The organism is Soehngenia saccharolytica DSM 12858, from assembly GCF_059568515.1.
The window spans coordinates 1-43,644 of the sequence record NZ_JCANTN010000018.1 but is presented as its reverse complement, the minus strand read 5'-3'; the positions used below and the strand labels follow the sequence as shown (position 1 = coordinate 43,644).

Genomic DNA, 43,644 nt, shown 5'->3' with positions numbered 1-43,644 from the left:
TTCTTTATTCGTTTGTTGAATGATTAAATTATAGCATTTTATTTGGTAACATACAATACATACTCACAAAAAAACCCTGGAAATTTCCAGGGTTAAATATATCTCTTTAAAAGTATACTTGCGTTGTGCCCTCCAAAACCTAAAGAGTTTGAGAGCGCATACCTTATTTCTCTATTCACTTTTACATTTGGCGTGTAGTTTAAGTCACATTCTTCGTCTTTTGTCTCATAGTTTATAGTAGGGGGAATTGTGCTTTCTTTTATGGCTAGTGCTGTTGCGATAGCCTCTATTCCACCTGCTGCCCCTAGGAGATGTCCTGTCATAGATTTAGTTGAGCTTATATTTATCTCTTTTGCATGCTCTTTAAACAAATCTCTTATCGCCAATGTTTCCAATTTATCATTGTAATATGTGCTTGTTCCATGAGCATTGATATAGTCAACCTCTTCAAATGGCGCTTGAGCTTCTAATAGTGCAAGTTGCATTGCTGTTCTTGCTCCATCTGCATTTGGATCTGGCTGAGTTATATGAAATGCGTCTGTGGTTGCTCCATATCCGACTATCTCAGCGTAAATGGTCGCATTCCTTTTTAGCGCATGTTCTAGTTCTTCAATGAACAATATCCCTGCTCCTTCGCCTATTACAAATCCATCTCTGTCTTTGTCAAAAGGTCTGCTCGCTTTTTGGGGCTCATCATTTCTAGTTGATAGAGCTTTCATAGAGCTAAATCCTGCCACTGCCATAGGTGATATGGCAGCTTCAGTGCCACCTGTCACCGCTGCATCAATCACTCCAAGTTTTATCATTCTAAAAGCTTCTCCTATTGCATGAGTGCCAGATGCACACGCTGTTGTTATGGTCATTGAAGGCCCCTTTATATTGAAACTGATTGCTATCTGCCCTGCTGCCATATTTGATATCATCATTGGTATGAAAAATGGGCTTACTCTGCTTGGTCCTTTTGCCATGAGCTTTTCTTTTTCAGTTTCAAAAGTGGATATCCCACCTATGCCTGAACCTATGATTATTCCTGTTCTATTTGAGTCAAGTTCGTCAGGGGAAAGTGATGCATCTTTAAAAGCCAAATAAGTTCCAGCTACTGCATATTGAGTGAATAAGTCCATCCTCTTTGCTTCTTTTTTGTCCATATAAAGAGTGGGATCAAAGTCTTTTACTTCTGCCCCTATCTTTACATCAAAATTATCAGTGTCAAATTTAGTGATATAGTCTATCCCTGACTTTCCACTTGTCAAAGACTCCCAGAAACTGTCTTTGCCAATCCCCACAGGGCTGACAGCTCCTAGTCCTGTGATGACTACTCTTCTATCTGACATATTAAGCAATTTTCCCCTCGATATATTTTACTATATCGCCAATATTTTTGAAGTTTTCAGCATCTTCATCGGGGATCTCGATTTCAAATTCATCTTCTAGAGCCATCATTATCTCTACTGCATCTAATGAGTCAGCTTGTAGATCGCCCATCATTGATGTTTGCATGGTTATTTCATCTTCCTCTACTCCTAATTGATCTGCTATGATATGTTTTACTTTTTCAAATACCATTTTACATTCCTCCTAGTTTTATATATTCATTCCACCATCTATTTGTATTACTTGGCCTGTGATATAGTCTGATTTTTCGCTTGCTAAGAAGCTCACAAGATTAGCTACATCTTCAGGTTTTGCAAAGTAACCTAATGGTATGTTTTTGAGCATTTCCTCTTTTACATCTTCTTTTAACACTTTAGTCATGTCGGTTTCTACAAATCCCGGCGCAATTGCGTTTGCTCTGATACCTCTTGAAGCAAACTCTTTGGCAATGGACTTTGTAAAGCCAATCACTCCTGCTTTTGATGCTGCATAGTTTGCCTGTCCTGCATTTCCCATGATGCCAACTACTGATGAAACGTTGATTATTTTCCCGTATCTCTTTTTCATCATAGGTCTTATGACTTCTCTTGTTGTCAAAAATACACTTCTTAAATTTACTTCTATAACTCTATCAAAGTCTTCTGTCTTCATCTTCATCAAAAGCCCATCTCTGGTGATTCCTGCATTGTTCACTAGCACATCTACTGTGCCGAGTTTTTCTTCTATCTCTTTGATGGCTTCTTTTACATCTTCTTCTATGCTCATGTCTTTTTTTATGCTCAATGTATTTGAGCCAAGTTTATTCAATTCTTCTAAAGTATCGTGAGCTGCATCGTCATCGCTTGAATAAGTGAATGCAATGTCATAGCCTTCACTGGCTAATTTTATCGCTATGCTTTTACCTATTCCCTTGCTTCCTCCTGTTACTAGGGCAATTTTTTTATCCAAAATTTATGCCCCCTTTGTGAGTTTTTCTACTGTTTGTCTAAAAGTTTCCATATTGTTTATATTCAGTGTAGTTACTTCTTTGTTCATGCTTTTGCCAATTCTCTTTACAAAGCCAGATAGTGATTTGCCTGGTCCTATTTCTATGAAAGTATCTACTCCATCGTTTATCATGTTTTCAATTGATTGCTGCCACAATACTGAGTGGGATACTTGATCAACTAGCTTTTGCACTATCTCGTCTTTAGTTTCTACTGGTTTTCCGTCTACATTTGATATGACGGTCTTTTGTAGATCATTTATCTTTACTTTTTCCAGCTCTCTTCTCAATTTTTCACCTGCTGGCGTCAAAAGTGAAGTGTGGAATGGAGCGCTTACTGGCAACTCTACTGCTTTTTTTGCTCCAAGTTCTATAGCTTTTTTGCATGAAATCTTTATTCCTTTGAGTTCTCCTGATATTACTATTTGTTCAGGAGAGTTGTAGTTTGCAACTTCTACTATTCCATAGTCTTTACCTGCTTCCAATACTTCAGGTAGATAAATTCTATCTAGACCCAAGAGTGCAGCCATGCCGCCTACTCCTTGTGGAACAGCTTCTTGCATGAACTTTCCTCTTTCTCTTACCACTCTCAATGTATCGGAAAAACTCATTGCTTTGCTTGTCACTAAAGAGCTGTATTCTCCTAAGCTTAAACCTGCTGTGTAGTCACAGTCTATTCCTTCTTTTCCCAAAGCTTTTAGCATTGCTATGCTTGCTGTGAGCACTGCTGGTTGAGTTATTTCAGTTTTCATCAAGTCTTCTTCTGTGCCTTCGAATATCAATGAGCTTAATTTCATGTTCAATGCATCGTCTGCTTCTTCAAAGACCAATTTTGATTCTTTTATCTCGTCATAGAAGTCTTTTCCCATGCCTACATATTGTGATCCCTGTCCAGGGAATATAAATGCTATCTTACCCATATTATCTCCCTCCTATCATTTTAGAAAGGTTTTGTATTACTGTTTCAGCTTCACTGCATATGCCTTCTATTATTTCTTTACATGGTTTTATGTCATTTATGAGCCCTGCTATTTGTCCACTCATGACAGAGCCTTGTTCTACGTCGCCCTCTACTACCGCAAGTCTCAATTTGCCTGCTCCAAATTTATCTAATTCTTCAAGTGGCACATTTTGTTTTTCTAGCTCTAAAAATTCCCTTGTGAATTTATTTTTTATTACTCTTACTGGATGCCCTGTAGTCCTTCCTGTTACTATCGCATCTCTGTCTTTAGCTTTTAAGAGCAAGTTTTTATAGTTTTCGTGTACTTTTGCTTCTGTGGAAAGTACAAATCTCGTACCCATTTGCACTCCTTCTGCTCCAAGCGCAAATGCTGCTACAAATCCTCTTGCATCAGCAATCCCGCCTGCTGCTATTACTGGAAGGCTCACAGCATCTACTACTTGAGGTACTAAAGCGAATGTGGTCAGCTCTCCTATATGTCCACCTGCTTCTGTACCTTCTACTATGACTGCGTCTACTCCTTCTTTTTCCATTCTCTTAGCAAGTGCTACACTTGGAACTACTGGTATTACTTTGATGTTTTTTTCTTTAAATCTTTCAAGGTATTTCCCAGGGTTTCCTGCCCCTGTAGTCACTACAGGCACTCCTTCTTCAAGAACTGTGTCTACTACTTCATCTACAAATGGTGAAAGTAGCATTATATTTACGCCAAATGGCTTATTTGTCATTTTTTTTACTGCTCTAATCTCATCTCTAACCACTTCTTTTGGTGCATTTCCTGCTGCTATAATCCCTAAGCCGCCGGCTTCAGAGACTGCTGCTGCTAACTCGTGTGTAGCTACCCATGCCATGCCCCCTTGGATTATAGGGTACTCAATGCCTAGTAGCTCTGTCACTCTAGTCTTTATCATGTTAATCCTCCTTTGACCAACGCATAACAACAGAAGCCCAGCTTAATCCTGCTCCAAAAGCTACCAAGAGTAAGTTGTCTCCTTTTTTTAATCTCTTTGATTTGGAAAGCTCATCTAATGCTACTGGTATAGAAGCCGATGAGATGTTCCCATACTTGTTTAAGTTCAACATAGTCTTGTCTTTGCTTAATTCAAGTTTTTTAAGCCCTGCATCAATTATCCTTATGTTTGCTTGATGAGGGATAAAAAAGTCTATGTCGTCTTTTGATATTCCCGCTTTTTCCAATACGTTTGTGGTTGATCTGTCCATGACTCTAACAGCAAATTTAAATACTTCTCTGCCATCCATTTTTATGGTGTGAAGATTTTCCTCTACTGTTTTTGCTGTTGCTGGCATTCTAGAGCCTCCAGCTGGCATTATCAAGCACTCGCCATTGGCACCATCTGACCCAAGCTCTGAAGCTAATATTCCAAAACTTTCGTCACATGGTTCCAATATGCATGCTCCTGCACCATCTCCAAACAATACACAAGTATTTCTGTCGTTCCAGTTTACGATTTTACTTAATGTTTCTGCTCCAATAATTAGCACTTTATTGTAAATACCTGTTGCTATAAAGTTTGCACCTGTGACCATTGCGTAAACAAAGCCTGAACAACCTACACTCATGTCAAATGCTGCTGCATTTACTGCTCCAATATTTTTTTGAACTATCGCCGCAGTTGCTGGGAAGAAATGATCAGGTGTTGCTGTGGCTACTATGATTAAGTCAATTTCCTTTGGGTCTACATTGGCATCTTCCATTGCTTTTATGGCTGCTTTTGTAGCTAAATCAGATGTCGCAGTAAACTCATCTGCTATATGCCTTTCTTGTATGCCTGTCCTAGATACTATCCATTCATTGCTCGTGTCTACTATCTTTGAAAGGTCATCGTTTGTCAGTATTTTTTCAGGAATGTAACTGCCTATCCCCGATATGCCTACATTTCTATTTTGCAAATGCACACCTCCTAATGTTACTTAATGTAATTAATTTGCAATTTAACCTAGTATATATTATCATAATATTAGCTTAAAGGCAAATTTTACGATAAGTATACTACAATTTTTTTTATTAATCAACAATTAATTTTATATGGAGGAATGAGTGTATGACTAGTTTTGGTATAAATGAAATAATGGGTATCCTACCTCATAGGTTCCCTTTTTTATTTGTCGATAGAGTTGAAGTTGATGATGAGGGCTTAAGTGGAAAAGGGTATAAAAATGTGACGATAAACGAGCCGTATTTCCAAGGCCATTTCCCAAATAATCCTGTGATGCCCGGAGTTATATTGATTGAAACCATGGCCCAAGTTGGAGCTGTGATTATCCTTTCAAAAGATGAGCACAAGGGTAAGACCGCCTACTTTGCTGGAGTGAACAACTTCAGGTTTAAAGAGAAAGTGATGCCTGGCGATACTTTAGAGATTGAGGTTAATATAACCAGAGTGAGAGGTAGCATAGGTGTTGGAGAAGGGGTTGCTTATGTGAGAGGAAAGAAAGCAGCGAGTGGAGAATTTATGTTTGCAATAGGAGAGTAGGGAATAACCCTACTCTTTTTTACATTATAAAATTCATAAACGTCAACACATTTGGTATGTTTACCACATCTACTAGGAATGATCCTACTAATGGCACTATTAAGAAAGCTTTGGCAGAGTACCCATAGTTGCTAGTTACCGAATTCATATTTGCCATAGCGTTTGGTGTTGCTCCTAGGCCATGCCCACACATCCCAGATACCATTATCGCCGCATCAAAGTCTTTGCCGCAAAGCCTAAACACAATGAATATCGTATAGAATGTTAAGAATATGACTTGTGCAAAAAGTATTATAAACAAAGGTCCTGCCACTCCAATTAGTTCCCACAGTTTCAATGTCATAAGTGCCATTGATAAGAATATTCCTAAGGATACATCTCCCATTATGTCTATTATCTTATAGTCTAAATCAAACCAATGAAATTTATCATTTACATTTCTAAATATTATAGCTACAAACATAGCTCCTACATATGCTGGCAGAACAATATCTCCCAGCCCAATGCTTTTTATAAATGAGGTGAATGCATCGCTTACTACTGAACCTATCACCATTATAGTGACTATCACTGTTAGATTGAACATGATCCCAGCATAGTCCATTGGATATTTGCTTTCTTCTTCTTGGGAATGTTCTTCTGTAACGCTGGTTTCCTCTGGCTTTAGTTTGTATCTTTCTATCAAAAATCTAGCTATTGGCCCTCCTATGAGGCTACCTGATATAAGTCCAAATGTTGCTGCCGCCATGGCTACTGCAATTGATCCTGACACACCCATGATCTTTTCTGCTGTTTCGCCAAATGCTGCCGCTCCGCCATGTCCGCCTATCATAGACACTGAACCCGCCATTATCCCGAACATGGGATTGATATCTGTAAGCTTTGCAATGCTTAGTCCTATGAAATTTTGAGTGACTGCAAGCAATGATGTCAGCACCCAGTAGATGATTAAGATCTTTCCACCCTTTTTGATTACTTTAAAACTTCCTGTAATCCCCACAGTAGTAAAAAACATAATCATAAGTGGCGTCTGAAGTACTGTGTCCATTTGAATATACGCCACTTTGTTTTGTCTTAATACAAAGACAAGTATAGAAAACAACAAACCTCCTATGACAGGTGCAGGTATGCAAAATTTCTGCAAGAACTTTACTTTTCCCCTAATAGAGTATCCAAGCATCAGAAGCAGAACCGAAAGTGCCAGTGTTGCTATTAGATTAAGTGAAAATGTGTTTATGCCTTCAATAACGTCAAATTTCATCAATATGCCCCCTCGTTATAGATTAAAAAAAGAAGAGAGGAAAACCCTCCCCCTCTCCTGTTAAGCATTTACTTTTATTTGTTCCCTAACTAGCTTAGCTCCTCTTTCCATAGCTTCTTTGTTTATTGGAAGAAGGTGAAGTTTTGATTCTCCGAATACTTTTCCATATGCTTCATATATTGATTCCAATGATACAACTTTTGTCACTTCTAGATATGCCCCAAGCATGACCATGTTGGTTACTTTAGGGTTGCCTAGTTCAGTTGCGATGTCATTTGCTGGAATATAATACACATTTATGTCATCTCTAGTTGATTTTCTATCGATTAGCGATGTGTTTATAAAGAGATTTCCTCCCTTTATTACATTGCCTTCAAATTTGTCTAGCGATGGTTTGTTCAATATGATTACTGAATTTGCTTCTTCTACTAGTGGTGATCCAACTGGCTTGTCTGAAATTATGACATTGCAGTTTGCAGTGCCTCCTCTCATTTCAGGTCCATATGATGGCAGCCAAGATACTTTTTTGCCTTCAATCATTCCTGCATAAGTTAGCATTTGACCTATTGCCATGACTCCTTGTCCACCAAAGCCAGCGATTATTATTCTCTCTTCCATAATTATTTTACCTCCTCTGGTCTTTTGAAATTCCCTAAAGGATAATATGGCATCATGTTCTTTTCAAGCCATTTTAGTGCTTCTGGCGGAGTCAAGCCCCAGTTTGTTGGACAAGTTGAAAGCACTTCTACTATTCCAAAGCCTTTTCTATCTATTTGTACTTGGAAACATTCTTTTATTGCTTTTTTAGCTTTTCTTATGTTGGCTGGAGTGTCAACCGCTACTCTTTCAACAAATGCTGCTCCTTCTATTGTTGCTAAAAGTTCTGACATTCTTATAGGGCTGCCTTGAGTTTCCTTATCTCTCCCATATGGAGATGTTGTTGTCTTTTGGCCAACTAGTGTAGTTGGTGCCATTTGTCCGCCTGTCATGCCATATATTGCATTGTTTACAAATATAGTTGATATTTTTTCTCCCCTGTGTGCAGCATGTACAATTTCAGCGGTTCCAATGGAAGCTAAGTCTCCATCGCCTTGATATGTGAATACAAAATTATCTGGTCTTACTCTTTTTATCCCTGTAGCTACAGCTGGCGCTCTTCCATGTGCTGCTTCGTGCATATCGCAGTTGAAATATTTGTACGCCATTACTGAACAGCCTACTGGCGCTACTCCTATTGCATCGTCCAATACTCCTAGTTCTTCAAGACATTCTGCTACAAGTCTGTGTATTATTCCATGTGTACAGCCTGGGCAGTAGTGAGTTGGAACATCAGTTAAACCTCTTGTTTTTTGAAATATAACTGCCATTATCTGCCACCTCCTAAAATCTCTCTTGCTTTGTCAGCAATTTCAGCAGGTCCTGGTACCATTCCGCCTGTTCTTCCATAAAAGTGAGTTGGAATTTTGCCTTCTACTGCTATCTTAACATCATCTAACATCTGTCCTGCATTCATTTCAACTGTTAAAATACCTTTGCAGTTTGGATTTATATTTTTAAATGCGTCGTATGGATATGGGAATAGAGTTATTGGTCTAATAAGCCCTACTTTATACCCTTCTTCTTCTAATTTTGCAATTGCAGTCTTTACTATACGAGCAGTAGTTCCGTATGCTGCAAACACTAAGTCCGCATCTTCTATGTTATATGTCTCTACTCTGACTTCTTTTTCTCTCATCTTTTCGTATTTTGCTTGAAGGTGATGATTGTGTTCTTCTAGTAATTCCGCTTCTAAGTAAAGTGAGTTTATGATATTTGGTTTTCTTGCTCCTTTTGTGCCTGTTGTTGCCCATGGTTTTTCTGGGGCTTCTCTTTTTAAATCTTCTTTAAACTCAACTGGCTCCATCATTTGACCAATCATACCATCGCCTAATACCATGACGGGATTTCTGTATTCGTCGGCAAGGTCAAAGCCAAGCATTATCAAATCTACTAATTCTTGGACATCTGATGGTGCTAGCACTAGGAGTCTATAGTCTCCGTTTCCGCCTCCTCTAGTTGCTAAAAAGTAATCTGTTTGTGATGGCTGTATGCTTCCAAGCCCTGGTCCACCTCTCATCATGTCAACGATGACACATGGTAGTTCAGCTCCTGCTAGATATGATATGCCCTCTTGTTTAAGTGCAATTCCCGGACTTGATGATGAGGTCAAAACCCTCCCACCTGCTCCAGCTGCTCCATATACCATATTGATAGCTGCTACTTCTGATTCGGCTTGTACAAATACTCCTCCTACTTTAGGTAACTCTCTGGATAAGTACTCGGGAACTTCACTTTGTGGCGTTATAGGGTAGCCGAAGAAATATCTACACCCAGCAGCAATTGCAGCTGCTCCTACTGCTTCATTCCCTTTCATGAGAACTTTAGACATATGTGACCCTCCTTATAATCTTTCTACTGTGATAACGACATCTGGACATATCATTGCGCAGTTCGCACAAGAAATGCATTTTCCCATGTCTTCATCTTTAACACTTGCTGGGTAATATCCTTTTTTATTCAATTTCCCAGTGTCAAGTTGTATGATGTTAACCGGACATACTGTTACGCAAAGTCCACAGCCCTTGCACATGTCTTCATCAAATGTGACTCTGCCACTTGCTTTCGCCATTTTCTAGAATCCCCCTTTTAAATCATCCATTCTTCCCTCATATATAGTTTAATGGGAAAAATTTCTCCTTTTAAATTTGTTGGTAACTTTTCTTTAAGTGCTTCCAAGCACACATTGTACTTTATATCAAGGCCAGTGGCCAAAGATACCTCATTTGCTAGTTCATATCCCTTTAGCACATCTTCGAGCTTTGTTTGTTTTAGCATGTGGGTGTTGTTTATAAGTCCTGTCACTTTAAGTCTAGATGTATCTTCAATCTTTACGATATATTCCAATACTTTTTCTTTTGTCATGGTTTCAGGCCTGTTTGCATTTACTACTATGAACATGTCATAGTCTTCTTCTTTTAAGAAAGGTTTATATCTGCCTAAGGTCCTTGCTCCTGCTGGATCTCCTCCCACATCAAACACCGCGTCGTAAGATTTATCTTCAATCGGCGCGAGCACTTCGCTTGAGATTGCAGGTATATCTACTGCATTTCCTCTCATTGAGCTTGCGATTACTCTTATACCTTTTTCTTTTAAAATATCTTCTTTTTCTCTGCTTCTAAAGTAGAGGTTTACTACATCGAGATCGCAAAGTGCTACTTTTTTATTTAATTCGCTTAATTTTATTGCATAGTTTATGCTAAATTCTGTCTTGCCACTGCCATAGTGGCCAGTTATGATTCTTATTCTTCTATCGTTTAACATTTATTCACCTAACCAATGTATTCTTTTGCTTTTTCTTCATCATTTAACACCCTAAGCCCGCCTAGTGCAAGTGCTTTTAATTCATCTTCTCCGGGATAAATTGTGATTGGTGCAATAAATCCAACCATCTCTTTTATCCATGTTGTAAATGTTTCATTGTATGCAATTCCACCCGTAAGTATTATTTGGTCGACATCGCCTTTCAATACTGCTGCGCAAGCTCCAATTTCTTTGCTGATTTGATATGCCATTGCGTAAAATACCAATTCTGCGTATTTATCGCCATTTTGTATCATCTTTACAACTTCTCTTGCATCATTGGTGCCAAGATATGACACAAGCCCACCTTTTCCTACTAACATTTTCTTTATTTCTTCTTTTGTGTATTTGCCTGAGAAACAGAGGCTGATTAAGTCTCCTACTGGGAGCGCTCCAGTTCTTTCTGGCGAAAATGGCCCATCTCCATCTAATGCGTTTGCTACTTCCACTACTCTTCCTTTTTTATGGGCGCCAACTGATACCCCGCCACCTAAATGAGTGACGATTAAATTTAAATCTTCGTATTTTTTATGCGTTTCATTTGCAAATCTTCTAGCTACTGCTTTTTGATTTAGTGCGTGCAGCACGCTTCGCCTTTCTATTAAGTTTAAGCCTGATATACGCGCTACATCATCTAATTCGTCTACAACTACAGGGTCAACTATATATGCTTTTTTACCTATTGATTTAGCTATTTCATATGCCAAAAGCGCACCCAAGTTTGAAGCATGTTCTCCATATTTAGCTTGTTTCAAGTCATTTAGCATCGCTTCATTCACTTCATATGTTCCACTTTCGATTGGTTTTAACATGCCACCTCTGCCGACTACCGCATCTAGCTCTTGGATTTTTATGTTGTTTTTCTCTAATGAATTTATTATGATGTCTTTTCTAAATTCATATTGGTCAACTATTGATTTGTATTTTCCTATTACATCTACATCATGTCTTAGAGTTTCTTCAAAAATTTGATTTTCGTCTTCAAATACTGCGATTTTAGTTGAAGTTGAACCTGGATTTATAGTTAATATTTTATGTTTTGCCATGTTTTCCTCCTAATTTGCCATTAGTGTAGCTAGTACTATGGAGTTTAATTTTGCTTCTTCACTGTCTGCCCTTGAAGTCAGCACAATTGGGTTTCTAGCTCCAACTATTAGCCCTGCTGATTTTGCATTTGCTAAAAATGTAAGCGCTTTGTACAAAACATTCCCCGCTTCGATATCTGGCACTAAAAGAATGTCAGCATCTCCTGCTACTTCACTCTTTATGCCTTTTATTCGAGCAGATTCTTTGCTTACTGCATTGTCTAGCGCAAATGGTCCATCTACAATGCAGCCCTTTATTTCTCCTCTTTCATTCATCTCTTTTAATAGCTTTGCGTGTACTGTTGCTTCCATTTTTTCAGATACTTTTTCTTTGGCTGCTAGTACTGCAACTTTTGGCGTCTCAACTCCAAGTTTGTGTGCTATGCTGACAGCGTTTTCAATGATGCCCTTTTTCTGATTTAAATCAGGTGCTATTAGCATGGCTGCGTCTGTGACGATAAACATCTTATGGTATGTTGGAACTTCAAACAGCGCGATGTGGCTTATGACATTTCCTGTCCTTAGCCCTATTTCATGGTCTAGAACTTGTTTCATGATGATCGATGTGTCTATGAGGCCTTTCATAAGCACACAAGCTTTTCCTGAACTTACCAGTTCTGTGGCTTTTCTTGCAGCTAATGATCCATCTTTTTCGTCTATGATTTCGATGTTTGACAAGTCAAAACCAATTTCTTTTGCAATTTCTCTTATTTTTTCTTCATCGCCTACTAAAATGGGATCTACTATCTTATTTTCATGTGCTAATTTAATGGCTCCCAATACATCTTCGTCTTGTGCTACTGCTACTGCGATTTTTTTAGGGCCATTGTTTTTAGCTTTTTCAAATAAGCTTTCAAATGTTTCTACCATTTTTCCACCTCTTCTTCATAGATTTTTGCATTTTCTTCATTGTTTAATACCCTGAGCACGCCTTCGTTTAATGCTCTCATCTCGTCTTCTCCAGGATATATATAAATGGGCGCTATAAAGCTTACCATTTCTTTAACTTTTTCAATCAAATAATTTGAGTAAGCCAGTCCTCCAGTGATTATAATTGCTTCTACATTTCCCTTTAAGACTGTTGCCATTGAAGCTATTTCTTTTCCTATTTGGTAGCACATCGCATCGTAGATTAATTTGGCGTAAATGTCGCCATCTTCTATTCTCTTTAAGACTTCTCTCCCATCGAATGTCCCTAAATACGACACAAGTCCACCTTTTCCATGTGTCATTTTCTTTAATTCTCTCTCATTGTATTTACCTGAGAAACATAGCTCTACTAAATCGCCTACCGGAAGTGTTCCAGATCTTTCAGGTGAAAATGGTCCCATTTGGTTTGCATTGTTTGCATCTACAATTCTTCCATTTTTAATTGGAGAAATTGAAATCCCGCCGCCTAGATGAGCTATGACTAAATTTAGCTCATCAATTTTTTTGCCCTTTTCGTCTGCATATCTGTGGCAAACTGCTTTGATGTTTAATGCGTGCACAAGAGATCTTCGCGGGATTTCTTTGAGTCCTGAAATCCTCGCGACATCTTCAAACTCGTCCACCGCAACAGGATCTACTATATAAGCGTTGATGCCCAATTTATCTGCCAAATGCTTTGCTAATATTCCTCCTAAGTTAGATGCGTGTTCGCCTTGTATGCCTATTTGAAGATCGAGTATCATTGCGTCAGTTACAAGATATGTCCCACTTGGCATTGGTCTTAAAAGCCCACCTCTGCCTACAACTGCTCTTAAGGATTCAAGGCTTATGTTCTCTTCATTTAGCCAATCTTCGATAGCTTTGAGCCTATACGAAAACTGGTCAATTATGCGGTCGAAATTCTCTAAATCCTTTTTATCGTGTTCGAGCTTTTTGGATTTTACTTCTTTTTCCCCTTCAAACAAGGAGACTTTTGTCGATGTCGAGCCAGGATTGATAGCTAAAACATATCTTTTTTCCATAAATTTCCCCCTTAATTATTGATTAAACTTATATTTAATGTTTCAGGGTCTACTTTTGATATGATTATATTTTCTACAGTTGGCCAAGTGAGTGTCACTTGGTGAGTTCCTTCAGTTAAATTGTCAAGGTCTATAGTTGGCGTTAAATCATCTTTATTTATTTCATCTATGATATTTTTTAATCCTTTTACTGTCACTTTTACGCTTTTTTCTAAACTTTCGTCATCAAGCTTCAAATCTTGAGATAAATTTGATATTTTCATTTCGCTCACCTTTATCTCAAATGTCTTTTCTATCATTTCTTCCAAGGTATATGTCGCAGATACTTTGATAGTTGGATCGACTAGTTCTATACCTTCAGGTAAATCTAGTTCTACTTCTATCTTGTTTGTATCTAGCAGTAGATTTATGTCCACAGGTTTTGTCTTGATGTTTTCTAATAAATTCAAATCTTGTTCATACCCTTTTACTTTAACTGTGCTTGGGTTTAGCAAAATATTTGTTATTGAAGTATTTTCAGGAGCATCGCCTTCGATGACTAGTTCTACTGGCAGTTCTTTAGTTTGAAGTATAGGAACTGTGAGTTTTGCAAAACTTGGCTCTTTTTCAACTCCAACCACTTCTTCTCCTTCGCCATTTAATAGCTTTATAGGGACAGTGTCGGTAAAGTCTTTTGTCTTATTTGTCACATCGACTGTTGCCACAGCTTTGTCGACTTCGTTTACCCAGCTCCTTGGGCCTCTTATGATTATTGTTTCAGGTTCGGATGTAATTTCTCCCACAACATATTTTTCAGGCAATTCTCCGATAGTCTCAGGAGTTATGGTTATTTCTTTAGGTATAGTCTTTTCAAGTGTAAACAAAACTTCTTGTGGTGAAATATTGCTTACTGAAACATCCGCGGTGTTGTTTAAGAGTTTAACCGAGATAGGCACTCTAACTTGTCCTTCTCCATAGCCAGACAAGTCAACTTCTGCGTATATGTTTGAAGCTAACACTTTGTCTACTTCTTTTTTCTTCCCAGTTATCTCTACATTTACTTTGGCACTTTCTGGGCTCATTATCACAAGACCTTGTCTTTCCAAGGATTGCACATTTAAATAATTTACCGTTATATTTTTAAATTCCTTTCTTATTACAGGATTGACCTCACTCATAACATAACTCCATAGAAGTATCGCCACTACCAAAGTTGCTAGTTTTAAGGATAAATTATTATTCCTCTTTTCCATATTTGGACCTCCATTTCAAGAATGAATCTTTTCCACTCTTGGGTTTGTACATGTTGAGTAAGATCTCCTTTAAAGTTTCTGGATCGATATATCTAGATATGTTGCCGTTTTCAGCAACTGATATAGCTCCTGTTTCTTCAGACACAATAACAGCCAAGCTGTCAGACCTTTCAGTTATTCCTATTGCTGCTCTATGTCTTGTGCCTAATTCTCTTGATATTACGCTGCTTTCTGAAAGAGGCAAAAAACAAGCGGCAGCTTTTATTATGTTGTCTTTGATGATTACTGCCCCATCATGAAGCGGTGTATTTGGTATGAATATATTTATGAGTAAGTCTGCGCTTACATTGCCATTTATCTTAGTTCCTGTCTCCACTATTTCGTTTAGTCCAGTCTGCCTTTCAAATACCATTAGAGCTCCTATTTTTTGTCTTGACAGAGAAGCACATGCTTCTACGATCTCATCAACGACCTTTGCCATATTTTCTGTCCTGATGTCTACAAAAGATTTTGTAAAAAATCTGCTCCTTCCAAGAGATTCGAGTCCTCTTCTAAGTTCTGGCTGGAAGACTATTAACAGCGCCAACGTTCCTACGGTCATAGCATTGCTAAGTATCCAATTTATAGTGTATAACTCTGCCCATTCGCTCAGTTTAGTTAGTATTAGCAATATGCCTATACCTTTCATCAATTGCTCTGCACGTGTTTCTTTAATTAAAAGCAATATCCTGTATAATACAAAAGCGACTATGAGAATGTCTATGATATCTCTTATTCTTATGTTTATGAAGGAATTTATTATACTTTGCATGGGCTCCCATCCTTTGCATTAGTCTATTCTTATATTATACATTAATAAGAGCTATTTGTGTCAATTTATATATAAATTAAGCTGTGTAGAGGTATCTTCATAACTTTTCTTTAGCCTCGTTAAAACACCTTCAGGTAAGTCTATGTCTAGATTTCCGTCAAGGGCATCTTTTACAGGCAAAATAAAGTATTCATTTTTTTCATTTGTTTTTCTCTTGTAAACCCATGTTGGTATTGGCGTAACTCTTTCTAATTTGACTTCATTTGAAAGATTATCTTTAACTATATGTAAATTTAGCATAGCGCCATCTTCTGTGAGTGAGTTGCCCATGGTTTCTTTTCTTTGATTAGAATAAAAATTTCCGAGCGAATAAAAAACATTTACTTTTTTATTTCCTACATCTATAGTTTCACTGTCTTGTATCACATGGGGATGAGAGCCTATGATTATATCAGCTCCATTTTCTGCAAGTGTTTTCGCAGTTTGCCTTTGATAGTCGCTTGCAGTTGTTTGATACTCATTTCCCCAATGCAAAAAGAGTATTATAAATTCTGCTCCGTCTGCTTTTGCGTTTTCAATGTCTTTTATAGCTCTTTTTTCTTCAAATACATTTATCATTCTACCTCTTTCATCGTCAGTTAATCGGCTGTTTAAACCGTTTAAGTAAAAAGCATAAGTCATTATTCCAATCTTTATGCCCTCTACATCAACAATCCTGTAAGGCGTGTAAATGTCTTTACTTGTGCCGACATAGAGCAATTCTCTTTTATCTATTTCATCAATCATCTTGATAATTCCATCTCTGCCTTGATCAAGTACATGATTATTAGCTGTTGAAAGTAAATCAAAACCAGTGAGTTTTATTGCATCTAAAATTTCTACAGGTGAATTGAATAGAGGAAATCCGCTAAAGGGTTTATCCTTATCTGAAAAGGATGTTTCTATGTTTGCAATAGCAAAGTCTGCTTTTTCTACATATGGCTTTACATATTGAAATGGCGGAGTAAAATCATATCCTAAAGAAACTTTTGCACTATTTATTTGCGGCATATGAAGCATGATATCTCCGGCAAAAAGGATGTCTATTTCTGTATTTTTTTCAACTGTTTCAGGTGGTTCTTCTAATGCAGGAGTCAACTCTTCTCTGGTAACGTTTTCATCAATATCGGTCTGCGATGCTTCAGGTTGAGTATATACGCTGCTGCATCCAGATAATATCGACAATATCAATACTGCAATTATATATCTCATACCTCTTTTCATCTAATCCACTCCCATTTAACTATAGTACAATTGTACATCTTATGAAAATTTACTGCAACACATCTTTAGAAGTCATAAATTTCTGAATCATTAGAAATATGCCTATGGATAATGCTATATCCCCTATGCTTATTACTTTAGGCAAGAAGTATTTAACTGGTATTATATCCGAAAGGAATTTAAATTTAGTTGAATTTGTCATGAGAGTGTGGGTGATTACGATGTCTTCTTCTAGGACTTTTAGTTGATCAATCATGTTTAATTTTTCAAGTGCATTTTTTGACACAGGCATTCGCCCGCCATTTGCGACAGTTGGAAGCAGGTTTAGAATTATTCCAATCATAGATGTTTTTATTCCAGATATATTTTTATTTTTATATAAGCCAAATAATATTAATCCGAATGTGATTATATTTATGATTGATAAATTTGAAAATAGAATTTTTGAGATTTCATTGTTTGTATTTGCAATATATCTTATTGAGATAGAGTAGATGACAAGTCCAAGTATCATAAATCCAATCCCTTTGATGCGAACATATGTAAGATTATTAAGTTTTCCTCCTCTTAAAAAGGCTATGAGTATAGATATTATAATGACTTCTATAAACAAGTGATCACCCCTTACAGATTAAAGAGCGCTTTTAAAAGCGCTCAATGATTAATACTCTATGAATTTGTCGATTGATGCACCACAAAGTGGGCATTTGTCTTCTTCTCCAGTTATTGTTATATAACCACAGACTGGGCAAAGTTTTACTACTTTTGCGTCTAAATCTTTACCTTGGTCTACATATTCTTTAGCCTTTGTATAAAGCTCTGCATGTACTTTTTCAGCTGCTACTGCGTATTTCATAGCATTTTCAGCTTCTTTTTCTCCCTGCAATTGTGCTACTGCTATGTAAGCAGGGTACATTTGAGTTACTTCGTGCATTTCTCCATCGATTGCACCTTGAAGATTTTGAGATGTTGAACCTAAACCAAATCCTCCACCTGATGCTACTAAAAATGATCCAACTACATCTCTTAAAGCATTGAAATGGAATGTAGCATGAATTTGCTCAGCATCTGATGTTGCTCTAAATAGTCTTGCTACTGTTGGGAAACCATCTTTGTCAGCCTTGTCTGCCCAAATTCTATATCTCATATGTGCTTGGCTTTCTCCTGCAAATGCAGATCTTAAATTGTCTTGTGTCATTGCGTTCATAAAATATTACCCCCTTGTATTTTTATATATTTTATCTACAATGTAAATCAAAATTGTAATGATTACAATTTTGATTTACATCTATAGTATACACTAAAATTAATTTTAAGTCTAGGGTAAAAAAATTATTTAATGTCTAAAGACAATATTCTAAACAAATAAATTTACATTTGATTCATCTGCAGCGTTTAGATATGTTGCAACTCCACCTATTTCTACGCCATCAAATAATTCTTCTTTTTTTATCCCCATTACATCCATGCTCATTTGACAAGCTATTATTCTTATACCCGAATTTATAGCTAATTCCATAAGTTCTTCTACGGATTGAATGTTTTTGTCTTTCATTACTTTTCTAATCATCTTTGCACCCATGCCTGCCATATTCATTCGAGATAATCCTAGTTCTTTCGTACCCCTTGGCATCATGATTCCAAACATTTTTTCTATAAAATTTTTCTTAACTTCAACTTTTTCTGGTTTCCTCAAAATATTTAATCCCCAGAATGTGAAAAACATGGTCACTTCATTTCCCATTGCCCTCGCTCCATTTGCGATGATAAATGAAGCTATTGTCTTATCTAAATCGCCACTGAAAACTATCAATGTCTTTGATTTTTTGCCTGCGTTTACTTCCACAAAACCTTTTTCATCTTTAACTATATCTGACAGTGCCAATCCCTTTTTTATCCTTACTACCCATCTGTCTTTTAATTTTTCTTCAGATATAAATGTGTTTTTAGTATTTTGACACCATGCTTTTATGTCATTGATAAAGCCTGGGTCTGTTGCTTGAACTTCTAGTATGTCCCCATTTTTTAACTCTTTCATTTTCTCGGCTACTTGGATGATTGGTCCAGGGCAAGATAGACCGCAAGCATTTAATTTAATTGTCTCGCCTATATACTCTTCTTTCTTTGGAGTTTCAACAACTCCTGAATCAGAGAATGCTATTGGTTCTGAGTCTTTTTTGTCTTGCATGTACATGGTCTTGTATGTGTTGAATCCACCTGCTAAATTTAGTGATTTAAATCCATTTTGTCTTAAAATTCTGTCTGCAATGTAACCTCTTAAGCCTACAGCGCAATATACTATATAGGTCTTTGATTTATCTAGTTCATTCAATCTATTTCTGAGTTGCCCTAGAGGAATGTGAATTGAATTTTCAATAAACCCTAGTTCTCTTTCAACATCTTCACGGACATCCAAAAGCACATGAGTGTTTTTATCGACGCTGTCTAATTCTCGCCAAAGTATTTGCTCTGTTAAGCCTTTTAATATATTGTCTGCAGCAAATCCAATCATGTTTACAGGATCTTTAGCTGAAGAATATGGAGGTGCGTATGCAAGTTCAAGCTCCATTAAATCACTAACAGTGGCATTGAATCTAATTGCAGTTGCTATTACATCAATTCTCTTGTCAACCCCATCATATCCGACTATCTGTGACCCTAAGACTTTGCCTTCATTGTCAAATATCAGCTTGATTGTCATTGGCAATGCTCCTGGGTAATATCCAGCATGTGAGTTTACATGAATGAGAGCAATTTGATAGTCTTTTTTGTATTCTTTGCCTGATTTGTTTAAATTTTTCTCATTTATCCCTGTATTTGCTACTGTCAAATCAAATACTTTAGCAATGCTAGTGCCTTGAGTACCTTTATAATTTTCATCATAGCTAGCTAAAATGTTGTTTGCTGCAATTCTGCCTTGTTTGTTGGCAGGTCCAGCGAGCGGCACCATTGTCTTATTTTTAGTTATATAGTCTACTACTTCGATTACATCTCCTATTGCATAAATTGATTCATCGGAGGTCTTTAAAAACTCATCTACTACAATTCCGCCTCTTTGGTTGATTTCAAGTCCAGCTTCTTTAGCTAATTCGCCGTTTGGTCTAACTCCTATTGACAATATTACCATGTCTCCTACTACTTTTTCTCCAGATTGCAGAGTGACAGTAGTTTTGCCATTGTCATATGAGAAAGATGACACGCCATCTTTGAGATGAAGTTTTACACCTTTGGATTTTAAATGTTCATGTACTATTTGTGCCATTTCAAAGTCTATCGGCGCCATAACTTGATCTAGCATTTCTACGATTGAGACCTCTAGGCCCTGTGCGTGTAAGTTTTCAGCCATCTCAAGCCCTATAAATCCACCGCCTACTACTATCGCTGATTTTGGTTTGTTAGTGTCGATATATCCTTTTATCTTGTCTGTGTCAGGTATAGTCCAAAGGCTAAAGATGTTAGGCGCATCTATTCCGGGGATAGGTGGCTTTAATGGACTTGAACCAGTTGAAAGAATTAAATAATCATATGGTTCTTTGTATATTTCACCTGTTTTGTGGTTTTTTACTTCAACTGTTTTTTCTTCTCTATTTATTTTTAAAACTTCATTTGATGTTCTTATGTCTGCATTAAATTTAGATTTCAAACTCTCTGGTGTGCTTACTAGAAGTTGTTCTCTTTCTTCGATTTCTCCGCCAATGTAATATGGAAGACCGCAGTTCGCAAAAGATACGTATTCGCCTCTTTCAAATAAAATAATTTCTGCGCTTTCATCCAATCTTCTTAGCCTTGCTAGAGCAGTTGCTCCACCTGCTACTCCACCAACAATCAATACTTTTTTACCCATTTTTTAGCCTCCTAATTTTCATTGAATAACAATTTTATTATGTTTATTACTTCATCGTCTTTTATTTTGTAATACACTTCGTTGCCCCGTCTGTTGTCTTCTATTATCCCAGCAGTCCTGAGTTTTGCCAAATGCTGTGAAACTGTCGACTGTGGAACATCTAAGCAGCTTTGCATAAATGAAACATTGTTCTCGCCATTTTCAATCAGACCTTTCAGTATGCAAAGTCTGATAGGATGAGCTATAAGCTTTAGCAAATCCGCTTTTTCGTTAAATAATTTTCTATCAATCTCCATCAGCTACCCCCTATATCTTTATATTCTAATATTAGAATATATAAATGTATATGTCAATAAAAAAGTGGCAATAGCCACTTAATTATTTACAATAATCTAATATATTGTCTGTTAATTCACTATATATTGGTTCAAGTATTTCTATGTCATTTTTGCATCTATCCATAAATGTCCTGTATTCTTTTATCAACTTCTCATTTTTCTTCCTAGCATTTTTCTCTTCGGCCAATATATTTATCTCTTCTGATAGAAGTTGATGATAGAGTCGATTCATCTGTAGAATAAATGTATTGAAATATGGATTTTCCTCTATTTTGTCGATTGTTATATTTAATAAATTGAACATATTCTGGAGTTCTTTGAAGTTGTTGTTTTTTAATAGAGTTTCCATTTTGTCCAATAATGAATAATATTCTTTCATTATATCATTTGCTTCTTCTTTGAATACGTTCATATTGTCAACTTTTTCTTTTAACTTTTGGGGATCGTAGTGCATGTTCCAATTGTCCAAAAAATCTTTTTCTACTACTCTATTTTTTAAATAATCTTTCATGACTTTGTCCAACTCTACAAATGGAGCTCCATCTATAGCTGCGCCACCTTTTGTGGTATTAATTACTGTTAAATTGTTAAGTTGCTTTATATAGCTCTCCATTTGTCGCCTCATGGAATTGTACCCATTGTTTGTCTTTATTGTATTCCCGTAAACATCTTTGACATCAAGCGCGTTTTTTAATTCTTCGTCAGATAAGTCGTTGCTGTAAAACACTCCTTCTGAGTGCTGTTTTGAGCCTACATAAGCTAAGTTTTGTCCTGCCAATATGATTGGGTTAAATCCTAAATAATTCAACAACTGAAGCGTAACTACAGCAATACTCGGAGCATCAAGCACTATATCTATCGGCTCTGTATTTTCATTATCCAAATAATAGTTTGAGATTTTGTCTTGAGATGTAATCATGTGATATAGTTTTCCTGGATAATTTTCAATTGTTTCATATCCAACCGATGAGCCGAATATAAGCGGAATATCCTTTATATTTTGTTCTTTAACCTTCAAAAATACTTTTTGGTTGTGCTCAGTCGGATCATATGTTGTCGCTGCGTCTGGATGTATGTTGTTTGCAATCAATGTGTTGATGGCTGAACCTACACTAAATATGTATGCAAGTCCTTCATCTTTGATTTTTCTAATATTTTCTATTTCCTCATTTAATGATGGCCCTGCAGCCACCAAAATTGCCGGAATATCTTTAAACTTTCCTTTGTTTTCTACTATTGCATTTGGTGTATTCAACACGTGTTTAAAGTTTTTCATCGAGTTTATTATCCAACGCTTCTGAAATGAGTATTCTGTTAAAATACTGCTCCTTCTATCTCTGACTATGGTCTTTATTGCATTGATAAAAAACTCATACTCATCAGGGTATATAGTCATATATGCAGGCAACTCGACTATAGTAAATGAATCCCTGTTTAGTTTGATTATTTGACCTATTTCCGATAAAAAAGAATCTCTATCGGCGAAAACATTTTTAAATCGTTTGAGTTGGGCTTCTGAAAATGATCGCTCTTTGAAAAAATAATACAGCACTTCGCTATTTGGCTCATAGATATATGCCTTGATGTCAGGATATGTTCTTAAAATCAGCTCAATATGATAGCCTAGCCCTGTGCCAAAAAATATTGCCATTCCGCTTTTTTCTAGTTCTTTTTCATATTTTTTCACAATGCTTTGCGCTTCTTTTAAAGGGTCATACTTGCTGTGTACGTATTTAAAAGCATTTTCTTCTCTAAACTTAAGAGTGTTCAATCCTGCTTTGGATTCTTCGATAACTATATCTATTATTGAATCTTCGTCAATGTCTTTAATATTTTCCCAAGCGGATTTGAAATTAGCCTTTAAATAATTTATATTGCTTAAACTTCGCATATTAATTCTCCTCTATGTTGTACAAACTGATTAATTGTTCTCTCATGTCATTGTATATTGGAAGTATTTCATAAATCATTAAATCTGCGAGCAATGTGTTGTCTTTTATGTTTAATGCATCGCTCATTTGTGGAATTAGCTCATTTAACGTGAGCACATCTTTTGCGTATAGATTCCATATTTCATAGCTTGGCAATGCTTCTATTAGTGTTTTATCGTTGTCAATTAAGTTGAATACACTTATTATCCAATTTATGCCTTCTATCAAGTCTGAAAATCTTTCCCAAGATTCTTTTGTTGGTTCAGCATAAAATTCTTCGCTTAAAGGTTCTAATTCATTAGAAGCGCCTTCCAAATAATCTACTGTGCCAATTAGAGTTTCGTTGACCAATTCTTTGTATGTAGCTAGTTTTACATCTATTTCTTCTATATTGTCTAAATTGTCAAGTATGTATTCAAAATAGTCTTGATACAGTTCTAATCCGTCTACGATTATTGATCTTATAACTTTATTTGCATTTTCTACCTCTTGACTCAAAATATCTGCTATTTTTTCTATAACTTCTCCATCTTTTTCTAAAAAGTAAATATTCCCTTCAACTATTAATTTCAAAATAATGCCCCCTTTATTTCAACTAAATATACTATCGGCATAAATAGACAAAATTTAATAAACTACGATTATTATATCATAAATAGACCATTAATTATGATATCAATAATGACATTGTAATATTATCATAACTAGCTAATTTTAGCCTATATATAAAATAAATTGTCAAAATAAAAGCATAAATATGTTATAATAAGAACAATATATTAAGTACTTGAGGTGTGTTTTATGTCTAATAGTTCAGGGAAAGCAATAGCGCTATATAAGTATCTAAAAGAATTTAGTTCTTTAAAATTTACTAAAATAGTAGATGTTAACAAGCAACATTGGCATGTATTTTTAAATGATATCCCTATAGATCCAGAAAATATAAAAATTTATTCAAGGGATAAATATGCGGATTATGAATATGATTCAAATGTTATTTTAGAAATTAGAAAACCCGAGTATGAAAAATGCCCAAAACCTGATAAGGTAATTATTAATTGGATTGATGGAGATTGGGACGATTACAAATCAAATATTAGCATAAAGCCATCTTCATCTGAATTAGGTGAGAACCTTGAGATATTTGAAATTTCTCCTGAACGTGTAGAAGCAATGCATCTTTGGTTGGATTCACGAGATAAATGGGTTGCTAGGCAAAAAACAATAGAAAAGACTCGAGATTTCTTTATGAATTTATACAATGCTTATATAGATCTTAATAAAGAACCGGAAACGCTTGAATTTGTAGTTGGTAATGGCTTATTTAGGCACACTCATGAAACAAGCATAAATCATCCAGTTTTAATTAAGAAGATTGATTTTGAATTTGATTCAAAGAATAACATTATAAAAATAGTTGATACAGATAATAGCTCTTATCTTTATGAAATACTATTACATCAAACACCGGATCTTGAAGATCATTCCTTAGATAAATTAATTAAAGATCTTGAAGAAAACGAATACCATCCTCTAGACAATAATGATACGAAAAATTTTATGAAAAGTTTAACTTATGGTTTGTCTCCAAAAAGTAAGTTTATAGACTCAAATGAAGAGGATATTAATGATGATGCAATATTAAAAACATATTGGAAGCCTGTTTTTTTTATCCAAAAAAGAATAGATGGAACGCCAAAAGTCATTGATCAAATTATACATAACATAGAGGTAAACAACTATGTTCCTACCCATTTACTTAACATAGTTGGAGAAAACTACATTCAAAAAAAATTTGAAGACAAAGAGTATTCTATTGAAGAACAATTGGCAAACATTAGTGGTGAAAGCATAGACATTTTGCTATCCAAGCCGGCAAATAGTGAGCAACTTGAAATTGCAAAAAGAATAGAGTATCATGATGCTGTATTAGTACAAGGTCCCCCAGGAACAGGTAAAACTCATACTATTGCGAATCTTATTGGCCATTTTTTATCACAAGGAAAGAGTGTCCTAATTACTAGTCATACTAAAAAAGCACTATCAGTGCTTAAAGATCAAGTCCCTGAATCTATAAAACCTCTTTGTGTATCAGTTTTAGATGATTCATATAAAGACATGGAAAAATCAATTAATGATATTTCTGAATACATATCAAGAACAAATTTAAATACATTGGAAAAATCAATTAAATCAACTGAGAAAGAAAGGGAAAATATAATTGATGACTTGTCTAATGTAAGGAGAAAAATTTACAAAATAAAATATAGTGAATTTAAACCGATAGTTTATAATGGGAACAGCTATTCACCATCAGAAGCTGCTAAGTTTGTAGCTAAAAATAAAGAATACCTAAATGTAATTCCAGGTAAAGTAAAACCTTACGAACCACTACCCGCTACTAATTTTGACTTGGAAAAACTATATAGCACTAATGATAATATAAGCCCATTTGACGAAAAAGAATTAGATTTGGATATTCCCGATCCAAAATTATTGATATCTCCACATGATTTCAAAGAAATAATCGGAAATAGAATGTCTGCAAATGAAGAATTAGAAAGTATTAAAAGAAAATTATCATTCAATATAGAATTTAACTTTCAAGATAATTGTATTGCTGGCTCAAAAGATGACCATGAATTTTTAATAGCAAGAAATATAGACTTAGACACTATCAAAGATCTTGAAGGTTTTATCAACAATATAATTAGCAAATTACACAACAGCACAGAGCAAGACGCTCCTATACCCAGCTGGATATTTTATGCAGTTGCCGATGGGAAGGCAGGAGGCAACTCTAGGAAAAAATGGGAAAATTTAATAAATTCTATTACAGAAACATATGATTATGTTCAATCATTACCATTAGAAATTATTAATAAAAAAATTGATATAGATAAATCAATAGATATAATCGACAGCAAAACACAAATAACAGAATTAGCAAATATTTCTCAAAAGAACAACATTTTATCAGGAACAATTTTATTCTTTAAACCACATTTGAGGAATTTAGTTGACAATATAAAAATTAACGGTAAAAAGCCAACTTCAGTCTTAGATTTTGAATTAATACTAAAGCATATTGAATTATTGGAAATGCGACAAAATTTATCTTATTTATGGGATGAATTAATATATCGTGATGATTTTATATCGTATGACCAATTGAGTGAATCACCTGAAGAGATTTGCTATAATTATATCTCAACTATAAATTATTTTTTGGATTGGTATGAGAATGAATTTAAAGAACTTGATGAAATGTTAAAATCATTAGATTTCAACAAAATAATTCTGTGCGAATTTAGTGTATTAGATTCTAATCTAGTTAAAGTCAAAAAAATCTTTAATTTTATGGATAATAAAATGCCAATTTACATTAATTTATTAAAATTATTCATGGAGCAAAAAAATACTAATATCAAGTTAAATGAATTAATCAATATTTTGGAGTTTAACAAGAGAAAAGAATCTAAGATATGCAATGATTTAAAAATAGCGATAAAAGATGAAGACCATACACTGTATGAAAGATCATACAATCACTTAATAGAAATATTTTCAAAACGCGATTTGCAAATTTGGCGAAGAGAAATTCTAAATAGGATATCTTCTGTTGCACCATCTTGGGCTAATGCTATTTCTAACAGAGAAGGCATTCATTCAAAATCGATCTGTCCCGAAAAAATAGATATAGCTTGGCAATGTAAGCAATTTAATACTATAATTGAAGAAATAAATGCTGAATCGCTTGATGAACTGCAGAAAAAGTCTTTAGAACTATCAGTTAATTTAAGGAAAAAAACAGAAGAATTAGCAGCAAATAAAGCTTGGCTAAATCTTCTAATTAGAACTCAGGAAAATATAGAAATGAAGCAAGCTTTAAGCGGTTGGAAGTTACTAATGAAAAAAATCGGCAAAGGTACAGGAAAAAATGCTCCTAAACTTAGAAAGGAAGCAAAAGAACATATGGCTAAATGTCAAAATGCTGTACCTGCATGGATTATGACAATAAACACCGCTATGGTAACATTAGATCCCGGCAAAAATATATTTGATGTCATTATTATCGACGAAGCTAGTCAATCTGATATTACAGCCATAGCAATAACATATTTTGGAAAAAAGATTATTGTTGTTGGTGATGATAAACAAGTAAGCCCTATGTCAATAGGAGTAGATACAGATGAAATTAATGCTTTAGCAAGAATGCACATAAAAGATCTCATTCCTAACTGGTCTCTTTATGATGCCAAAACTTCACTATACGACATATCTAGTATGACATACGATTCACTAATGCTAAGAGAGCACTTTAGGTGCATGCCAGATATTATAGGCTATAGCAATTACTTGTCTTATGATTACAAAATAAAACCATTAAGAGACAAGCATTCGTGCAATATATTCCCAAATGTCGTTAGTCATAGGGTGGAAATGGGCGCAAGAACTCCAGGTAGAAAAACTAATCAAGCTGAAGCATTAGAAATAGTTTCTTTGATCTCAGCTTGTATAGAACAGCCTGAATACGACAATAAAACATTTGGCGTAATATCTTTGTTAGGCGATGACCAATCAAAACTTATACAAAATTTGTTGCTTGAAAAACTACCTCCTACTGTAATTGAAGAAAGACGTATAGTGTGCGGCAATGCATCTAATTTCCAAGGAGATGAACGCAATATAATTTTTCTTTCTATGGTAGACAGCAATGAGGGTGACGGCCCATTGTATCTTAGAGGTGAAGGAGCTGAGCAGTCAACTAAACAAAGATATAACGTTGCAACAAGTAGAGCCAAAGATCAGTTATGGATTGTGCATTCACTAGATTATACTAAAGATTTAAAAGAAGGTGATATTCGCAGAGATTTGCTACAGTATGCAGATAATCCAAGTTTTTATATCGAAAAATCACTAGATCAAAAATCTGAATCAGAATTTGAAAAATCCGTTGCTGGATCACTACTTAGTGCTGGTTACAACATAACTCAACAATGGGAAGTAGGATCTTACAGGATAGACATAGTGGTTCAATATGGCGATAGAAAAATAGCAATTGAATGTGATGGCGACTCCTACCATAGTTCTGAAGAGCAAATACGTAAAGATTTGGAAAGACAAACTATTTTAGAAAGATTGGGTTGGAGGTTCATAAGGATTCGTGGAAGTGAATATTATTCAAATCCTGAATTAACAATGAAGCGAGTTTATTCTGATTTAAAAGAGTTTGGTATTTTTACAGAAGAATTAAAGGTTCAGAAATATGAAGTTTCATCTGTATTACTTGAAAATATAAAAATACGTGCAAATCAAATCAGAATGGATTGGGAAAATGGTAATAATACAACTCCAAAAAAGATTAAAGAAGACTCACTCCCATATATCACAAATAAAAAAAAACAGATGATACAAGAGTACCAATGAAAAATCAAGTAGAACAAAGAACAATTAAATATCTTTTAGATTTTCTAAACAATAATAACATTGATTATGTCGACAACAGAGAGACCTCAAGTATAATTTGGGTAATAGACAAAGATGTTTATAGAAATGATTTAATAGATATTTTAAATAATTTAAATTATAGTTATTCATTCGAAAAAAGAGGATCTTTAGCAACAAAAAATAAACCTTCTTTAATGATAATCGTAAAATAAAATTGAACAGAGGTGAAAAAATGTCTGATAGTGAAAAATTAAAGTTTGAGATTATCAACAACTTAGGAACTATTTCAGAGAAATCGAAGGGTTGGAAAAAAGAACTAAATAGAGTTAGTTGGAATGGACAAGAGCCTAAATACGATATCAGATCATGGGACAGTGATCACATTAGAATGGGCAAAGGTATAACTTTGTCAGAAAGTGAATTGCGAAAATTAAAGGAATTAATAGATGCAGAGATAAGCTATTTAGACAAATTAGAGAACCAGTAAATAAATAAGCGACCTAATGGTCGCTTGTTTTATTCTCTCATCCCTAGTTCTTTGTCTAACAGCATCAAACCTTGGAAGCTTTCGTTTATCTTTTCCAGTTTAGCTACAATATCTCTAAAGTTTGCTTCTTCTTCAACCTGCTCTTTTACAAACCATTGCAAGAATTCAACTGTTGGATAGTGTTTTTCTTCTTTTGCCAATTCCAATATTGAATAAATTCTGCCAGTTACTTTCTTTTCATGTTCTAAAGCAGCTTTGAAGCAATCCAAGAATGAATTAAAATCGTTTCTTGGCTCTGGCATAGCTTGTGTCGTTACTCTTCCATCAATTTCATTTATATAGCCAAAGAATTTCATTGCATGTCCAAATTCTTCATAAGCTTGTTTTGTAAAGAAATGTGCCATACCATTCATATTTTCTGCTGCACAATATCCTGCCATGCCTAAATATAGATAGCCTGATTGCATTTCAAAATTAAATTGATCATTTAGTGCCTTTAATACTTTATCTGACATATATATCTCCTCCTATATCTTAACTAAATTTTTAATCTTAGCTATATTAGTATTACCCAGTTTTTAACTATATAATCACTCACAGTAAAAATTTGTAATGATTTCATTAATATAGATATAATTTTAACTATTTTGGGGGTATAATATTTTTATCGAGGAGGTGATGGATATGGAAATGGTCGATGTGCTTCAAAGCTCGCCACTATTTAGCGGCATGAGCTATGAGGAAATAAAGAAATCATTTGAATACCTCGACAAGAATTATGATGGCACTTATTTTACAAAGAGGTTTTTCCCAAATGACTATATAGCTATTGAGGGTTATGTGTGTGAAAATTTAGGTATAATATTAGATGGCGAAATTGAAGTTCAAAGAGAACTCCCATCGGGCAAGTTTTTGACTATTACAGGTTTTAGAAAAGGGGATGTGTTCGCTGAAAGTATAATCTTCTCACAGAAAAATGAATATCCTTCTTCGATAGTTTCAACTACTCAAAGCGAAATTCTTTTTATCTCAAGAATGGGACTCATAAAATTGATGAGTCAGAATGAAAAATTATTTGAAAATTTTGCTAGAATTCTCTCGGATAGAATTCATCTATTAAGCGATAGGGTGACCACACTGTCCCTCGATACTGCTAGAAAAAAAATAGCAAACTTGTTGCTAAAAGAATACAAAAAAACTGGTTCCTTAAATATTGTATTGCCATACAGCCGTGAAAAAATGGCACAAATTATTAATGTAACAAGGCCATCTCTTTCCAGAGAGCTTACCAATATGAAAGACGAAGGGCTTATAGACTATTATAAAAGCAAATTCACTATCAAAGATTTAGACGCTTTAGAGGACTGTTTATTGTAAATATTTCGATTGTTAAAATATTTTTAAATAATCTATTGCTTTTTTCTGGAAATTAAGTTAGAATTAATGTGGAAAGAAGAAAGGAGGTCGTGAAGATGAAGAATTTTGGAATGATAGATTTAGCTTTAAATATTGTTTTGCGGCCTATGTTTTTTGTGTGATTATTTTTAAGCCATAGGTCTATATCTGTGGCTTTTTTATTACTTACATTAGCCATGGGTCTAAGCCTGTGGCTATTTTTTTAGCGAGGTGAACATATGAAAGAATTTAAAAAAATCATGCCCTTTACAAAGGGTTTGAAATCGATTTATCTTTTTGGTATGATTTCAGTTATTGTTTCAGTATTATTTAACATCTTGCGTCCATTGGTAATAAGGACCACATTGGATTCAATATTTGGCAATTCACCAATTGAATCAAAACTCATGCTGCAAATTGTTGATTTTTTCGGAGGCAGAAGTTATCTACTTAATCACCTATGGATTATTGGAATTATAATAATATTGATAACTCTTGCGAGGGGTTTGTTTATGTTAATAAAAAACATATGCTCCTCTTATGCTTCAGAAGAAATGACTAAGAGAATGCGAGATGGTTTATATGATCATATACAAAAGCTTCCTTATGAATATCATGTAAAAGCTGATACTGGTGATCTAATTCAAAGATGTACTTCTGATGTAGATACAATAAGGAGATTTTTGGCAATTCAATTAGTTGAAATGGCTGGTTCCATTTTCATGTTGGTGCTCATTGTCGTGATAATGTTCACCATGAATACTAAAATGGCAATTATTTCGTTGGTGGTTCTGCCTTTTCTCTTCCTCTTTGCATATTATTTCTTCGGAAAAATTCAAAGGGAGTTTAGAAAAGCAGATGAAGCGGAAGCGCAAATGAGCACTGTCATTCAAGAAAATTTAACTGGAATTCGCGTAGTAAAAGCGTTTTCAATGGAAAATTATGAAATAGAAAAATTTGATGAGAAAAACCTAAAATACAAATCTCTATTGGATAAACTGATACTTAATCTCGCATACTATTGGTCCATATCCGATCTAGTAAGCATGCTTGAGGTAGCTAGCATCCTAGTAGTTGGAACTGTATTTGTCATAAGGGGAGAAATAACTCTTGGCACTTTGTTTGCGTTTATAAACTATGTAAATATGATAATTTATCCAGTTAGACAAATGGGAAGAATGCTGACAGATATGGGCAAAGCAAGCATATCCATCCAAAGAATTGATGAAATTTTGAGTGAGCCTATCGAGATTTTAAGGGAAAATGGAGAAGAGCCTGAAATCAAAGGAAACATTGAATTTAAAAATGTCTACTTCTCTTATGACGGCAAAAAAGATGTGCTTAAAGACATCTCATTTGAGGTCAAAAAAGGTCAGACTGTTGCCATAATTGGATCTACAGGTTCTGGTAAAAGTTCATTAGTCCATTTGTTGCCAAGGCTGTATGATTATGACAAGGGTTCGATAAAGATAGATGGCAGAGAATTAAAAACTATCGATAAAGCATGGATTAGAAAAAATGTTGGTTTGATTCTTCAAGAGCCATTTCTGTACGCGAGAACAATCAAAGAGAATATTAAATTCGCAAATCCAACAGTAGATGACCACTCTGTATTCAATGCTGCAAAGATAGCATCTATTGATAAAGATATTAAAGAGTTTGAAGATGAATATGATACTTTAATCGGCGAAAGAGGCGTTTCTCTGTCTGGCGGTCAAAAGCAAAGGATTGCAATAGCTCGCACTATTATCAACAACACTCCTATTGTGATATTTGATGATTCGCTATCGGCAGTTGATACCGAAACCGATGTTCAAATTAGAAAAGCGTTGAAAACAAGGCAAAACAAGGCTACCACTATTATAATATCCCATAGGATATCGACTGTGTCCGAAGCTGATTTAATCATCGTTTTAGAGGACGGAAAGATCATTGAAAAGGGCACTCACGAAGAGTTGATCAATACAGAGGGACTTTATAAGAGAATTTATGAAATCCAGTCATCTATCGAAGATGATTTAGAGTTGGAACTGGAGGTGTAGTATGGAAGATAGAGATGATGTTACTAAGAAGGTAAATATAGGGATATGGAAAAACTTCTTTAAATATTTGAAGCCGTATAAGAAAAGATTCATATTCCTAATAAGTTTAAATATAGGACTAGGATTTTTAGACAGCACTTTCCCGATGTTTACCAGATATGCCGTAGACAATTTTATTGCTAACAAAAGCTTTAAGGGCTTGCCTGTATTTATACTGCTATATGTGATAGCTGTCGGTGTATTGAGTTTAATAATATTCTTATTCATAAAATATGCTGGAGAATTGGAAAATCAAATGGCTTATGATTTGAGGAAAAAAGGTTTCCTTAAGCTGCAAGAGCTATCCCTGTCCTACTATGACAATAAGGCTGTCGGCTGGCTCATGGCAAGGATGACTTCGGATATAACAAGGCTTAGCGAAACTATTTCATGGGGATTGGTGGATTTTTCTTGGGGAATAACTGTAATGATTGGCGTTACGATTTATATGTTTATCTTAAGTCCTAAATTGGCTTTGATAACTTTAATGGTTGTACCTCCACTTGCAGTAATAAGCATTTATTTCCAGAGGAAAATACTCACCGCTCAAAGGCGAGTTAGAAAGATAAATTCTGAGATAACTGGTGCATATAACGAAGATATCCAAGGCGCTAAAACCACAAAGACCTTGGTGAGGGAAGAATTAAATTTAAATGAATTTTCAGAGCTTACAACTTCATATAAAAAGAACTCCATAAGGGCTACTGTAATTTCTTCGATATATATACCAATTGTAATAACAATCGCAAGTGTTGGCACTGCATTGGCTGTGGTTAATGGCGGCCATGAATTTCTTGCTGGAGCTATTACTTATGGGACTCTATTCGCTTTCATAACATACACCGGCCAATTTTTTGAGCCAGTAATGCAAATGGCAGCAATATTGGCAGATATGCAAATTGCACAGGCTTCTGCCGAGAGAGTTTTTCAACTTCTGGAAGAAGAACCTGCAATAAAGGATTCTCCTGAGGTAATTGAAAAATACGGCGGTTTAACGAACCTTAGAAAAGACCTTTTGCCTGAGATAAAAGGCGATGTGGAGTTTAAAAATGTGAGTTTTTCTTATAAGGAAGGAGAACCTGTATTAAAAAATTTCAACTTAAAGGTCAATGCAGGTCAAACTATAGCTCTTGTAGGCGAAACAGGCTCTGGTAAAAGCACAATTGTAAACCTATTTTGTAGGTTTTACGAACCTACTGAAGGAGAAATATTCATTGATGGCATAAATTACAAAGACATGCCTATCAAGTGGATTCACGAAAACCTAGGTTATGTGCTTCAAGCTCCACATCTTTTTAGCGGAACCATTAAAGAAAATGTTAGGTATGGAAAACTTGATGCGACTGATGAAGAGATAATTGAAGCCTGCAAATTGGTGGATGCCCATAAATTTATCATCCAAATGGAGAAGGGCTATGATACTGAAGTTGGCGAGGGCGGAGGGCTACTATCTACCGGACAAAAGCAACTTATATCTTTTGCTAGAGCGATTGTCAGAAATCCGAGATTGTTTGTGCTTGACGAAGCCACCTCATCTATTGACACTGAAACTGAGATGATAATACAAAGAGCTATAAACAAAGTATTAAAGGGCAGAACTAGTTTTGTAATTGCCCATAGACTTTCAACTATAAAGAATGCAGACAGAATACTTGTCATACACGATGGAGAAGTAATTGAAGATGGAACCCATAAAGAGCTTATAAAGAACAAGGGCTATTACTATAAATTATATACCAATCAATTTATTGAAGAAAAAAGCACACTAGAACTTGAAAAATAGGTCTTTAATTAATAAAAACAAAGCAATGCCATAGAACATGCCAAATACAACATCTGTTGGGTAATGAACGCCAAGGTATAGCCTACTAAAGCTCATTAAAATAGTGTATACACTGGCTATGATGTAAGCTTTTTTCTTAGAAGCTTGGCTTTTATTTTTGGTTAATATATATGCAATGCTGAAGGATAGACTCGCTGCAACCATAGCGTGTCCACTCGGAAAGCTATATGAGGTTTCTATTGTTTTGAAGAATTCAACTGGTCTAGCTCTCTTTATGATGTTTTTTAAAAGAGAATTTAGTCCTAAGCTTCCAAGCGAAGCTGATATAATAACGAACACATCTTTGTATTTCTTCTTGAAAAGTAAAATCAACGTGCACAATGTTATGAATGGCACCAAGAAAGAAGATGAGCCGATGAACGATATGAATTTCATGATGTTCAGCACAATTGTATTTTGATGATTGTCAAAAAACATAAGTATGCTTTCATCAAATTTTAACACAAATTTAAAGAAATTATCACCTAATGATAACATTAAAATTGAAATAAGTGCTACAATGTATATGTAGAAAGTTTTAAATAAACTTTTTTTCATGAATTTCCCCCAATTTAAATTTAGGCAGCGATAACGCTGCCTAATTTATTTTCTTTTCTTTTTAGGAACCATGTGAATGGCTTTATCGTCTAGTCCCAATGTTGCTTCAGAAAATGCTTCTGACAATGTTGGATGTGCATGTATAGTTCTTGTTATAGCTTTAGCATCCAATTTATTCGCAATGGCTAAAGTACCTTCATGAATCAGGTCGTTTGCATGAGGTCCCAGAATATGAACGCCTAGGATCATATCATCAGGCGATGCGATTATTTTCACTATTCCCTCTGCTTCACCCAATGTAACGGCTTTCCCATTTGCAGAAAACATGAATTTGCTGACTTTATACTCTCTTCCCATTTCTTTTAATTTCTCTTCAGTAAATCCAACTTGTGCTACCTCAGTCATAGTAAATACACAAGATGGATACACATCCAAGTTTATATCTGGGTTTTCTCCTAAAATTCGTTCAACTACATATTCTCCCTGAGCAGAAGCTACATGTGCAAGTTGAATACCTCTTGAGTTTACATCACCTATAGCGTAGACATGATGTACTGTGGTTTCAAAGTTTTCATCTACTTTTATACCCTTTGGTGAATATTCAATGCCCACTTTATCAAGTTCTAGGCCTTCTACGTTTGGAGCTCTTCCAGAGGCTATCAAAACATAATTACCTTCTACTGTAATCTCTTCGTCTTTTTCTTTGTACTTAGCGATAACTTTTAATTTACCATCTTCTCTTAAAATTTCTTTTGCTCTTATATCTACATAGACTTCTATGCCCTGTTTTTTCAAAGTTGGTGTCAGTCTTTTTGCAATTTCTTTATCCCCATCTTTTAAAATTCTAGATGCTAAAAGTATGACGTTTGAACCTAATTCTTTGTAGATGCTTGCAAATTCAAGTCCGATGACTCCGCCTCCGACCACAATCAAAGTTTCAGGTATCTCGTCGAGTTCTAGGAGTTCGTCAGAGGTGATGACACCTTCTAAATCAACTCCTTTTGTCTCGGTCATTTGAGCTGACGAGCCAGTAGCTATGATGATTTCATCAGCTGTGACTATTTTTTCTTCTCCATTTTTTAAAGTGACCTTTAAAGTGTTTGCATTTTCAAACCTAGCTTTGCCATCGATAAGTTCGATATTTTTATAGGAAGAGATGAGTTTTTCAACTCCTCCTACTATATTTTCGACTACTTCTTCTTTTCTTTTAAGCAAAGCTTTGCCATTCATTCTAAACCCATCTACTTCAATTCCGAACTCATTTGCCCTTCTTAAGTCCGATAAAATCTTTGCATTTGTGAAATATGTCTTTGTAGGGATGCAACCTCTATTTAAGCAAGTTCCCCCTACTCTTACATTTTCTATTAATGTCACATCTGCCCCAAGTTGAGCAGCTCGTATCGCTGCAACATATCCCCCTGGGCCAGCCCCTATTATGGCTATTTTTTTTGTCAAACAATACACCTACCCTTCGTATTTTACGATGATGTCTCTTGCTGCCTTTACTTCGTTTGGTCTCCTCACTACAGTGTTATGTGGTGCGGTCTTCAAAAGTTCTGGATTTTCTTTTGCTTCTTTTGCTATTTTCTTCATCGCTTCTATAAATTCATCTAATGTTTCTTTGCTTTCTGTCTCAGTTGGCTCAATCATAAGAGCTTCATTGATTATGAGTGGGAAATAGACTGTTGGTGGATGATAGCCGTAATCTAGCAATCTCTTGGCAACATCTAGTGTTATGACTTCACTTAATGAATCTTTTAGGCCGCCTAAAACAAACTCATGCTTGTAAACAGTATCTATTGGCAAGTAGTAATCCTCTTTCAAATGCTCTTTGAGATAGTTAGCATTTAGAACTGCCATTTGAGAAGCTTTCTTTAATCCATCGCTTCCCATGGACAGTATATAAGTGTAAGCTCTTACCAATATTCCAAAGTGGCCATAAAAATCTTTCATTTTGCCAATAGATTGTGGATAGTCATAGTCAAGATAGAATTTATCATTATCTTTTTTAACTATTGGCACTGGTAAAAATGGAACTAAGTCCTTTTTAACTCCAACTGGCCCAGAGCCAGGTCCTCCACCGCCATGTGGTGTCGAGAATGTCTTGTGCAAATTAAAGTGCACTACATCAAAGCCCATATCTCCAGGTCTTGCATACCCTAATATAGCATTGGCGTTGGCTCCGTCATAGTATAGCAGACCTCCTGCATCGTGAACTATTTTAGCTATTTCTTTTATGCCTTTGTCAAATAGTCCTAATGTGTTTGGATTTGTGAGCATCAATCCAGCAGTGTCTTCTCCAACAGCTTCTCTTAATTGATCTAAGTCTACAAGACCTTCTTTTGTCGATTTAACCTCTATGATGTCATACCCTGCCATGGCAGCGGTAGCTGGATTTGTTCCATGTGCAGAGTCAGGAACGATTATTTTGTTTCTCTTTGTGTCATTTCTGCTTTCATGATATGCTTTTATCAGCATGACACCTGTCAACTCTCCATGAGCTCCTGCGGCTGGTTGAAGTGTTATCTGATCCATACCGGATATCTCGCATAGGTAGTTTTGAAGTTCGTACATCAACTCTAGTGAGCCTTGAACACAAGATTGTGGCTGATATGGATGAATATTTGCAAAGCCATCTAGTCTAGCCATATCCTCATTGATTTTAGGGTTGTACTTCATAGTACAAGAACCTAGTGGGTAAAATCCTGTATCAACTCCGTAATTTTTGTTGGATAAATTTGTATAGTGCCTTATTACATCTACTTCTGATACCTCTGGCAGATTTAGTTCCTCTTTATTTAAAAATTCTTCAGGAATTAAACTTTCAATAGGCTTTTCTTCTATGTCTAATTCAGGCAATTTATATCCTATTCTTCCCGGTTTTGAGATTTCAAATATCAGTTTATCGTAATTTCTCATAGTATCGCCTCCAATACGCCTTTTAACTTATCTATTTCTTCTTTCTTCCTTACTTCAGTAACAGCGTATAAGGAGCTATTTTCGTATTGAGGGTATTCTTTTGACAAATCATATCCACCGATTATGCCATTTTCAAGCAATTTCTGATTGATCTCTTCAGTTGGTTTGTCTGTTTTTAATGCAAACTCTATAAAGAATGGTTTGTTGAATAATGGTTTAGCCTTGCCTGATTTGGTTAGTTCTTCATAAGCATAGTGTGCCATTTGAGCGGATTTAAGCGCCACTTCCCTAATTCCCTTTTTGCCTAGCGTCACCATGTACACAGTAGCTGCTAATGAGTTTAACCCTTGGTTTGAGCATATATTGGATGTAGCTTTTTCTCTTCTTATGTGTTGCTCTCTAGCTGTAAGCGTTAGCACAAATGATCTTTTGCCGTCCATATCTTCTGTTTGTCCAACTATTCTACCTGGCATCTTTCTGATGTATTCTTTTTTAGCTGCCATAAATCCAAGATATGGGCCTCCAAAGCTAAGAGGTATGCCAAGAGATTGTCCTTCGCCAACAGCTACGTCTACTCCTAAATCTCCAGGTTTTTTAAGTATTCCGAGAGAAATAGGGTCTACAGATGCTATTAGAGTTGTCTTTTTAACTTTGTGGGTTATCTCTGACATTTTCTCTAAATCTTCGATTATTCCAAAAAAGTTTGGACTTTGGACAATGACTGCGGCTGTGTTCTCATTCACTAAGTTTGAAAGCTCATTTAAATCAGTTACTCCGTCATCTATTCCTACTTCAATTACATTTAAACTTTGTGCATGGGCATAAGTTTTTAAAATTGTCCTAGCATCTGGCTTAACTGCTTTAGATATAATGATATTGTCTCTTTTTGAATAAGCGCATGCCATTAAAGCAGCTTCGACAACTGCAGTTCCGCCGTCATAGAGTGATGCATTTGCTACGTCCATTCCAGTAAGCTCACTTATAAGTGTTTGAAATTCAAAGATGTATTGAAGAGTCCCTTGGCTTATTTCAGGTTGATAAGGAGTGTATGCAGTATAGAATTCACTCCTTGAAATTATGTGGTTTACTACCGAAGGTATATAGTGTTCATACGCTCCAGCGCCTAAAAATGATGTTACTTTTGAAAGAGAACAATTTTTATTCGCCAATTCAGTCAAGCGATTTCTAACTTCCAACTCGCTTTTTGATTTAGGCAAATTCAATTCTCTATTCAATTTGACATCTTCAGGTATATCGCTAAAAAGTTCTTCGATGTCATTTAAGCCAAGCTTTTTAAGCATCTCTTCCACATCTTTATCTGTATGTGGTATATAAGGATACATCTTATTCCTCCTCTTCTAAAAAGCTTTCATAATCCTCGCTTGACATCAATTCATCTAATTCTGATTTATCTTTTAACTCGATCTTAGCTATCCAATTTTCAAAAGCATCTGCATTCAATAGGGCTGGATCGTCTATCAATTCTTCATTTACTTCTACTACTTTTCCACTTACTGGAATATATACATCTGCTGCAGCTTTGACTGATTCAACAGCTGCAAAAGCATCTCCTTTTTCAAACTCATCGTCTACTTCTGGCAAATCTACATATACAATATCTCCTAAATTGTGTTGAGCATGGTCAGTTATGCCTATATAAGCGTAATTCCCATCGACTTTTACCCATTCATGATCCTCTGTGTAATACAAACCTTTTAATACTTTCATCTTAAAACCCCCTATTTTTTCTTGTTTAAAAATTTTTTGCTTATTACTTGTGCTTTGCAAGGTTTATTTCTTATCATTATTTCAATAGGTGTGCCAATTTCTGCAAATTCTGCTTTTATGAGTGCATTGCCTATATTTTTCTTTAATGTCGGCGAGTGGTATCCAGTTGTGACATGCCCTATCTTTTCGCCATCTTTGTACACTTCATAGCCCTCTCTTGGTATCCCTCTGTCTACCATTTCAAAGCCTACTAATTTTCTTTTTAAGCCCTCTTCTAGTTGTTTTCTCAGGGCTTCTTTACCAATGAAGTCCGACTGTTTATCTAATTTGACGAAGTATTTAAATCCAGCTTCTAAAGGTGTTATTTCATCATTAAATTCATGTCCATACAGTGGAAGCGATGCTTCGAATCTCAGCGTGTCTCTGCATCCAAGTCCTGCAGGTTTAATATTTTCTTCTTCTCCTGCCTTTAGAATTTCTCTCCATACTTTAACGATGTCATTTTTATCAGTGTAAATTTCAAATCCATCTTCCCCAGTATAGCCTGTTCTGGAAACCATGGCTTTTACTCCTGCAACTTCTATTCCATCCACAAAGTGGAAGAATTTTAAGCCATTAAGGTCGTAATCGTTAAGCTTTTGCAATACTTTTTGTGCTTTGGGCCCTTGAAGTGCGACTTCACCCACATTGTCAGAGATGTTTTCTATCTCAACTTCGAAACTGTCCATATGTTTTAAAATCCAGTCATAGTCTTTATCAGTGTTTGCAGCATTCACAACTAAGTAAAGGTAGTTTTCATTGTAGCGATAAACCAATAAGTCGTCTACTACTCCTCCGTTTTCATTGCACATCAGCGTGTAAATAACTTGATTGTCTGTCATTGTGCTTATGTCATTTGTCATGAGATAATCGACAAATTTAGTAGCATCTTTGCCCTTTACGGTTATTTCTCCCATATGAGATACATCAAATAGTCCGCAATCGTTTCTAACAGCTTCATGTTCAGCAACTAAACCTTCGTACTCGACTGGCATGAGCCATCCTGCATACTCGACAATCTTACCGCCGAGCTTTAAATGTTCATCGTAAATAGGCGTTTTTTTTGCACTCATTTAATCACTCCTTCATTTTTTATGATATAATTAGTACACAAGTATTCTACCCTTAGAGCTTTGATATTAAACTTTACTTTCCAGTAGAATATTTAAAATATGGAATTTATTAGCTTCATTATACATAAGGGGGTATTGTAATGCAATATAGTTATTTTACTAACGACAGGTTAAAGGTTTCACAATTAGGCTTCGGATGTATGCGATTTCCTATATTAAATGGAGATCAAAAGGCGATTGATGAAGAAAAAGCAAGGGAAATGCTTATTTATGCTATTGAAAATGGTGTAAACTACATCGACACAGCTTATCCATATCATGGAGGAATGAGCGAAAAATTTGTTGGGAAAGTGTTAAGTGAAGGATACAGAGATAAAGTGTATTTAGCAACTAAAAATCCTGTGTGGTTAGCCAATGCCAAAGAAGATTTCATGAAGTACCTTGATGAACAGCTTGACAATCTAAAGACAGATCACATAGACTTTTATTTGCTGCACTCTTTAGATGCTGAAAGATTTGACAAAATAGTAGATTTGGAAGTATTTGACTTTGTTAAAAAAGCTAAAGACGAAGGGAAAATAAAATACATCGGTTTTTCATTCCACGATGAGTACGAAGTATTTGAGAAAATTGTCGACAGCTATGATTGGGACTTTTGCCAAATTCAACTTAATTACTTGGATAGGGATTACCAAGCAGGCCTGAAAGGGCTTAAATACGCTAAAGACAAGGGATTGGATGTAGTTGTCATGGAACCTGTAAAGGGAGGAAAACTTGCTAAAGCTCCTGAGAAAATAAAAAATGTATTTAGCAGAGCAAATGTTGATAGGTCGCCTGCTCAATGGGCACTAAAATGGGTGTTAGATAAAGAGGAAGTTTCAGTTGTTTTAAGTGGAATGACCACACTAGAGCAGGTAAAGGAAAATATTGCTGTGGCCAGTGAAAATACAAAACTAACTCCTGATGAAATCAAATTAATTGATGAAGCTACAAAGATATATAAAGATGGTTTCAAAGTTGGATGTACTGCTTGCGAATACTGCATGCCTTGCCCATCTGGTGTAAATATTCCGAGGGTGTTTGAGTTATACAACAATGTGTATGTCTTTGATGAGCTAGACGAGTCTAAAAGGATGTACCAAAGGTTGATTGAAAACAATATGGATGCATCAAACTGTGTCGAATGCGGAAGCTGCGAAGCAGTTTGCCCTCAACATTTGTCAATTATAGAATTATTAAAAGAGGCTGATAAAGTATTGAGATAAATTTAAGTGGTTCTTCTGTAATTAGTAAGAAGAACCACTTTTTTTATTTCACTCTATGTAGTTTTATTAAATGATAGATTAAATTGCCAAATATCAAAATCAACATGATCGGTAAAAATATTGTTGGTAAATTAGTCATGTGGATCGAATTTATAGTTAAGAATGAAAAAATTATTACAAGCATTAGTTTTAGAGTTTTTATCATATCATATAATGTACTATACACTCTGTAAGCATTCTCTTCAGTTACTTTAACTCCAGTGTTCCATGCTTTTGGAAACCTTTCTAACACACTTATTCCGATAAACATTATCCAAGCTATGATAGGCAGAACAATGAGTTCATATTTGCTTCCCCATCTGTCGATGTTTCCTAATGCATCATAATGGCCTGGTATTTTATCGGGTAAATTGTTCCAGCTAATCAAAAGGTAAATACTCGTGCCAAACAACAATGCAATGCACATTATATCGATAATATAGTATTTTATTCTCTTAATCGACATGATTACCATTCCTTTGTTATATAAATATATATTTTAAAAAAGCTAGATTGTTCATACAATCTAGCTTTAATATTATCTCTTTGAGAATTGTGGGCTCTTTCTTGCTTTTTTAAGACCATATTTCTTTCTTTCTTTCATTCTAGGGTCTCTAGTTAAGTGACCAGCTTTCTTTAACAATGGTCTTAGTTCAGGGTCAGCTTCAATCAATGCTCTTGCAATACCATGTCTTATTGCTCCAGCTTGACCAGTAAATCCTCCACCGTGTACATTTACTAAAACATCATATTTATCTAAAGTTTCAGTTACTACCAATGGTTCTTTTGCAATGGTTCTTAGTGTTTCATAGTTAAAGTATTCTTCAATGTCTCTGTCGTTTACTTTAACCTTGCCGTTTCCAGGAACCAATCTAACTCTAGCAACTGAAGTTTTTCTTCTTCCAGTTCCAGCATATTGCGCTACTGCCATTTACTTATCCTCCCTTCCATTAACTAAAATTCGTATAGTTCTGGTTTTTGAGCTTCGTGTTTGTGCTCAGGTCCACTGTATACTTTTAATTTCTTAAACATTTGTCTACCTAATGTATTCTTTGGTAGCATCCCTTTTACTGCCAATTCGATGATTTTTTCAGGATTTTTTTCAATCAATTGGTTGTATGGAACTTGTTTAAGCCCTCCAGGGTATCCAGTATGATATGTGTAGCTCATTTGATTTATTTTATTTCCAGTAAATTTAACTTTTTCAGCATTTATTATTATTACATAGTCTCCTGTATCAACATGAGGTGTGTATATTGGTTTTTTCTTTCCTCTTAATATAGAAGCAACTTCTGAGGCTAATCTTCCTAATGGTTTGCCTGTAGCGTCTATTACGTACCACTTTCTTTCAACTTCTTGTGGCTTTGCCATGTAGCTTTTCATCTATTTCCCTCCCTACTACGATTAATCATTTATATTCAAATTAATATGGGTTGTGTTTATAAAAAGTTCCGGGCTCTTTTTAAACACTCTTATATATTCTAATACATGTAAAGGTGCATGTCAAGCAAATCACAAAAAATAATATAAATATTCTATGATAATGTCATATTAAATTTAATCTGATAAAATGTCAGTATGAGAGAGGAGATTTTTAATATGACCCAAAAGGAAATAACAAGACTTAGGGTTATTAACCAAACTATTGATGGAGTATTAACTATTCGTGAAGCTGCTGAACTTTTAAACCTAAGTGAACGCCAAGTATTAAGGTTAAAGAAAGGAGTTGTAGAACAAGGACCTGCGTTCATTATACACAAAAATCGAGGTAGAAAGCCTAAGCATGCTATTGCGGATGATATTAAATCTTTAATTGTTGAACTTAAAAAAACAAAATATGAAGAAGCTAATTTTAG

At 35.3% G+C, this 43,644-nt stretch carries 43 protein-coding genes; 9 read left to right on the top strand and 34 right to left on the bottom strand.

What is annotated here, in order from left to right; genetic code table 11:
* Nucleotides 1-92 precede the first annotated feature (92 nt).
* Genes fabF through BO51_RS06340 form a run of 6 tightly spaced genes read right to left on the bottom strand, consistent with a single transcriptional unit; the run spans nucleotide 93 to nucleotide 5,231 of the window.
* Nucleotides 93-1,334: a beta-ketoacyl-ACP synthase II gene (gene fabF, locus BO51_RS06365; protein WP_496485053.1), complete on the bottom strand. Its 1,242-nt coding sequence runs from the start codon at nucleotides 1,332-1,334 to the stop codon at nucleotides 93-95.
* Nucleotide 1,335: 1 nt separating this feature from the next.
* A complete protein-coding gene (gene acpP / locus BO51_RS06360) occupies nucleotides 1,336-1,566 on the bottom strand; it encodes an acyl carrier protein (RefSeq protein ID WP_169578796.1) in 231 nt (76 codons plus the stop codon).
* Between the two features lie 18 nt (nucleotides 1,567-1,584).
* Nucleotides 1,585-2,322 (bottom strand): 3-oxoacyl-[acyl-carrier-protein] reductase, encoded by a 738-nt coding sequence (gene fabG / locus BO51_RS06355; protein ID WP_496485050.1) that lies wholly within the window; start codon nucleotides 2,320-2,322, stop codon nucleotides 1,585-1,587.
* A 3-nt stretch (nucleotides 2,323-2,325) separates the two neighbouring features.
* On the bottom strand, nucleotides 2,326-3,279 hold the full coding sequence (gene fabD / locus BO51_RS06350) for an ACP S-malonyltransferase (protein ID WP_496485048.1): 954 nt from the start codon (nucleotides 3,277-3,279) through the stop codon (nucleotides 2,326-2,328).
* A gap of 1 nt (nucleotide 3,280) precedes the next feature.
* Nucleotides 3,281-4,231 (bottom strand): enoyl-[acyl-carrier-protein] reductase FabK, encoded by a 951-nt coding sequence (fabK, locus tag BO51_RS06345; protein ID WP_496485046.1) that lies wholly within the window; start codon nucleotides 4,229-4,231, stop codon nucleotides 3,281-3,283.
* A gap of 1 nt (nucleotide 4,232) precedes the next feature.
* Nucleotides 4,233-5,231 carry a beta-ketoacyl-ACP synthase III gene (locus BO51_RS06340; RefSeq protein ID WP_496485044.1) on the bottom strand — a complete coding sequence of 333 codons (999 nt, stop codon included), beginning with the start codon at nucleotides 5,229-5,231 and terminating at the stop codon, nucleotides 4,233-4,235.
* 152 nt (nucleotides 5,232-5,383) lie between these two features.
* On the opposite strand from BO51_RS06340, the gene fabZ reads away from it, so the two are divergent.
* Nucleotides 5,384-5,815 (top strand): 3-hydroxyacyl-ACP dehydratase FabZ, encoded by a 432-nt coding sequence (fabZ, locus tag BO51_RS06335; RefSeq protein ID WP_496485042.1) that lies wholly within the window; start codon nucleotides 5,384-5,386, stop codon nucleotides 5,813-5,815.
* 19 nt (nucleotides 5,816-5,834) lie between these two features.
* On the opposite strand, the gene gltS is transcribed toward fabZ, so the two are convergent.
* The 18 genes from gltS to BO51_RS06245 form a co-directional block, all read right to left on the bottom strand.
* The gene (gene gltS / locus BO51_RS06330; RefSeq protein WP_496485040.1) at nucleotides 5,835-7,076 is read right to left on the bottom strand and encodes a sodium/glutamate symporter; all 1,242 of its coding nucleotides are present in this window, start codon (nucleotides 7,074-7,076) and stop codon (nucleotides 5,835-5,837) included.
* A 60-nt stretch (nucleotides 7,077-7,136) separates the two neighbouring features.
* Nucleotides 7,137-7,694, bottom strand: a complete 558-nt coding sequence (locus tag BO51_RS06325) for a 2-oxoacid:ferredoxin oxidoreductase subunit gamma family protein (protein ID WP_496485038.1) — start codon at nucleotides 7,692-7,694, stop codon at nucleotides 7,137-7,139.
* A 2-nt stretch (nucleotides 7,695-7,696) separates the two neighbouring features.
* Nucleotides 7,697-8,443 (bottom strand): thiamine pyrophosphate-dependent enzyme, encoded by a 747-nt coding sequence (locus tag BO51_RS06320; protein ID WP_496485036.1) that lies wholly within the window; start codon nucleotides 8,441-8,443, stop codon nucleotides 7,697-7,699.
* Nucleotides 8,443-9,504: a 3-methyl-2-oxobutanoate dehydrogenase subunit VorB gene (locus tag BO51_RS06315; protein ID WP_496485034.1), complete on the bottom strand. Its 1,062-nt coding sequence runs from the start codon at nucleotides 9,502-9,504 to the stop codon at nucleotides 8,443-8,445. The genes BO51_RS06320 and BO51_RS06315 overlap by 1 nt, the downstream gene beginning before the upstream one ends.
* 12 nt (nucleotides 9,505-9,516) lie before the next feature.
* Nucleotides 9,517-9,744, bottom strand: a complete 228-nt coding sequence (locus tag BO51_RS06310; protein ID WP_496485032.1) for a 4Fe-4S dicluster domain-containing protein — start codon at nucleotides 9,742-9,744, stop codon at nucleotides 9,517-9,519.
* A gap of 17 nt (nucleotides 9,745-9,761) precedes the next feature.
* The gene (locus BO51_RS06305; protein ID WP_496485030.1) at nucleotides 9,762-10,436 is read right to left on the bottom strand and encodes a nucleotide-binding protein; all 675 of its coding nucleotides are present in this window, start codon (nucleotides 10,434-10,436) and stop codon (nucleotides 9,762-9,764) included.
* 8 nt (nucleotides 10,437-10,444) lie between these two features.
* On the bottom strand, nucleotides 10,445-11,521 hold the full coding sequence (gene buk / locus BO51_RS06300) for a butyrate kinase (RefSeq protein ID WP_496485028.1): 1,077 nt from the start codon (nucleotides 11,519-11,521) through the stop codon (nucleotides 10,445-10,447).
* 9 nt (nucleotides 11,522-11,530) lie between these two features.
* Nucleotides 11,531-12,430: a phosphate butyryltransferase gene (gene ptb / locus BO51_RS06295; protein WP_496485026.1), complete on the bottom strand. Its 900-nt coding sequence runs from the start codon at nucleotides 12,428-12,430 to the stop codon at nucleotides 11,531-11,533.
* Entirely contained in the window at nucleotides 12,424-13,512 is a 1,089-nt protein-coding gene (gene buk / locus BO51_RS06290) for a butyrate kinase (RefSeq protein WP_496485024.1), read from the bottom strand. Before buk (BO51_RS06290) ends, ptb begins: the two co-directional genes overlap by 7 nt.
* Before the next feature lie 11 nt (nucleotides 13,513-13,523).
* The gene (locus BO51_RS06285; RefSeq protein WP_496485022.1) at nucleotides 13,524-14,744 is read right to left on the bottom strand and encodes a CdaR family protein; all 1,221 of its coding nucleotides are present in this window, start codon (nucleotides 14,742-14,744) and stop codon (nucleotides 13,524-13,526) included.
* Complete coding sequence (cdaA, locus tag BO51_RS06280) at nucleotides 14,728-15,555, bottom strand: diadenylate cyclase CdaA (RefSeq protein ID WP_496485020.1); 828 nt, start codon at nucleotides 15,553-15,555, stop codon at nucleotides 14,728-14,730. The genes BO51_RS06285 and cdaA overlap by 17 nt, the downstream gene beginning before the upstream one ends.
* Nucleotides 15,556-15,615: 60 nt before the next feature.
* On the bottom strand, nucleotides 15,616-16,818 hold the full coding sequence (locus BO51_RS06275; RefSeq protein WP_496485018.1) for a CapA family protein: 1,203 nt from the start codon (nucleotides 16,816-16,818) through the stop codon (nucleotides 15,616-15,618).
* 49 nt (nucleotides 16,819-16,867) lie between these two features.
* Nucleotides 16,868-17,431: a DUF5317 domain-containing protein gene (locus tag BO51_RS06270; protein WP_496485016.1), complete on the bottom strand. Its 564-nt coding sequence runs from the start codon at nucleotides 17,429-17,431 to the stop codon at nucleotides 16,868-16,870.
* Between the two features lie 48 nt (nucleotides 17,432-17,479).
* Nucleotides 17,480-18,025 (bottom strand): rubrerythrin family protein, encoded by a 546-nt coding sequence (locus BO51_RS06265; RefSeq protein WP_496485014.1) that lies wholly within the window; start codon nucleotides 18,023-18,025, stop codon nucleotides 17,480-17,482.
* Between the two features lie 150 nt (nucleotides 18,026-18,175).
* Nucleotides 18,176-20,662 carry a DsrE/DsrF/DrsH-like family protein gene (locus tag BO51_RS06260; protein ID WP_496485012.1) on the bottom strand — a complete coding sequence of 829 codons (2,487 nt, stop codon included), beginning with the start codon at nucleotides 20,660-20,662 and terminating at the stop codon, nucleotides 18,176-18,178.
* Nucleotides 20,663-20,673: 11 nt separating this feature from the next.
* A complete protein-coding gene (locus BO51_RS06255) occupies nucleotides 20,674-20,958 on the bottom strand; it encodes an ArsR/SmtB family transcription factor (RefSeq protein ID WP_496485010.1) in 285 nt (94 codons plus the stop codon).
* Nucleotides 20,959-21,040: 82 nt separating this feature from the next.
* Entirely contained in the window at nucleotides 21,041-22,891 is a 1,851-nt protein-coding gene (locus BO51_RS06250) for a motility associated factor glycosyltransferase family protein (protein ID WP_496485008.1), read from the bottom strand.
* Between the two features lies 1 nt (nucleotide 22,892).
* Nucleotides 22,893-23,504, bottom strand: coding sequence for a DUF8042 domain-containing protein (locus BO51_RS06245; RefSeq protein WP_496485006.1), 612 nt, complete (start codon nucleotides 23,502-23,504; stop codon nucleotides 22,893-22,895).
* A gap of 228 nt (nucleotides 23,505-23,732) precedes the next feature.
* Between BO51_RS06245 and BO51_RS06240 the strand changes: the two genes are divergently transcribed.
* The 3 genes from BO51_RS06240 to BO51_RS06230 are packed head-to-tail and all read left to right on the top strand — an operon-like array spanning nucleotide 23,733 to nucleotide 28,869.
* The gene (locus BO51_RS06240; protein WP_496485004.1) at nucleotides 23,733-28,361 is read left to right on the top strand and encodes a PDDEXK-like endonuclease domain-containing protein; all 4,629 of its coding nucleotides are present in this window, start codon (nucleotides 23,733-23,735) and stop codon (nucleotides 28,359-28,361) included.
* A complete protein-coding gene (locus tag BO51_RS06235; protein ID WP_496485002.1) occupies nucleotides 28,358-28,594 on the top strand; it encodes a hypothetical protein in 237 nt (78 codons plus the stop codon). Before BO51_RS06240 ends, BO51_RS06235 begins: the two co-directional genes overlap by 4 nt.
* A gap of 20 nt (nucleotides 28,595-28,614) precedes the next feature.
* Nucleotides 28,615-28,869: a YdbC family protein gene (locus BO51_RS06230; protein ID WP_496485000.1), complete on the top strand. Its 255-nt coding sequence runs from the start codon at nucleotides 28,615-28,617 to the stop codon at nucleotides 28,867-28,869.
* A gap of 29 nt (nucleotides 28,870-28,898) precedes the next feature.
* Here BO51_RS06230 and BO51_RS06225 read toward each other — a convergent pair whose 3' ends face one another.
* The gene (locus BO51_RS06225) at nucleotides 28,899-29,384 is read right to left on the bottom strand and encodes a ferritin (protein WP_496484998.1); all 486 of its coding nucleotides are present in this window, start codon (nucleotides 29,382-29,384) and stop codon (nucleotides 28,899-28,901) included.
* A 169-nt stretch (nucleotides 29,385-29,553) separates the two neighbouring features.
* On the opposite strand from BO51_RS06225, the gene BO51_RS06220 reads away from it, so the two are divergent.
* The 3 genes from BO51_RS06220 (at nucleotide 29,554) to BO51_RS06210 (ending at nucleotide 34,128) form a co-directional block, all read left to right on the top strand.
* Nucleotides 29,554-30,246 (top strand): Crp/Fnr family transcriptional regulator, encoded by a 693-nt coding sequence (locus BO51_RS06220; protein WP_496484996.1) that lies wholly within the window; start codon nucleotides 29,554-29,556, stop codon nucleotides 30,244-30,246.
* A 257-nt stretch (nucleotides 30,247-30,503) separates the two neighbouring features.
* Nucleotides 30,504-32,306, top strand: a complete 1,803-nt coding sequence (locus BO51_RS06215) for an ABC transporter ATP-binding protein (protein ID WP_496484994.1) — start codon at nucleotides 30,504-30,506, stop codon at nucleotides 32,304-32,306.
* Nucleotide 32,307: 1 nt separating this feature from the next.
* The gene (locus BO51_RS06210; protein WP_496484992.1) at nucleotides 32,308-34,128 is read left to right on the top strand and encodes an ABC transporter ATP-binding protein; all 1,821 of its coding nucleotides are present in this window, start codon (nucleotides 32,308-32,310) and stop codon (nucleotides 34,126-34,128) included.
* Here the strand turns inward: BO51_RS06210 and BO51_RS06205 are convergent.
* The 6 genes from BO51_RS06205 to gcvT are packed head-to-tail and all read right to left on the bottom strand — an operon-like array spanning nucleotide 34,111 to nucleotide 40,484.
* The gene (locus BO51_RS06205; RefSeq protein ID WP_496484990.1) at nucleotides 34,111-34,725 is read right to left on the bottom strand and encodes a phosphatase PAP2 family protein; all 615 of its coding nucleotides are present in this window, start codon (nucleotides 34,723-34,725) and stop codon (nucleotides 34,111-34,113) included. The genes BO51_RS06210 and BO51_RS06205 overlap by 18 nt on opposite strands.
* A gap of 45 nt (nucleotides 34,726-34,770) precedes the next feature.
* Nucleotides 34,771-36,180: a dihydrolipoyl dehydrogenase gene (gene lpdA, locus BO51_RS06200; RefSeq protein ID WP_496484988.1), complete on the bottom strand. Its 1,410-nt coding sequence runs from the start codon at nucleotides 36,178-36,180 to the stop codon at nucleotides 34,771-34,773.
* A 9-nt stretch (nucleotides 36,181-36,189) separates the two neighbouring features.
* Nucleotides 36,190-37,644: an aminomethyl-transferring glycine dehydrogenase subunit GcvPB gene (gcvPB, locus tag BO51_RS06195; protein WP_496484986.1), complete on the bottom strand. Its 1,455-nt coding sequence runs from the start codon at nucleotides 37,642-37,644 to the stop codon at nucleotides 36,190-36,192.
* Nucleotides 37,641-38,987 (bottom strand): aminomethyl-transferring glycine dehydrogenase subunit GcvPA, encoded by a 1,347-nt coding sequence (gene gcvPA, locus BO51_RS06190; RefSeq protein ID WP_496484984.1) that lies wholly within the window; start codon nucleotides 38,985-38,987, stop codon nucleotides 37,641-37,643. The genes gcvPB and gcvPA overlap by 4 nt, the downstream gene beginning before the upstream one ends.
* Nucleotide 38,988: 1 nt before the next feature.
* Nucleotides 38,989-39,372 carry a glycine cleavage system protein GcvH gene (gene gcvH / locus BO51_RS06185; protein ID WP_496484982.1) on the bottom strand — a complete coding sequence of 128 codons (384 nt, stop codon included), beginning with the start codon at nucleotides 39,370-39,372 and terminating at the stop codon, nucleotides 38,989-38,991.
* An 11-nt stretch (nucleotides 39,373-39,383) separates the two neighbouring features.
* A complete protein-coding gene (gene gcvT / locus BO51_RS06180; protein WP_496484980.1) occupies nucleotides 39,384-40,484 on the bottom strand; it encodes a glycine cleavage system aminomethyltransferase GcvT in 1,101 nt (366 codons plus the stop codon).
* Nucleotides 40,485-40,624: 140 nt separating this feature from the next.
* Here gcvT and BO51_RS06175 point away from each other — a divergent pair, with 140 nt between their 5' ends.
* Nucleotides 40,625-41,749 carry an aldo/keto reductase gene (locus BO51_RS06175; protein WP_496484978.1) on the top strand — a complete coding sequence of 375 codons (1,125 nt, stop codon included), beginning with the start codon at nucleotides 40,625-40,627 and terminating at the stop codon, nucleotides 41,747-41,749.
* 43 nt (nucleotides 41,750-41,792) lie between these two features.
* Here BO51_RS06175 and BO51_RS06170 read toward each other — a convergent pair whose 3' ends face one another.
* The 3 genes from BO51_RS06170 to rplM all read right to left on the bottom strand — a co-directional run bounded on the left by BO51_RS06170 (nucleotide 41,793) and on the right by rplM (nucleotide 43,171).
* Nucleotides 41,793-42,254 carry a DUF1648 domain-containing protein gene (locus BO51_RS06170; RefSeq protein WP_496484976.1) on the bottom strand — a complete coding sequence of 154 codons (462 nt, stop codon included), beginning with the start codon at nucleotides 42,252-42,254 and terminating at the stop codon, nucleotides 41,793-41,795.
* A gap of 72 nt (nucleotides 42,255-42,326) precedes the next feature.
* Nucleotides 42,327-42,719, bottom strand: a complete 393-nt coding sequence (rpsI, locus tag BO51_RS06165; RefSeq protein ID WP_463261666.1) for a 30S ribosomal protein S9 — start codon at nucleotides 42,717-42,719, stop codon at nucleotides 42,327-42,329.
* Nucleotides 42,720-42,742: 23 nt separating this feature from the next.
* A complete protein-coding gene (gene rplM, locus BO51_RS06160) occupies nucleotides 42,743-43,171 on the bottom strand; it encodes a 50S ribosomal protein L13 (RefSeq protein WP_496484974.1) in 429 nt (142 codons plus the stop codon).
* Between the two features lie 216 nt (nucleotides 43,172-43,387).
* Between rplM and BO51_RS06155 the strand changes: the two genes are divergently transcribed.
* The coding region (locus BO51_RS06155; protein ID WP_496484972.1) for a helix-turn-helix domain-containing protein at nucleotides 43,388-43,644 on the top strand (257 nt) is incomplete at its 3' end.

What these genes read in the sequence shown, in the direction of transcription:
- rplM (WP_496484974.1), bottom strand. Translation starts at nt 43,171, where the DNA reads ATGAAAAGCTACATGGCAAAGCCACAAGAAGTTGAAAGAAAGTGGTAC.
- BO51_RS06175 (WP_496484978.1), top strand. Translation starts at nt 40,625, where the DNA reads ATGCAATATAGTTATTTTACTAACGACAGGTTAAAGGTTTCACAATTA.
- BO51_RS06235 (WP_496485002.1), top strand. Translation starts at nt 28,358, where the DNA reads ATGAAAAATCAAGTAGAACAAAGAACAATTAAATATCTTTTAGATTTT.
- ptb (WP_496485026.1), bottom strand. Translation starts at nt 12,430, where the DNA reads ATGGTAGAAACATTTGAAAGCTTATTTGAAAAAGCTAAAAACAATGGC.
- BO51_RS06250 (WP_496485008.1), bottom strand. Translation starts at nt 22,891, where the DNA reads ATGCGAAGTTTAAGCAATATAAATTATTTAAAGGCTAATTTCAAATCC.
- fabF (WP_496485053.1), bottom strand. Translation starts at nt 1,334, where the DNA reads ATGTCAGATAGAAGAGTAGTCATCACAGGACTAGGAGCTGTCAGCCCT.
- BO51_RS06305 (WP_496485030.1), bottom strand. Translation starts at nt 10,436, where the DNA reads ATGTTAAACGATAGAAGAATAAGAATCATAACTGGCCACTATGGCAGT.
- BO51_RS06325 (WP_496485038.1), bottom strand. Translation starts at nt 7,694, where the DNA reads ATGGAAGAGAGAATAATAATCGCTGGCTTTGGTGGACAAGGAGTCATG.
- fabZ (WP_496485042.1), top strand. Translation starts at nt 5,384, where the DNA reads ATGACTAGTTTTGGTATAAATGAAATAATGGGTATCCTACCTCATAGG.
- fabD (WP_496485048.1), bottom strand. Translation starts at nt 3,279, where the DNA reads ATGGGTAAGATAGCATTTATATTCCCTGGACAGGGATCACAATATGTA.
- buk (WP_496485024.1), bottom strand. Translation starts at nt 13,512, where the DNA reads ATGGAAAAAAGATATGTTTTAGCTATCAATCCTGGCTCGACATCGACA.
- BO51_RS06210 (WP_496484992.1), top strand. Translation starts at nt 32,308, where the DNA reads ATGGAAGATAGAGATGATGTTACTAAGAAGGTAAATATAGGGATATGG.
- BO51_RS06255 (WP_496485010.1), bottom strand. Translation starts at nt 20,958, where the DNA reads ATGGAGATTGATAGAAAATTATTTAACGAAAAAGCGGATTTGCTAAAG.
- BO51_RS06205 (WP_496484990.1), bottom strand. Translation starts at nt 34,725, where the DNA reads ATGAAAAAAAGTTTATTTAAAACTTTCTACATATACATTGTAGCACTT.
- BO51_RS06215 (WP_496484994.1), top strand. Translation starts at nt 30,504, where the DNA reads ATGAAAGAATTTAAAAAAATCATGCCCTTTACAAAGGGTTTGAAATCG.
- gcvPA (WP_496484984.1), bottom strand. Translation starts at nt 38,987, where the DNA reads ATGTATCCTTATATACCACATACAGATAAAGATGTGGAAGAGATGCTT.
- gltS (WP_496485040.1), bottom strand. Translation starts at nt 7,076, where the DNA reads ATGAAATTTGACGTTATTGAAGGCATAAACACATTTTCACTTAATCTA.
- BO51_RS06240 (WP_496485004.1), top strand. Translation starts at nt 23,733, where the DNA reads ATGTCTAATAGTTCAGGGAAAGCAATAGCGCTATATAAGTATCTAAAA.
- BO51_RS06310 (WP_496485032.1), bottom strand. Translation starts at nt 9,744, where the DNA reads ATGGCGAAAGCAAGTGGCAGAGTCACATTTGATGAAGACATGTGCAAG.
- BO51_RS06220 (WP_496484996.1), top strand. Translation starts at nt 29,554, where the DNA reads ATGGAAATGGTCGATGTGCTTCAAAGCTCGCCACTATTTAGCGGCATG.
- BO51_RS06265 (WP_496485014.1), bottom strand. Translation starts at nt 18,025, where the DNA reads ATGAACGCAATGACACAAGACAATTTAAGATCTGCATTTGCAGGAGAA.
- BO51_RS06225 (WP_496484998.1), bottom strand. Translation starts at nt 29,384, where the DNA reads ATGTCAGATAAAGTATTAAAGGCACTAAATGATCAATTTAATTTTGAA.
- fabK (WP_496485046.1), bottom strand. Translation starts at nt 4,231, where the DNA reads ATGATAAAGACTAGAGTGACAGAGCTACTAGGCATTGAGTACCCTATA.
- BO51_RS06170 (WP_496484976.1), bottom strand. Translation starts at nt 42,254, where the DNA reads ATGTCGATTAAGAGAATAAAATACTATATTATCGATATAATGTGCATT.
- gcvH (WP_496484982.1), bottom strand. Translation starts at nt 39,372, where the DNA reads ATGAAAGTATTAAAAGGTTTGTATTACACAGAGGATCATGAATGGGTA.
- gcvPB (WP_496484986.1), bottom strand. Translation starts at nt 37,644, where the DNA reads ATGAGAAATTACGATAAACTGATATTTGAAATCTCAAAACCGGGAAGA.
- BO51_RS06285 (WP_496485022.1), bottom strand. Translation starts at nt 14,744, where the DNA reads ATGGAAAAGAGGAATAATAATTTATCCTTAAAACTAGCAACTTTGGTA.
- BO51_RS06260 (WP_496485012.1), bottom strand. Translation starts at nt 20,662, where the DNA reads ATGGGTAAAAAAGTATTGATTGTTGGTGGAGTAGCAGGTGGAGCAACT.
- buk (WP_496485028.1), bottom strand. Translation starts at nt 11,521, where the DNA reads ATGGCAAAACATAAAATATTAACTATAAATCCAGGTTCAACTTCAACT.
- rpsI (WP_463261666.1), bottom strand. Translation starts at nt 42,719, where the DNA reads ATGGCAGTAGCGCAATATGCTGGAACTGGAAGAAGAAAAACTTCAGTT.
- BO51_RS06315 (WP_496485034.1), bottom strand. Translation starts at nt 9,504, where the DNA reads ATGTCTAAAGTTCTCATGAAAGGGAATGAAGCAGTAGGAGCAGCTGCA.
- gcvT (WP_496484980.1), bottom strand. Translation starts at nt 40,484, where the DNA reads ATGAGTGCAAAAAAAACGCCTATTTACGATGAACATTTAAAGCTCGGC.
- BO51_RS06275 (WP_496485018.1), bottom strand. Translation starts at nt 16,818, where the DNA reads ATGAAAAGAGGTATGAGATATATAATTGCAGTATTGATATTGTCGATA.
- acpP (WP_169578796.1), bottom strand. Translation starts at nt 1,566, where the DNA reads ATGGTATTTGAAAAAGTAAAACATATCATAGCAGATCAATTAGGAGTA.
- cdaA (WP_496485020.1), bottom strand. Translation starts at nt 15,555, where the DNA reads ATGCAAAGTATAATAAATTCCTTCATAAACATAAGAATAAGAGATATC.
- BO51_RS06230 (WP_496485000.1), top strand. Translation starts at nt 28,615, where the DNA reads ATGTCTGATAGTGAAAAATTAAAGTTTGAGATTATCAACAACTTAGGA.
- BO51_RS06320 (WP_496485036.1), bottom strand. Translation starts at nt 8,443, where the DNA reads ATGGCAGTTATATTTCAAAAAACAAGAGGTTTAACTGATGTTCCAACT.